54 protein-coding genes (1 of these 54 running past the window's edge) are annotated in these 56,330 nt (G+C 65.8%); 41 read left to right on the top strand and 13 right to left on the bottom strand.

Annotated features, from left to right (window positions below):
- The 3 genes from CYJ07_RS16485 to coaBC form a co-directional block, all read right to left on the bottom strand.
- Window positions 1–654 carry the start of a phosphomannomutase/phosphoglucomutase gene (locus CYJ07_RS16485; RefSeq protein ID WP_104204812.1) on the bottom strand. The gene continues 744 nt to the left of window position 1, outside the view, so 654 of the gene's 1,398 nt are visible here — the first part of the coding sequence; it begins with the start codon at window positions 652–654; the stop codon falls past the left edge of the window.
- A 102-nt stretch (window positions 655–756) separates the two neighbouring features.
- Complete coding sequence (gene dut, locus CYJ07_RS16480) at window positions 757–1,239, bottom strand: dUTP diphosphatase (RefSeq protein ID WP_104204811.1); 483 nt, start codon at window positions 1,237–1,239, stop codon at window positions 757–759.
- A 42-nt stretch (window positions 1,240–1,281) separates the two neighbouring features.
- Window positions 1,282–2,583 (bottom strand): bifunctional phosphopantothenoylcysteine decarboxylase/phosphopantothenate--cysteine ligase CoaBC, encoded by a 1,302-nt coding sequence (gene coaBC / locus CYJ07_RS16475; RefSeq protein ID WP_104204810.1) that lies wholly within the window; start codon window positions 2,581–2,583, stop codon window positions 1,282–1,284.
- 135 nt (window positions 2,584–2,718) lie between these two features.
- Between coaBC and radC the strand changes: the two genes are divergently transcribed.
- The 12 genes from radC to CYJ07_RS16415 all read left to right on the top strand — a co-directional run bounded on the left by radC (window position 2,719) and on the right by CYJ07_RS16415 (window position 13,867).
- Complete coding sequence (radC, locus tag CYJ07_RS16470) at window positions 2,719–3,393, top strand: RadC family protein (RefSeq protein ID WP_104204809.1); 675 nt, start codon at window positions 2,719–2,721, stop codon at window positions 3,391–3,393.
- 327 nt (window positions 3,394–3,720) lie between these two features.
- The gene (gene rpmB / locus CYJ07_RS16465; RefSeq protein ID WP_104204808.1) at window positions 3,721–3,957 is read left to right on the top strand and encodes a 50S ribosomal protein L28; all 237 of its coding nucleotides are present in this window, start codon (window positions 3,721–3,723) and stop codon (window positions 3,955–3,957) included.
- A gap of 24 nt (window positions 3,958–3,981) precedes the next feature.
- On the top strand, window positions 3,982–4,137 hold the full coding sequence (gene rpmG, locus CYJ07_RS16460; protein ID WP_086509014.1) for a 50S ribosomal protein L33: 156 nt from the start codon (window positions 3,982–3,984) through the stop codon (window positions 4,135–4,137).
- Window positions 4,138–4,266: 129 nt separating this feature from the next.
- Window positions 4,267–5,097, top strand: a complete 831-nt coding sequence (mutM, locus tag CYJ07_RS16455; protein WP_104204807.1) for a bifunctional DNA-formamidopyrimidine glycosylase/DNA-(apurinic or apyrimidinic site) lyase — start codon at window positions 4,267–4,269, stop codon at window positions 5,095–5,097.
- A gap of 299 nt (window positions 5,098–5,396) precedes the next feature.
- On the top strand, window positions 5,397–6,587 hold the full coding sequence (locus CYJ07_RS16450) for a class I SAM-dependent rRNA methyltransferase (protein WP_104204806.1): 1,191 nt from the start codon (window positions 5,397–5,399) through the stop codon (window positions 6,585–6,587).
- Between the two features lies 1 nt (window position 6,588).
- Window positions 6,589–6,903: a putative signal transducing protein gene (locus CYJ07_RS16445; protein ID WP_104204805.1), complete on the top strand. Its 315-nt coding sequence runs from the start codon at window positions 6,589–6,591 to the stop codon at window positions 6,901–6,903.
- A 1-nt stretch (window position 6,904) separates the two neighbouring features.
- Window positions 6,905–7,345 (top strand): acyl-CoA thioesterase, encoded by a 441-nt coding sequence (locus tag CYJ07_RS16440; RefSeq protein ID WP_104204804.1) that lies wholly within the window; start codon window positions 6,905–6,907, stop codon window positions 7,343–7,345.
- A 174-nt stretch (window positions 7,346–7,519) separates the two neighbouring features.
- Entirely contained in the window at window positions 7,520–8,635 is a 1,116-nt protein-coding gene (gene ald, locus CYJ07_RS16435) for an alanine dehydrogenase (protein ID WP_104204803.1), read from the top strand.
- Window positions 8,636–8,726: 91 nt separating this feature from the next.
- Entirely contained in the window at window positions 8,727–9,752 is a 1,026-nt protein-coding gene (locus CYJ07_RS16430) for a tryptophan--tRNA ligase (protein ID WP_104204802.1), read from the top strand.
- A 117-nt stretch (window positions 9,753–9,869) separates the two neighbouring features.
- Window positions 9,870–11,075, top strand: a complete 1,206-nt coding sequence (locus CYJ07_RS16425) for a YeeE/YedE family protein (RefSeq protein WP_104204801.1) — start codon at window positions 9,870–9,872, stop codon at window positions 11,073–11,075.
- Window positions 11,076–11,172: 97 nt separating this feature from the next.
- Entirely contained in the window at window positions 11,173–12,852 is a 1,680-nt protein-coding gene (locus CYJ07_RS16420) for an NAD-dependent malic enzyme (protein WP_104204800.1), read from the top strand.
- Between the two features lie 157 nt (window positions 12,853–13,009).
- Window positions 13,010–13,867: an ABC transporter substrate-binding protein gene (locus tag CYJ07_RS16415; RefSeq protein WP_104204799.1), complete on the top strand. Its 858-nt coding sequence runs from the start codon at window positions 13,010–13,012 to the stop codon at window positions 13,865–13,867.
- A 78-nt stretch (window positions 13,868–13,945) separates the two neighbouring features.
- Here the strand turns inward: CYJ07_RS16415 and acnA are convergent, their stop codons facing one another.
- Window positions 13,946–16,708 (bottom strand): aconitate hydratase AcnA, encoded by a 2,763-nt coding sequence (gene acnA, locus CYJ07_RS16410; protein ID WP_104204798.1) that lies wholly within the window; start codon window positions 16,706–16,708, stop codon window positions 13,946–13,948.
- 168 nt (window positions 16,709–16,876) lie between these two features.
- On the opposite strand from acnA, the gene CYJ07_RS16405 reads away from it, so the two are divergent.
- A complete protein-coding gene (locus CYJ07_RS16405) occupies window positions 16,877–17,086 on the top strand; it encodes a zinc ribbon domain-containing protein (RefSeq protein ID WP_104204797.1) in 210 nt (69 codons plus the stop codon).
- A 140-nt stretch (window positions 17,087–17,226) separates the two neighbouring features.
- Window positions 17,227–18,177 (top strand): thioredoxin-disulfide reductase, encoded by a 951-nt coding sequence (gene trxB / locus CYJ07_RS16400; RefSeq protein ID WP_104204796.1) that lies wholly within the window; start codon window positions 17,227–17,229, stop codon window positions 18,175–18,177.
- An 81-nt stretch (window positions 18,178–18,258) separates the two neighbouring features.
- On the opposite strand, the gene CYJ07_RS16395 is transcribed toward trxB, so the two are convergent.
- Entirely contained in the window at window positions 18,259–18,573 is a 315-nt protein-coding gene (locus tag CYJ07_RS16395; protein ID WP_104204795.1) for a SlyX family protein, read from the bottom strand.
- A 49-nt stretch (window positions 18,574–18,622) separates the two neighbouring features.
- Between CYJ07_RS16395 and CYJ07_RS20790 the strand changes: the two genes are divergently transcribed.
- Window positions 18,623–19,087: a cold-shock protein gene (locus CYJ07_RS20790; RefSeq protein WP_104204794.1), complete on the top strand. Its 465-nt coding sequence runs from the start codon at window positions 18,623–18,625 to the stop codon at window positions 19,085–19,087.
- Between the two features lie 93 nt (window positions 19,088–19,180).
- Here CYJ07_RS20790 and CYJ07_RS16385 read toward each other — a convergent pair whose 3' ends face one another.
- The 7 genes from CYJ07_RS16385 to map form a co-directional block, all read right to left on the bottom strand.
- Window positions 19,181–19,588, bottom strand: a complete 408-nt coding sequence (locus CYJ07_RS16385) for a hypothetical protein (RefSeq protein WP_104204793.1) — start codon at window positions 19,586–19,588, stop codon at window positions 19,181–19,183.
- 19 nt (window positions 19,589–19,607) lie between these two features.
- Window positions 19,608–20,780 (bottom strand): succinyl-diaminopimelate desuccinylase, encoded by a 1,173-nt coding sequence (gene dapE / locus CYJ07_RS16380; RefSeq protein WP_104204792.1) that lies wholly within the window; start codon window positions 20,778–20,780, stop codon window positions 19,608–19,610.
- A gap of 50 nt (window positions 20,781–20,830) precedes the next feature.
- Window positions 20,831–21,856 (bottom strand): 2,3,4,5-tetrahydropyridine-2,6-dicarboxylate N-succinyltransferase, encoded by a 1,026-nt coding sequence (dapD, locus tag CYJ07_RS16375; RefSeq protein WP_104204791.1) that lies wholly within the window; start codon window positions 21,854–21,856, stop codon window positions 20,831–20,833.
- Between the two features lie 31 nt (window positions 21,857–21,887).
- The gene (locus CYJ07_RS16370; protein WP_104204790.1) at window positions 21,888–22,232 is read right to left on the bottom strand and encodes a Spx/MgsR family RNA polymerase-binding regulatory protein; all 345 of its coding nucleotides are present in this window, start codon (window positions 22,230–22,232) and stop codon (window positions 21,888–21,890) included.
- The gene (gene dapC / locus CYJ07_RS16365; protein WP_104204789.1) at window positions 22,232–23,431 is read right to left on the bottom strand and encodes a succinyldiaminopimelate transaminase; all 1,200 of its coding nucleotides are present in this window, start codon (window positions 23,429–23,431) and stop codon (window positions 22,232–22,234) included. The genes CYJ07_RS16370 and dapC overlap by 1 nt, the downstream gene beginning before the upstream one ends.
- A 100-nt stretch (window positions 23,432–23,531) precedes the next feature.
- Window positions 23,532–26,213, bottom strand: coding sequence for a [protein-PII] uridylyltransferase (locus CYJ07_RS16360; RefSeq protein ID WP_104204788.1), 2,682 nt, complete (start codon window positions 26,211–26,213; stop codon window positions 23,532–23,534).
- 11 nt (window positions 26,214–26,224) lie between these two features.
- The gene (gene map / locus CYJ07_RS16355; RefSeq protein WP_104204787.1) at window positions 26,225–27,016 is read right to left on the bottom strand and encodes a type I methionyl aminopeptidase; all 792 of its coding nucleotides are present in this window, start codon (window positions 27,014–27,016) and stop codon (window positions 26,225–26,227) included.
- 332 nt (window positions 27,017–27,348) lie between these two features.
- Between map and rpsB the strand changes: the two genes are divergently transcribed.
- The 18 genes from rpsB to tilS all read left to right on the top strand — a co-directional run bounded on the left by rpsB (window position 27,349) and on the right by tilS (window position 48,490).
- The gene (gene rpsB / locus CYJ07_RS16350) at window positions 27,349–28,095 is read left to right on the top strand and encodes a 30S ribosomal protein S2 (RefSeq protein ID WP_104204786.1); all 747 of its coding nucleotides are present in this window, start codon (window positions 27,349–27,351) and stop codon (window positions 28,093–28,095) included.
- Window positions 28,096–28,265: 170 nt separating this feature from the next.
- Complete coding sequence (gene tsf / locus CYJ07_RS16345) at window positions 28,266–29,135, top strand: translation elongation factor Ts (RefSeq protein WP_104204785.1); 870 nt, start codon at window positions 28,266–28,268, stop codon at window positions 29,133–29,135.
- Window positions 29,136–29,255: 120 nt separating this feature from the next.
- Complete coding sequence (pyrH, locus tag CYJ07_RS16340; RefSeq protein WP_104204784.1) at window positions 29,256–30,044, top strand: UMP kinase; 789 nt, start codon at window positions 29,256–29,258, stop codon at window positions 30,042–30,044.
- 4 nt (window positions 30,045–30,048) lie between these two features.
- Entirely contained in the window at window positions 30,049–30,606 is a 558-nt protein-coding gene (gene frr / locus CYJ07_RS16335; RefSeq protein WP_104204783.1) for a ribosome recycling factor, read from the top strand.
- 94 nt (window positions 30,607–30,700) lie between these two features.
- A complete protein-coding gene (uppS, locus tag CYJ07_RS16330) occupies window positions 30,701–31,447 on the top strand; it encodes a polyprenyl diphosphate synthase (protein WP_197038411.1) in 747 nt (248 codons plus the stop codon).
- Complete coding sequence (locus tag CYJ07_RS16325; protein ID WP_104204781.1) at window positions 31,440–32,240, top strand: phosphatidate cytidylyltransferase; 801 nt, start codon at window positions 31,440–31,442, stop codon at window positions 32,238–32,240. Before uppS ends, CYJ07_RS16325 begins: the two co-directional genes overlap by 8 nt.
- Window position 32,241: 1 nt before the next feature.
- Window positions 32,242–33,435, top strand: a complete 1,194-nt coding sequence (gene ispC / locus CYJ07_RS16320; RefSeq protein WP_104204780.1) for a 1-deoxy-D-xylulose-5-phosphate reductoisomerase — start codon at window positions 32,242–32,244, stop codon at window positions 33,433–33,435.
- Window positions 33,436–33,482: 47 nt separating this feature from the next.
- A complete protein-coding gene (rseP, locus tag CYJ07_RS16315) occupies window positions 33,483–34,841 on the top strand; it encodes a sigma E protease regulator RseP (RefSeq protein ID WP_104204779.1) in 1,359 nt (452 codons plus the stop codon).
- A 127-nt stretch (window positions 34,842–34,968) separates the two neighbouring features.
- On the top strand, window positions 34,969–37,311 hold the full coding sequence (gene bamA / locus CYJ07_RS16310; protein WP_231489666.1) for an outer membrane protein assembly factor BamA: 2,343 nt from the start codon (window positions 34,969–34,971) through the stop codon (window positions 37,309–37,311).
- Between the two features lie 23 nt (window positions 37,312–37,334).
- Window positions 37,335–37,841: an OmpH/Skp family outer membrane protein gene (locus CYJ07_RS16305; RefSeq protein ID WP_104204778.1), complete on the top strand. Its 507-nt coding sequence runs from the start codon at window positions 37,335–37,337 to the stop codon at window positions 37,839–37,841.
- 43 nt (window positions 37,842–37,884) lie between these two features.
- Window positions 37,885–38,928, top strand: coding sequence for a UDP-3-O-(3-hydroxymyristoyl)glucosamine N-acyltransferase (gene lpxD / locus CYJ07_RS16300; protein WP_104204850.1), 1,044 nt, complete (start codon window positions 37,885–37,887; stop codon window positions 38,926–38,928).
- A 119-nt stretch (window positions 38,929–39,047) separates the two neighbouring features.
- Complete coding sequence (fabZ, locus tag CYJ07_RS16295; protein WP_104204777.1) at window positions 39,048–39,491, top strand: 3-hydroxyacyl-ACP dehydratase FabZ; 444 nt, start codon at window positions 39,048–39,050, stop codon at window positions 39,489–39,491.
- Complete coding sequence (gene lpxA, locus CYJ07_RS16290; protein WP_104204776.1) at window positions 39,488–40,255, top strand: acyl-ACP--UDP-N-acetylglucosamine O-acyltransferase; 768 nt, start codon at window positions 39,488–39,490, stop codon at window positions 40,253–40,255. The genes fabZ and lpxA overlap by 4 nt, the downstream gene beginning before the upstream one ends.
- Before the next feature lie 21 nt (window positions 40,256–40,276).
- Window positions 40,277–41,521, top strand: a complete 1,245-nt coding sequence (lpxB, locus tag CYJ07_RS16285) for a lipid-A-disaccharide synthase (RefSeq protein WP_104204775.1) — start codon at window positions 40,277–40,279, stop codon at window positions 41,519–41,521.
- A complete protein-coding gene (gene rnhB, locus CYJ07_RS16280; RefSeq protein WP_104204774.1) occupies window positions 41,514–42,125 on the top strand; it encodes a ribonuclease HII in 612 nt (203 codons plus the stop codon). The genes lpxB and rnhB overlap by 8 nt, the downstream gene beginning before the upstream one ends.
- 85 nt (window positions 42,126–42,210) lie before the next feature.
- On the top strand, window positions 42,211–45,714 hold the full coding sequence (gene dnaE, locus CYJ07_RS16275; RefSeq protein ID WP_104204773.1) for a DNA polymerase III subunit alpha: 3,504 nt from the start codon (window positions 42,211–42,213) through the stop codon (window positions 45,712–45,714).
- 504 nt (window positions 45,715–46,218) lie between these two features.
- On the top strand, window positions 46,219–47,172 hold the full coding sequence (gene accA, locus CYJ07_RS16270) for an acetyl-CoA carboxylase carboxyl transferase subunit alpha (protein WP_104204772.1): 954 nt from the start codon (window positions 46,219–46,221) through the stop codon (window positions 47,170–47,172).
- Between the two features lie 19 nt (window positions 47,173–47,191).
- On the top strand, window positions 47,192–48,490 hold the full coding sequence (tilS, locus tag CYJ07_RS16265) for a tRNA lysidine(34) synthetase TilS (RefSeq protein WP_231489665.1): 1,299 nt from the start codon (window positions 47,192–47,194) through the stop codon (window positions 48,488–48,490).
- On the opposite strand, the gene ppx is transcribed toward tilS, so the two are convergent.
- Entirely contained in the window at window positions 48,471–50,003 is a 1,533-nt protein-coding gene (ppx, locus tag CYJ07_RS16260) for an exopolyphosphatase (protein ID WP_104204770.1), read from the bottom strand. The genes tilS and ppx overlap by 20 nt on opposite strands.
- A 455-nt stretch (window positions 50,004–50,458) precedes the next feature.
- On the opposite strand from ppx, the gene rho reads away from it, so the two are divergent.
- The 8 genes from rho to CYJ07_RS16230 all read left to right on the top strand — a co-directional run.
- Entirely contained in the window at window positions 50,459–51,718 is a 1,260-nt protein-coding gene (gene rho, locus CYJ07_RS16255; RefSeq protein ID WP_104204769.1) for a transcription termination factor Rho, read from the top strand.
- A 74-nt stretch (window positions 51,719–51,792) separates the two neighbouring features.
- Window positions 51,793–53,292, top strand: coding sequence for a 4-hydroxy-3-polyprenylbenzoate decarboxylase (ubiD, locus tag CYJ07_RS16250; protein WP_104204768.1), 1,500 nt, complete (start codon window positions 51,793–51,795; stop codon window positions 53,290–53,292).
- Window positions 53,289–54,068 carry an NAD(P)H-flavin reductase gene (locus tag CYJ07_RS16245; RefSeq protein ID WP_104204767.1) on the top strand — a complete coding sequence of 260 codons (780 nt, stop codon included), beginning with the start codon at window positions 53,289–53,291 and terminating at the stop codon, window positions 54,066–54,068. Before ubiD ends, CYJ07_RS16245 begins: the two co-directional genes overlap by 4 nt.
- The gene (gene folM, locus CYJ07_RS16240; protein ID WP_104204766.1) at window positions 54,065–54,778 is read left to right on the top strand and encodes a dihydromonapterin reductase; all 714 of its coding nucleotides are present in this window, start codon (window positions 54,065–54,067) and stop codon (window positions 54,776–54,778) included. Before CYJ07_RS16245 ends, folM begins: the two co-directional genes overlap by 4 nt.
- Before the next feature lie 34 nt (window positions 54,779–54,812).
- A complete protein-coding gene (locus CYJ07_RS20785) occupies window positions 54,813–54,941 on the top strand; it encodes a hypothetical protein (RefSeq protein WP_269320557.1) in 129 nt (42 codons plus the stop codon).
- Between the two features lie 83 nt (window positions 54,942–55,024).
- Entirely contained in the window at window positions 55,025–55,156 is a 132-nt protein-coding gene (locus CYJ07_RS20780; protein WP_269320556.1) for a hypothetical protein, read from the top strand.
- A 129-nt stretch (window positions 55,157–55,285) separates the two neighbouring features.
- Window positions 55,286–55,450 carry a hypothetical protein gene (locus tag CYJ07_RS20475; protein WP_197038410.1) on the top strand — a complete coding sequence of 55 codons (165 nt, stop codon included), beginning with the start codon at window positions 55,286–55,288 and terminating at the stop codon, window positions 55,448–55,450.
- Window positions 55,451–55,456: 6 nt separating this feature from the next.
- On the top strand, window positions 55,457–56,330 hold an 874-nt coding region (locus CYJ07_RS16230; RefSeq protein WP_104204764.1), incomplete at its 3' end, for a 3-deoxy-7-phosphoheptulonate synthase.

Below are 56,330 nucleotides of genomic sequence, written 5' to 3'. Positions count from 1 at the left end.
CGGGTCCGGATGGTGGTTGGGAAAGTTGCCGTCGATCTCGGCGAACAGCGGTACGGTCTCGGCGCCGAGCCTCTCGATCAGCTTGGGACCGAGTTCGCCCGCCACGCCGTTGCCGCAGTCGACCACTGCCTTGATCGGCCGCTCCAGCTTGACGTCACCGACGATGCGCTCGAGATAGGCGTCGCGCACGTCCTCGTGACGCACGCTGCCCTGGCCCTCGGCGAGGTCGCCGGCCTCGATGCGTCGATAGAGCGCGGTGATCGCCTCTCCGGAGAGCGTCTCGCCGCCGAGCACGATCTTGAAGCCGTTGTAGTCGGGTGGGTTGTGGCTGCCGGTGACCATGACCCCCGAGGCGGTGCCCTCGAGCACGTGGGTGGCGAAATAGAGCACCGGAGTCGGCACCATGCCGATGTCGATCACGTCGCGTCCGGCGGCGGTCAGACCACGAATCAGGGCCTCGCTGAGTCGAGGGCCGGAGAGGCGGCCGTCGCGAGCCACGACGACCGTGGACTCGCCGCGGGCGGCGGCCTCCGAGCCGATAGCGCGGCCGATCTGCTCGACGGTCGCTTCGGTCAGCGTGTCGTCGACGATGCCGCGTATGTCGTAGGCGCGGAAGATGGAGGCGGGGACGGTGATGTTCTGGGCTTGGCTCATAACGTTTCCTTGTCAGGTGGGATGAATGTCAATGCGACCAGGTTGCGATGCGATGCGGCCGGTTTCGATCCTTGGTGCGGCCGGCATTCGCTGGGTCGATCGTCAGTGGCGGCCCGAGCTGCCGAAACCGCCTTCGCCACGCAGGCTGGCTTCGAAGCGGTCGACGACGTCGAGCTCGGCCTGGACCACCGGCACCAGGACATACTGGGCGAGACGTTCGAACGGCTCCAGCACGAACGGGGCGTTGCCGCGGTTCCAGGTCGAGATCATCAGCTCACCCTGGTAATCGGAGTCGATCAACCCGACCAGGTTGCCCAGCACGATGCCATGCTTATGACCGAGCCCCGAGCGCGGCAGGATCAGGCCGGCCAGGCCGGGGTCGCCGATATGCACGGCGAGACCCGTGCGGACCAGTTCGCACTGGCCGGGCTCGAGGGTCAGCGGCTCGTCGAGCAGCGCCCGCAGATCCATGCCTGCGGAACCGAGGGTGGCATAGCGGGGCAGATAGTCGCGCAGTCTCTCGTCGAGCAGCTTGACCTCCAGGCGAGGCCGAGCGGATTGCGGGCTTGGTGTCGTGTCGGACATCGGGACTCCGTTGCGTTCGATGCTTCGTTCGGAATGCGGCGTTCAGTGAACCGGGCGGACCGACAGGCAGCCGAGCGCGCGTTCGATCACCGCCCTGGCCAGCTGAGTCTTGGGCTGAGGCGGCAAGCTCTCGCCCCCCTCGCCCTCGCCATCGCGCCACAGCAGCAAGGCGGCGTTGTCATCGGCGCCGAACCCCAGCCCGGCGCTGGAAACGTCGTTGGCGACAATCATGTCCAGGCGCTTGCGCGAGAGCTTGTCGCGAGCGTAGGCCTCCAAATCGCGGGTTTCCGCGGCGAAGCCCACCACGAAGGGGCGCCCTCCCGCCGCGTCCCGCTCATTGGCGATATCGGCAATGATATCCGGATTCTTTACCAGTCTCAGCGTCAGGGCGTCTTCGCCCTCGACCTTCTTGATCTTGTGCTCGGCCAGAGCCTCCGCGCGATAGTCGGCCACCGCGGCGCAGCCGACGAAGATATCGCAGCCGCCGACCAGCCGGCGGCTCGCCTCGTGCATCTGCAGTGCCGTTTCCACGTCGATGCGCGCCACGCCTTCCGGTGTCGGCAGGCTCACCGGGCCGCTGATCAGGCTGACGCGGGCGCCGAGTTCGGCTGCCGCCGCCGCCAGGGCGAAGCCCATCTTTCCCGAGCTGTGATTGGAAAGGTAGCGCACCGGATCGAGGGGCTCCCGAGTGGGGCCGGCGGTGATCACGATATGCAGACCCTGGGCCGGAGCATCTTGGGTTGGCGCATCCTGAGCCGGAGCAGCCTGGCCGTGCGCTGCCTCGGCGGACGGCCGGATGAGTTCGGCCATGATCGCCTCGGGCTCGAGCATGCGGCCCGGTCCCACGTCGCCGCAGGCCTGGTCGCCGCTGTCGGGCCCCAGCAGGCGCCAGCCGTCGTGCAGCAGGCGGGCCGCATTGCGCCGTGTAGCGGGATGGCGCCACATGGCCTGATTCATGGCCGGTGCCATCAGCCGCTCGGCGTCGCTGGCCAGGCACAGGGTCGTGAGCAGGTCGTCGGCCATGCCCTGGGCGAGGCGTGCCATCAGGTCGGCGGTCGCCGGGGCGATCAGGATCGTCTCGGCCCAGCGCGCCAGTTCGATGTGACCCATGCCGGCTTCGGCCTCGGGGTCGAGCAGCGAAGTACGCACCGGCTCACCGGTCAGTGCCTGCAGTGTCAGCGGCGTGATGAAGGCCTGGGCGCCCTCGGTCATGACGACGCGCACCTCGCAGCCGGCCTGCTTGAGTAGCCGCGCGAGCTGAGCGCTCTTGTAAGCCGCTATGCCGGCGCTGATGCCGAGCAGGATGCGCCGACCGGCGAGGCGGGTGGCGGAAAGCGTTGTCATGGCGAATTCCTGAGCTGGAAACCCGACCTTCTACCTTACCATCGCCGTTGAAGTTGCGCAGCCGCAGCACTTCGTATGGGTCGGTTACAATGGCTGACTTCATTTCACCCAGGAAGCGTAGCAAGGAGACAGAGGATGTCGATTCGTCACTGGCCCGAGGGCGAGCGCCCGCGGGAGAAACTGCTGGCACTGGGCGCCGAGGCGTTGTCGGATGCGGAACTGCTGGCCATCTTCCTGCGGGTGGGCGTAACGGGGCGCTCGGCGGTGGATCTCGCGCGCGACCTGCTCACGGCTTTCGGCGGCCTGCGCCAATTGCTCGAAGCCGACCAGGCGCGCTTCTGTGCCGAGCGCGGCCTGGGCACGGCCAAGTTCGTGCAGCTGCAGGCGACCCTCGAACTCTCCAAGCGCCATCTGGCCGCCCAGCTCGCCCGCGGGAGCGCCCTGACATCGCCGACCCTGGTCCGCGCCTACCTGGCCACGCAGCTGCGTCACCTCGGGCACGAGGAGTTCGCCGCGCTGTTTCTCGACACCCAGCACCGCGTGATCCGCTTCGAGTCACTGTTCCGCGGCACCCTCGACAGCGCCTCGGTCTATCCCCGCGAAGTGGCGCGCCGGGCGTTGGAGGTCGGGGCCGGGGCGATCATCTTCGCGCATAACCATCCCTCGGGCGTGGCCGAGCCCAGCGATGCCGACCGGCGCATCACCGAGCGGCTGCGCGAGGCGCTCGCGCTGTTCGAGATCCGCGTGCTGGATCACTTCGTGGTCGGCGACGGGGAAGTGGTGTCCTTCGCCGAGCGAGGCTGGATTTAGAGCGGAACCGGCAGCGCTCGGCCATGCGTCGTGGAACCTTGGCGACACACATGGATGCGGAAAGTGCGTTGGCCCGTAGGGAATGGGCCTAGCCCGGGCCTTCGCTCGCTCGGTTCGCTGGTTGGCAGCATGGGGACGATCAGCTCGTGGCATCAGGGGGCAGGGCGTGTAGAATACGCGCCTACTATTGCCTGCCGGGGCGCACTCTGCTATAAAGTGCAGCCTTTGAATTCCCTTGGGTCAAATGACAACGGGGTCGTTCCCGGTTTGCCCGACAGGTTTTGAACACACAGGTTTGACCACCTGGCCAAGCGGTTGGAGGCTCCCATGTCCAAAGTATGTCAGGTTACCGGCAAGCGCCCGGTGACTGGTAATAACGTTTCACACTCCCAGCGCAAGACCCGTCGTCGTTTCTTGCCGAACCTGCACACCCACCGTTTCTGGGTGGAGTCCGAGAACCGCTTCGTCAAGCTGCGTGTCTCCTCCAAGGGTATGCGCATCATCGACAAGAAGGGCATCGACGCGGTGCTCGGCGACATCCGCAAGCGCGGCGAAGCCGTCTAAGCGATCATCAGGGAGTAAGCAGTCATGCGTGACAAGATCAAGCTGGTGTCCAGCGCCGGTACCGGCCACTTCTACACCACCGACAAGAACAAGCGGAACACTCCGGACAAGCTCGAATTCAAGAAGTTCGATCCGGTCGTCCGCAAGCACGTGATGTACAAGGAAGCCAAGATCAAGTAAGCGGTTGACCCCACCCTCCGCTGGCGGGGTGACGCCGCTTCCTGGCTTCTGCCGCAGGCAGCAAGACCTGTCCTCCTGAACCCGGTCTCCTGGCCGGGTTCAGGCGTATGTGTTCCCGGATATTGCACCATGCCCGAGCTTCCCGAAGTCGAGACCACCCGTCGCGGTATCGCACCCCACATCCAGGGACGCGAGATCGTCGAGGCGATCGTGCGCCAGCCGCGCCTGCGCGTGCCGGTGCCGGATGACTTCATCGAGCGCCTGGTCGGCGCGCGCATCGGCAACCTCTCGCGGCGCGCCAAGTACCTGCTGCTGCCGGTCGTCGCCTGCGGAACGCCGGAAGCCAGCCTGATCTGGCACCTGGGCATGTCGGGCAGCCTGCGCATCGCCCGTCTGGGCGAGCTGCCCAAGAAGCACGACCATATCGACCTGGTGTTCGACGACGGGGCTATCCTGCGCTATCACGACCCGCGGCGCTTCGGCTTCGTCGACTGGCTGGCCGGCACTGCCGAGGTCGATCCGCGCCTCATCCGACTCGGGCCGGAACCGCTCTCCGACAGCTTCGACGGCGAGCGGCTCTACCGCCTTTCACGCGGTCGCCGCATGGCCGTGAAACCGTTCCTGATGGATAACGCTGTGGTGGTGGGCGTGGGCAACATCTACGCCAGCGAGGCGCTGTTCCTGGCCGGCATCGACCCGCGCCGGCCGGCGGGACGCATCTCCCTCGAGCGTTACGAGCGGCTGGCCATGGCGGTGCGCGAGGTGCTCGCCGCGGCCATCACTCAGGGCGGTACCACCCTGCGCGACTTCGTCGGCGGCACCGGCGAGCCGGGTTACTTCAAGCAGCGCCTCAATGTATACGGCCGGCACGGCCAAGGGTGCCGACGCTGCAACGGAGAGCTGCGGCTGGTGACGCTGGGGCAGCGGGCCAGCGTCTTTTGCCCCGCCTGCCAACGTTAGGGAAACACTGCACAAATGGCTGCGCGCGCGAATCACTGCGTTGCGCGGTGCTGGAGCGCCAGGGTCGGAATCCTCACATATACCTCATATGCTCCGGTAGACTCGAAGCCTACGGCTTCTCGCCCCTTCGGGGCCATCCTGCGGGTGTTTGTCGCTTCGCTCGGTTCTGTGCTCCGTGCGCCTTGCGACCCACATGGATGTGGGAAGTGCGTTGGTTCGTGGGGAACGAACCTAGCCGCTTCATCTCGCTCGCCGATTTGTTCAGCGCTTCCTTAGTATTCATTTTAACGAGATGAACCATGACCCAGACCCTGCGCCTCAAGAAGAACGCCGATCGCCGCCTCAAGGCCGGTCACCTGTGGCTCTACTCCAACGAGGTCGATACCGAGGCCACGCCGCTCAAGGGGCTCGAGTCGGGCGGCCAGGTGGTCGTCGAAGCCGCTAACGGCAGGGCGATGGGGGTGGCCTACGTCAACCCCAACTCGCTGATCTGTGCCCGGGTGGTGTCGCGCGACCCGGCCATGCGCCTCGACCGTTCGCTGCTGGTGCACCGCTTCAACCAGGCGCTGGCCCTGCGCCAGCGGCTCTACGCCAAGCCGTTCTACCGGCTGGTGCACGGCGAGGGCGACCTGCTGCCGGGGCTGATCGTGGACCGTTTCGACGACGTGCTGGTGGTGCAGCTCAACACGCTGGGCATGGAGCGCCTCGCCGAGGAGGTGGTGGCCGCGTTGGACAAGGTGCTCACGCCGCGGGTCATCGTGTTCAAGAACGACTCCTCGGGCCGCCGCCAGGAGCAGCTCGAACGCCTGGTCACCGTGGCCAAGGGCGAACTCGACGGCCCCGTGCCGATGGAAGAGAACGGCGTGCGCTTCCACGTGCCGGTGCTCGACGGGCAGAAGACCGGCTGGTTCTTCGATCACCGCGCCAACCGCGCCTGGCTCAATGGCCTGGTCGCGGGCAAGCGGGTGCTCGACGTGTTCAGTTACATCGGTGGCTGGGGCGTGCAGGCGGCGGCTCACGGCGCCCGGGAAGTGCTGTGTGTGGACGCCAGCGGCCAGGCATTGGAGCGAGTGGCCGAGAACGCCGCGCTCAATGGCCTGCACGAGCAGGTGGCGGTGGGCGAGGCCGATGCCTTCGAGGCGCTGACGGCGCTCAAGGCCGACGGCGAACAGTTCGACGTGGTGATCCTCGATCCGCCGGCCTTCATCAAGAAGCGCAAAGACATTCCCAACGGCGAGCGTGCCTATGCCAAGCTCAACCGGGAGGCGATGCGCCTGCTGGGTCGGGATGGTCTTTTGCTGTCCGCCTCCTGCTCCATGCATCTGGCGCCGGAGCGACTGATGGAGGTGGTGCGCGGCGCGGTGCGTCACCAGGACCGTCACGGACAGGTGCTCTACCAGGGGCATCAGGCGGCCGATCACCCGGTGCATCCGGCAATTCCCGAAACCGCCTACCTGAAGGCACTGGGCGTAAGGGTTTTCAGGGATTGAGATGATCGGCTACGTTCGGGTCTTCGCCCACTCCAATGCGCTGCTGGTCAGTCACGTGCGCAACCTGCTGGCAGCGGCGAACATACCCGTGGAGCTGCGCAACATGGTGCTGGGCGGCGGTGCGGGTGAGCTGCCGCTGGGTGAATGCGAGCCGGAGGTCTGGGTGGCGCCGCACAACCGCGAGCGTGCCGATGCCATCATTCGCGATGCCTTGGCGGGCAGGAGCGAGGCCCCGGAGTGGATCTGCCCATCCTGTGGCGAGTGGCTGGAGGGCGTCTTCGAGGCTTGCTGGCAATGCAGCGACAAGGAGGAGTGACATGCGCGACGCGTGGGACCTGCCCGACCCGTTCGTCATCGAGATCGAAGTCGGCACTTCGTCCATCGACGAGTATGGCCACGCCAACAACGCCGAGTACCTGCGTTGGGTCGAGCAGGTGAGCTGGGCCCACTCGGAACGCCTGGGACTCGATCTGGCCCGCTATCGCGAGCTGGACCGTGCCATGGCCGTACATCGCCACGAGCTCGACTACCTGGCTCCCGCCTTCGATGGCGATCGGCTGAGGCTGGCCACGTGGATAGTCGGCTGCGATGGTCGCCTCACCCTGACCCGCCGCTTCCAGCTGCTGCGCTCCGCCGACGATCGAACCCTGCTTCGGGCGCGCACCCGATTCGCCTGTATCGAACTCACCAGTGGCCGGCCGCGGCGGCTCCCCGAGGAGTACGTGGCCGTTTATGGCGGTGCGCTCATTGCCGAGTGATGCTGAGGATTTTTTCGGCAATCCTCTCCTTCGAATGACGATTTTCTGATCCAAATAGCGGTTTCGTGTGTTTTTGCCGTTCTTTGTTTCCGGTACTTCATGTTTTGACTGCCTGTGATGTAATGCGCGTGTCGTATACCTAACAACGTGCAGTAAACGCTCAGGAGGTGCTTCATGAAGATCGCCGTGCCGAAGGAAATCAAAAATCACGAATACCGCGTCGCCCTGACGCCCACGGGGGCTCGTGAGCTGGTGTCCCGCGGCCATTCGGTCACCGTTCAGGTCGGGGCCGGTGAAGGCGCTGGCTTCTCGGATGCCGATTATGAGGCGGCCGGGGCCGGCATTGAGGCGAACGTGGACACCCTCTGGCGCGATGCCGAGCTGATCCTCAAGGTCAAGGAACCGCAGTCGGAAGAGGTGGCCCGCCTGAGCCGTGGCCAAACCCTGTTCACCTACCTGCACCTGGCGGCCGAGGAGAAGCTTACCCGCGGCCTGATGGAGAGCGGGGCCACCTGCATCGCCTACGAAACCGTCACCGATCGGCAGGGCGGTCTGCCGCTGCTGGCCCCCATGAGCACTGTGGCCGGCCGCATGGCGGTGCAGGCCGGCGCCCACAGCCTGGAGAAGGCCCAGGGCGGCTCCGGCGTGCTGTTGCCCGGCGTACCCGGCGTGGCCCCCGGCAAGGTCGCCGTGATCGGCGGCGGCGTGGTGGGTGAGAACGCCGCGCGCATGGCGCTGGGCCTGGGCGCCGAGGTGACCGTTCTCGACAAGTCGATCCCGCGCCTCGAAGTGCTCGACGACCGCTATCAGGGCCGCATGAAAACCGTCTTCTCCACCGCCGATGCCATCGACGAGGCGGTGCGCGAGAGCGATCTGATCGTCGGCGCCGTGCTGATTCCCGGGGCCGCCGCGCCCAAGCTGATCACCCGCGCCATGCTCGCCGACATGAAGCCCGGCAGCGTGCTGGTGGACGTGGCCATCGACCAGGGCGGTTGCTTCGAAACCAGCAAGCCGACCACCCACGCCGAGCCGACCTACATCGTCGACGGCATCGTCCACTACTGTGTGGCCAACATGCCGGGCGCAGTGGCGCGTACCTCGACCCAGGCGCTGACCAATGCCACCATGCCGTTCGTCATCGCTCTGGCCGACAAGGGCTGGAAGCGGGCGCTGGCCGACAATGCGCATTTCCTGCCCGGGCTCAACGTCCAAGACGGCCAGGTCACCTACCGCGCCGTGGCCGAGGCCTTCGGCCTGGAGAGTGTCGATCCCGCTAGCCTGGTGAGGTAACGGCCGGGCTTGGTTGAAGAGGGGGCAAGTCGCCTTGACTGCCCCCTCGCGTTACCATAGCGGGCATTTCCGCTAGCAGAGTCCGCTTTCCATGAGTGCAGCATCCCCGAAGACCCGCGTTCTCACCGGCATCACCACCACCGGTACGCCCCACCTGGGTAACTACGTCGGAGCGATCAAGCCCGCCATTGCCGCGAGCCAGGATCCGAGCGTGCAGTCCTACTACTTCCTCGCCGACCTGCATGCACTGATCAAGTGCCAGGATCCCAAGCGCGTCCAGGAGTCGCGCCTGGAGATCGCCGCCACCTGGCTGGCGCTGGGGCTCGATACCGACAACGCCATCTTCTATCGCCAGTCGGACATTCCCGAGATTCCCGAGCTGACCTGGATGCTCTCCTGCGTCTGCGCCAAGGGCTTGATGAACCGCGCCCACGCCTACAAGGCGGCGGTGGCCGAGAACGAGGCCGCCGGCAACCAGGATCCCGACAAGGGCATCACCATGGGGCTGTTCGGCTACCCGGTGCTGATGGCCGCCGACATTCTCATGTTCAACGCCAACAAGGTGCCGGTAGGTCGCGATCAGATCCAGCACATCGAGATGGCCCGCGACATGGGGGGGCGCTTCAACCATCTCTATAAGGGTGAGTTCTTCACCTTGCCCGAAGCGGTGGTGGATGACGATGTGGCGGTGCTGGGCGGTCTCGACGGACGCAAGATGTCCAAGAGCTACAACAACACCATTCCGCTGTTCGTCTCCGAGAAGAAGCTGCTCAAGCTGGTGCGCAAGATCAAGACCAACTCGCTGGAGCCCGGTGAGCCCAAGGATCCGGAGGGTTGCACCCTGTTCCAGATCTACTCGGCCTTCGCCAACCGTGAGGAGCGCGAGGCGATGCGTCGCGAATACGCGAATGGCATCGGCTGGGGCGAGGTCAAGAATCGCCTGTTCGAACACCTCAACGAACAGCTGCGCGAGCCCCGTGAGCGCTACGTGGCGCTGATGGAGGACCCCGGGCACATCGAATCCGTGTTGCTGAAAGGCGCCGAGCGAGCCCGCGCCGAAGCCGCTCCGTTCATGGACAGGCTGAGGCAGGCCGTGGGGCTCGGTCGCTTCGCATAAGCAACACAGAGCGACTTCTCAGGGCGCCCAGGGGCGCCCTGAGTCGTTCATGGCGCTGCCTGGCGCAAGGCTGTCGGGCTTGCCACGCTGGAGGAATCGACAGAAGGAGGAATTGACATGGCGACTGCAGTCGATGCACAGCGGCCTCGTCGCGTATCCCAACTGCTGGGAGCGGCGATGCTGGCCGGGGCACTGGTCGTGGGGCTCGCCTTCGGCACTCGCCTGGGCCTGCTGATGCTCGTCGGTGCCGCGCTCGGGGTCTCGCTCTATCATGCCGCCTTCGGCTTCACCGCCGCCTGGCGGGTCTTTATCGGCGAGCGCCGCGGACGCGGCCTGCGCGCCCAGATGGTGATGCTGGCCATCGCCGTGGTGCTGTTCTTCCCCGCATTGGGAGCGGGCAACCTATGGGGCCAGGGCGTGTCCGGTTTCGTTGCGCCGATCGGGGTTTCAGTGGTGGTGGGCGCGTTCCTGTTCGGCATCGGCATGCAGCTCGGCGGCGGCTGTGCCTCGGGAACGCTGTTCACCGCTGGCGGCGGCAACGCGCGAATGGTGATCACATTGCTTTTCTTCATCGTCGGTTCGCTGATCGGTACCGCCCACTTCGCCTGGTGGACGGCGCTGCCTGCCTTCCAGCCGATGTCCTTGGTTCATACGTTCGGTGCCGGCGGCGGTATCGCCGTGAGTCTGATCCTGTTCGGCGCGATCGCTGCCCTCACGGTCTTGATGGAAAAACGGCGCCATGGGCAGCTCGAGGAGGCGCCCCGGGCCGACCTGCGTGCGAAACGTTGGCTCACCGGCCCCTGGCCCCTGCTGCTCGGCGCGGTGGCACTGGCGCTGCTCAACTTCGCCACTCTGGCGCTGGCCGGGCGTCCCTGGGGTATTACCTCGGCCTTCGCCCTGTGGGGTGCCAAGGCCTTCGAATTCCTCGGCGGCGATGTCAGCCAGTGGGGCTACTGGCAGAATCCCGACAATGCCGCGGCGCTGCAGGCCAGCGTCTGGAGCGACATCACCACGGTGATGAACGTGGGCATCATTCTCGGCGCCATGCTGGCCGCCACCCTGGCGGGGCGCTTCGCGCCGACCCTGCGCATTCCGCTCGGTTCGGTGATGGCGGCGGTGTTCGGCGGGCTGATGCTGGGCTACGGCGCCCGTCTGGCTTTCGGCTGCAACATCGGCGCTTACTTCAGCGGCATTGCTTCGGGCAGCCTGCATGGCTGGGTGTGGCTGGTGGCGGCTTTCGCCGGCAACATGCTTGGCGTGCGGTTACGCCCGCTGTTCTTCGATCGTCCGCCCGGCGAGAGGACCCGGGCCAAGGTGAGCTGAGTCGGGGCGTCGTCGCGGCGGCGCCGTGGTACAGTTAGCGCAAAGCGCCGCCAGAGCGCTTACGGCCCGGATTCCAGTCACCGTATCGAGATCAGAGATGTCCACCGAAACCAAGCGTCCACTCTACATTCCCTATGCCGGCCCCTCGCTGCTCGAGATGCCGCTGCTGAACAAGGGCAGCGCCTTCAGCCGCGAGGAGCGGTTCGAGTTCAACCTGATCGGGCTGCTGCCGCAGAACGTGGAATCCATCGAGGAGCAGGCGGAGCGGGCCTACCGGCAGTACCGCCAGTGCCATAGCGACCTGGACCGCCATATCCATCTGCGTGCGATACAGGACGACAACGAGACCCTCTACTACCACCTGGTCATGGAGCATCTCGAGGAGATGCTGCCCATCATCTACACCCCTACCGTGGGGCAGGCCTGCGAGGAGTTCTCCAACATCTACCGCAGCCACCGCGGCCTGTTCGTCAGTTATCCGGACCGCGAGCGCATGGACGACATCCTGCGCAGCGCCACCAAGGACAATGTCAAGGTGATCGTGGTGACCGACGGCGAGCGCATCCTCGGCCTCGGCGACCAGGGCATCGGCGGCATGGGGATTCCTATCGGCAAGCTGGCGCTCTATACCGCCTGCGGCGGCATCAGCCCCGCCTATACGCTGCCGATCACGCTCGATGTGGGCACCAACAACCAGACTCTGCTCGACGATCCCATGTACATGGGCTGGCGCCATCCGCGTATTTCGCAGGAGGAGTACGACGCCTTCCTCGACGAGTTCATCGCCGCGGTGAAGCGCCGCTGGCCCAATGTGCTGCTGCAGTTCGAGGACTTCGCCCAGGCGAACGCCGTGCCGCTGCTCGAGCGCTATCGCAACGAACTGTGCTGCTTCAACGACGACGTGCAGGGCACCGCGGCGGTATGCGTGGGCACGCTGATGGCGGCCTGCCAGGCGCGCGACGAGACCATCGCCGATCAGCGCGTGGTGTTCGTCGGCGCCGGCTCCGCCGGCTGCGGCATCGCCGAGCAGGTGGTGGTGGCGATGCAGGCCGAGGGCCTCTCCGAGAAGGAGGCCCGCCGCCGGGTGTTCATGGTCGACCGCGAGGGCCTGGTGACGACGGATCAGGCCTGGCTGCGCGACTTCCAGCGTCGCCTGGCCCATGACCCGGCGCTCGTCGAAGGTTGGGAGGATCAGTCCCTGCTCGAGGTGGCGCGCCACGTGAAGCCCACGGTGCTGATCGGCGTCTCCGGCCAGAAGGGCTTGTTCAGCGAGGAGGTGGTTCGGGCCATGCACGCCGGCTGTGAGCGCCCGGTGATCATGCCGCTCTCCAACCCCACGTCGCGCGCCGAGGCGACGCCCTGGGACGTGCTCAACTGGACCGACGGCCAGGCGCTGGTGGCTACCGGCAGCCCCTTCCAGCCGGTGGTCTACGACGGCAAGACCTACCCCATCGCCCAGTGCAACAACGCCTATATCTTCCCCGGCATCGGCCTCGGCGTGGTGGCCAGCGGTGCCCGGCGCGTCACCGACGCCATGCTGATGTCCGCCTCCCGCGCGCTGGCCCGTGAGGCGCCGCTGGTGAGGGAAGGCGAAGGCTCGTTGCTGCCGCCGCTCGCGCAGATCCGCGAGCTCTCCAAGGCGATCGCCTTCGACGTCGCCGCCCAGGCCCAGCAGGAGGGCGTGGCGCTGCGTACCGATGGCATCAAGTTGCGGCGGGCCATCGAGCGCAGCAGCTGGACGCCGGAGTATCGCGCCTATCGTCGCCGTTCGTTCTGAGCGCACGGATGCTCGCCCCGCTCCAGACCAGCGGGACGCGGGGCGGGCCTGCGATGCGCAACGCGCAACGCGCCGTTCGGGCGCGTGAGCGGGACAGTGGCATCGGCTTGTGAAATGATAGCACTTGTTATCAATTCTCATTTCAAGGAAGCCCGATATGCCACACAAGCTGCTCGCCGCCACGCTGCTGTCTCTGGTTGGCGGCTCGGCCCTGGCTGCCGATGAGCGCATCGCCGTATACGACCTGGGGAGTCTCGACACTCTCGACTCGCTGGCGCTCGAAACCCACGTGGTGGCCGTACCCAAGCAGAGCCTGCCTGACTACCTGAAGCACTTCGAGGCGAATGCCTACGTCGATATCGGCGGGCTCCGCTCGCCCGATCTCGATGCCCTGGCCGCCGTCGAACCTTCACTGATCGTCATGACCGGGCGGCAGAACGATTGGCGCGAGGCGTTCGAGCGCATGGCGGATATCCACGATGCCGGCTTGAGCGGCGACACGTATCTGGCCGGTGTAGAAGCCAACGTGCGGCGTCTCGCGGAGCGGCTGAATGCCGGTGAGCGAGCCGAGGCCGCTTTGCGAGAGTTGCACGATGCGCTGGAAGCCGCCCGCACTAGCCTGAGCGCAACCGCCGAGGTACTGGTGGTCACACACAACGGGGGCAACCTGGCGCTCAACGCCCATCCGGTGGTGCATGAAGTGCTTGGCCTGGCACAGCCGAGCCTGCCGGAAGGCGTCACCAGCGAGACTCGCGGTGAACGCACCTTCACGCCGCTATCTCCTGAGGCGATCGCCCAGATGTCGCCCGAGGTGGTGTTCGTCATCGACCGCAGCGCCGCCATCGGCGATGAGCCGGTGAAGCTCGAGACGCTGCGTCAAAGTCTCGAGGAGGCGGGAGGGGCCGATATCCGCCTGGCCATGCTCACTCCCGAACTCTGGTACCTTTCCGGTGGCGGGCTTGAGAGCCTGCGTCTGCAGGTCGAGGAAGTGGTCGCCGCTCTGGCGAGCGAATGAGATGTAGCGCAGTGAACCGAAAAGGCCCCGTCGGTTGTGCGACGGGGCCTTTCGCTTGATTGTGTGGGTGGAGAGAGCTTATGCGGCGCCGATCATCCGACGCATCACATAGTGCAGAATGCCGCCGTGGCGGTAGTACTCCAGTTCGTTGGCGGTGTCGATGCGGCACAGGGCCTCGATGCGTTTCTCGCCCTTGTCGCTCTTGACGGTGACCGTCACCTTGCCGCCCGGGGTGAGGTCTGCCAGACCCTCGATGGAGATCGTCTCATCGCCGGTCAGGCCGAGGCTCTTGCGGTCCTCGCCCGCAGGGAACTGCAACGGCACCACACCCATGCCGATCAGGTTAGAGCGGTGGATTCGCTCGTAGGATTCGGCGAGTACCGCGCGCACCCCGAGTAGTCGGGTTCCCTTGGCCGCCCAGTCCCGGGAGGAGCCGGTACCGTACTCCTTGCCGGCCACCACGACCAGTGGCGTACCCTTTTCCATGTACTTCATGGCCGCATCGTAAATGGCCATCTGCTCGCCGCTGGGCACGTGGCGGGTTTCGCCGCCGACCACGCCGTCTAGCATCTCGTTGCGGATACGCACGTTGGCGAAGGTACCACGCATCATCACCTCGTGGTTGCCGCGGCGCGAGCCGTAGGAGTTGAAGTCCACCGGCTTGATACCATGCTCCTGCAGGTAGCGTCCGGCGGGGCTGTTGGGCTTGATGGCGCCGGCCGGCGAGATGTGGTCGGTGGTCACCGATTCGCCCAGCAGGGCGAGGATATGGGCGTTCTCGATATCCTCGATGGGCTCGGGATCGCGGCCCATGCCCTCGAAGAAGGGCGGGTGCTGAATATAGGTCGAATCCGCCGACCATTGGTAGACCTTGCTCTGGGGTACGTCGATGGCCTTCCATACTGCGTCGCCTTCGAATACCTCGGCATACTCCTTGCGGAACATGTCGGTGTTGACCTTCTCCACGGCGTCGGCGATTTCCGCCTGGGAGGGCCAGATGTCCTTCAGGTAGACGGGATTGCCGTCCTGGTCCTCACCGAGCGGCTCCTGTGTCAGGTCGAGGCGCACGTTACCGGCCAGGGCGTAAGCCACCACCAGCGGCGGCGAGGCGAGCCAATTGGTCTTGACCAGTGGATGGATGCGTCCCTCGAAGTTGCGGTTGCCCGAGAGGACCGAGGCCACGGTGAGATCGCCATCCTCGACGGCCTTCTCGATGGGCGGCGGCAGCGGGCCGGAATTGCCGATGCAGGTGGTGCAGCCATAGCCCACCAGGTTGAAGCCCAGCGCGTCGAGGTCGTCGTTCACACCGCCCGCCTCGAGGTAGTCGGTGACCACCTTGGAGCCCGGAGCCAGCGAGGTCTTGACCCAAGGTTTGGTCTTGAGTCCCTTGGCTAGCGCATTTCGCGCCAGCAGGCCAGCGGCCATCATCACGCTGGGGTTGGAGGTATTGGTGCAGGAGGTGATCGCGGCGATTACCACCGCGCCAGGGTTGAGCGTGAACGTTTCGCCCGCGTAGGTGACCTCCTGGCTGTCGGGGTGGTGGAACACGCTGTGATCGTGGCTTTCGGCGGCATTGACGGCGGTCTGGCCGCCCTCGGCGTCCATGCGGCGCTTCTCTTCCCTCTTGGGCTCTTTGGCCGGGTCGCCCTCGATGAGCTTCTCGAACGTGGTCTTCATGTCAGCCAGCGCCACCCTGTCCTGGGGACGCTTGGGCCCTGCCAGGCTGGCTTCGACCTCGGTCATGTCCAGGTGCAGGGTGTCGCTGAAGACCGGCTCCTCGCCCGGATTCCGCCACAGGCCTTGGGCCTTGCTGTAGGCCTCGACCAGCGCCACCTGGCTGTCATCGCGGCCGGTAAGGTGCAGGTAGCGCAGGGTTTCGTCATCCACCGGGAAGAAGCCGCAGGTGGCGCCGTACTCGGGTGCCATATTGGCGATGGTGGCGCGGTCGGCCAGCGGCAGGTCGGACAGACCGTCGCCGTAGAACTCGACGAACTTGCCGACCACGCCGTGGCTACGCAGCATCTGGGTGACTGTCAGTACCAGGTCGGTGGCGGTGATGCCCTCCCGGAGTTTGCCGGTCAGCTTGAAACCCACCACCTCGGGAATCAGCATCGACACCGGCTGGCCGAGCATGGCAGCCTCGGCCTCGATACCGCCTACCCCCCAGCCGAGCACGCCGAGCCCGTTGATCATGGTGGTATGGGAGTCGGTACCCACCAGGGTGTCGGGATAGGCGAATATCTTGTCCTCCTCCTCCTTGGTCCACACTGTCCTGCCCAGGTACTCGAGGTTGACCTGATGGCAGATGCCGGTACCCGGCGGAACCACTCTGAAGTTGTCGAAGGCCTCCTGGCCCCAGCGCAGGAACTCGTAGCGTTCGCGGTTGCGCTCCATCTCGATGGCGACGTTGTCCTTGAAGGCGGTGGGGTTGCCGAATTTGTCGACCATCACCGAGTGATCGATGACAAGATCCACCGGCGAGAGGGGATTGATACGCGCGGGATCTTCGCCGAGCTTCTCGACGGCGGCACGCATCGAGGCCAGGTCTACCACGCCTGGAACGCCAGTGAAGTCCTGCATCAGCACCCGAGCCGGACGATAGCCAATTTCGCGACTGGAGCGCCCGCCCTGCTGCCAGTCGACCAGCGCTTGCATGTCCTCACGCGCCACGCTTGGGTCATTGGCGAAGCGCAGCTGGTTCTCCAGCAGGATTTTCAGTGTCTTCGGCAGCCGGTCGATGCTACCCAGCGCATCGGCCGCCTTCGGCAGGCTGTAGTAGTGATAGGTAGTGCCGCCGGCGTCCAGCGTCTGCAGTGTGTCCGGCATCTCGTCACGGCTCATGAGGGCCTCCTGTCACGGTTGAGAACGGTCCTTTTCGTACTCTCGTCTTTAACACATGGTCATGATAGGTCCCCCTTTCAAGCGCTGCCCAACGTTTCTATGCTGTCCGTGAGCGTATGTGCCGCGTCGCTCTCCAGTCGGAGGGCGCCGTGGCAAGGAGTTTGTGTGATGCATGAGGAGCACCTCGACAGTCATCCGGTGCACTGCCCCTACTGCGATATGCCCTTCGATCTGTTGATCGACGTCTCCCAGGGCAGCCACGAGACATGGGAGGACTGCCCCTATTGCTGTTCGCCGATCCAGCTACGGGTGGCGGTCTCGCTGGCCAGCGGCGAACTCGAGGGACTGGTCCTGGGGCGCGATGACGAAGTGCTCTGACGAGCGCCACTCGACACCACCCCTCTCGGCGTCGGTGCTGGTACAATGACGGCATTCGCTACCCCGGCCGACTGCGTCGAGCGTGTCGCCGGACGAGCCATCTACGTCTCATCCCGTTAGCCAGTTGCGAGGTTCTCCGCATGAGCGAAGCGCGTCACGAACGCCTGATCATTCTCGGCTCCGGCCCGGCCGGCTATACCGCCGCCGTCTACGCGGCGCGGGCCAATCTCAAGCCGGTGCTGATCACCGGCATCCAGGCCGGTGGGCAGCTGACCACCACCACCGACGTTGACAACTGGCCCGGCGACGACGCCGGCGTCCAGGGGCCGGAGCTCATGGAACGCATGAAGCGGCATGCCGAGCGTTTCGATACCGAGGTGCTGTTCGACCATATCCACGAGGTGGAACTGCGCCAACGGCCCTTCACCCTCAAGGGCGACACTGGCACCTACACCTGCGATGCGCTGATCATCGCCACCGGTGCCAGCGCCCGCTACCTGGGGCTGCCCTCCGAGCAGCAGTTCATGGGTCAGGGCGTCTCGGCCTGCGCCACATGCGACGGTTTTTTCTATCGCAACAAGGAGGTCGTGGTGGTGGGCGGGGGCAATACCGCCGTGGAGGAAGCGCTGTACCTGTCGAACATCGCCTCCAAGGTGACCTTGGTGCACCGTCGCGACACCCTGCGCGCGGAGAAGATCCTGCAGGATCGGCTACGTGAAAAGGCCGAGAGCGGCAATGTGGTACTCGAATGGAATCACGTAGTGGAGGAAGTGCTGGGCGATGCCACCGGGGTGACCGGCGTGCGTATCCGCTCCACCGTCGACGACAGCGTGAAGGAGATCGAGGTCCCCGGCGTGTTCATCGCCATCGGCCACAGCCCCAACACCGGCATCTTCGAGGGCCAGCTGGAGATGAACGACGGCTATATCAAGGTGAAGTCGGGCCTTGAGGGCAACGCCACCGCCACCAGCGTGCCGGGTGTGTTCGCCGCCGGCGACGTCATGGATCACGTCTATCGTCAGGCGGTGACTTCCGCGGGCACTGGCTGCATGGCGGCTCTGGACGCCGAACGGTACCTCGACGAGCTTTAAGCTTCGGGCTTCGGGCTTCGGGCTTCGGGCTTCGGGCTAGGCTGTGCTCGTAGCTCGTAGCTCGTAGCTCGTAGCTCGTTGCTAGTAATGCGGCGGTAACTCGTCTTCGGGCCGCGGCGTGCTCATCTCCGCTTCCTGCAGCGCCTGCTGCTGGTCGCGCAGTTTCTCCTGCATCAAGGCATTGATCCGCTCAAGCTGGGCCAGGCGTCTTTCCTGGCTGGCCACGGCTTCGTCCAGCGTATCCAACCAGTGCTCCTGATGGGCGATACGACTCTCCAGCGTCTCCAGACGGGCTGCGAGCGCCTGAGAAAGGCTCATGCTAGAATCGTCGCGCTGCGTGTCGCTGTTCATCGTGACACCTTCTTCGGGCGGTGAGGCTTCGGGCCGCGTCGTCATCGGACTTCCTGTTTCGTCATTCCACACAACAAGTGAGCAATACGGATCCATGAATCGCAAGGTTATCTTTCGCTGTACGTTGATCAGTCTGCTGCTGGCCGCCCCGGCGCCGCTGTTGATCGCCCTTTCCCTCGGCCTGGCCGATGTCGGCCTGCCTCGTCAGCTTCTCACTCTGCTCGAAGTCGGCGGTGTCGCGGTGGCCTATCTCGCCGTGGCCGCCGCCGTCTTCGTGTTGCTGCTCATCGCCACGTTGGCGACGCATGCGTTGAGCCCGCAACTGGCGGTGTTGGCCGCGGTGGAGAGCGACGACCGCGAGATTGGCGAGGTCAAGTGGTTCAACGTCAACAAGGGCTACGGTTTCATCAAGCGCGAGAGCGGCGAGGACGTGTTCGTGCATTTCCGCGCCATCCGCGGTCGTGGGCATCGTACCCTGGCCGAGGGGCAGAAGGTGCGCTATCACGTAATCGAGAACGAGAGGGGGTTGCAGGCCGACGATGTCACGGTAATTACTTAGGTGGTGATAAAAAGCGGCCGCGCTTGCCAGCTTTCGCGGGCTGTTACGGCTTCAACGACATCGCCCCGCTTCGGCGGGGCGATGTCGTTTCTGTCACTGGCCGGAGTCGGGCCATTCGATGACGCCTTCGCTGCCGTCGGGCAGCACGCGCCAGAAGCGATCGGGGTCGTCGCCGGGCTGCCAGCCGCCCAGCGAGCAGCGCACCTCGCAGCCGAGCCGACCGGCGGCTTCGCGGGCGCAGTCGGCATCGCGCGGCCAAGGGGTATGGCCGCTGTCGAACCACAGGCTGGCGAAGCCATCGGCGGCCTTCTCGACCAGCAACACCGGCACGCTGTGTCCATCACGATGGCCGCGAGTTTGCCACTTGTTGCGTCCCGCGGTGCGCAGCGGCGCGGCATCCAGCGTCTCGCCCAGCCAGGCATTCAGTGCTTCCAGCGGTGCCTGGCGGAGGTAGACCTCGATGTCCGGATAGCGCGTATCGCTGTGGTGCTGGTCTGGCATGGCATTCTTCCTCGGGCGCTCAGGGCCGGGCACTGCCGTTGACGAATAGCCGGGCCAGGATCGTTTCATAGATCCGGCTCAGATCGTCGAGATCGGCGGCGTGCACGCACTCGTTGGCCTGGTGGATGGTGGCGTTGCGTGGTCCCAGTTCTACTACCTGGCTACCCAGCGTGGCAATGAAACGGCCATCGGACGTGCCGCCGCTGGTCGAAAGGCGGGGTTGACGGCCGAGCACCGTTTCCACTCCGTGAAGGGCGGCTTCCACCAGTTCGCCTTCGGCGGTCAGGAAGGGCTCGCCGTTGAGCGTCCAGTCGAGTTGGTACTCGAGGTTGTGGCCATCGAGTATCGCCTCGGTGCGTGCCCGAAGCTGCTCGTGGGTCACTTCGGTGGAAAAGCGGAAGTTGAACACCACTTCCACGTCGCCGGGAATCACATTGGTGGCGCCGGTGCCAGCGCGAAGATTGGAGATTTGGAAGCTGGTGGCCGGAAAGAAGGCGTTGCCGCTGTCCCAGTGTTCCTGCACCAGGGCATCGAGTGCCGGCAGCGCCTGGTGAATCGGGTTGCGCGCCAGGTGCGGGTAGGCGACGTGACCCTGGATACCCTTGACGTGCAGTACGCCGCCCAGCGAGCCGCGCCGGCCATTCTTGATCACGTCGCCGAGCACATCGGTGGATGAGGGTTCGCCGACGATGCAGTAGTCGAGGCGTTCGTTGCGCTCGCGCAGATGCTCGATCACCGCTCGCGTGCCATCCACCGCGGGGCCCTCCTCGTCGGAAGTGATGAGAAAGGCGATACGGCCGTGATGGTCGGGGTGAGTGCTGACGAAGCGCTCCACGGCGGTGATCATCGCTGCCAGGCTGCCTTTCATATCGGCCGCGCCACGGCCTCGCAGCATGCCGTCTGCGTCGATGACGGGCTCGAACGGCGGTGTCTGCCAGTGAACGTGGGGGCCGCTCGGCACCACGTCGGTATGACCCGCGAAGGCCAGCACGGGGCCGTGATGGCCATGCGTGGCCCAGAAGTTCTCCACGTCGCCGAAGGGCAGGCGCTCGATATGGAAACCGAGTCGCTCCAGGCGTTCGATCATCAGCGCCTGACAGCCGCAGTCGTCGGGCGTCACCGAAGGACGGCGGATCAGCTCCGTGGCCAGGGCCAGGGTGGGGGAGAGGTCGGAGGTCGTCGTCGAGGACATTCAGAATTCCGGGAGGGGCGGGCGGCGCCGGGTGACGCCGCCTTCGCGCCTCAGTTGTGGGCGTGCAGCGCTTCGTTCAATGCGATGGCGCTCTTGTTGGTCAGACACTCGATGCGCCCGTTCTGCGAGTTGCGGCGTAACAGCAGATCGCTCTGGCCGGCCAGTTCTCGAGCCGCCACGGTCTTGACCTCCTGGCCTTGGTCGTCGAGCAGGGTGACCTTGGCGCCGGCAGTGATGTAGAGCCCGGCTTCGACGGTGCAGCGATCGCCCAGCGGAATGCCGATACCGGCGTTGGCGCCGAGCAGGCAGCCCTCGCCCACCTTGATGACGATGTTGCCGCCGCCGGATAGGGTGCCCATGGTAGAGCAGCCGCCGCCCAGGTCGGAGCCCTTGCCCACCAGCACGCCGGCCGAGATCCGGCCCTCGATCATGCCGGGGCCCTCGGTGCCGGCGTTGAAGTTGACGAAGCCCTCATGCATGACGGTGGTGCCTTCGCCGAGGTAGGCGCCCAGGCGTACCCGCGCGGTATCGGCAATGCGCACCCCGCTGGGCACCACGTAGTCGGTCATCTTGGGAAACTTGTCGACGCAATCCACCGACAGGGGGCGGCCCTCCAGGCGCGCCTTGAGACGGCGGGCCGGCAGCTCCTCGATGTCGATCGGTCCTTCGCTGGTCCAGGCGACATTGCGCAGCAGGCCGAACATGCCGGTAAGATCGACGCCGTGCGGCTTGACCAGGCGCTGCGACAGCAGATGCAGCTTGAGGTAGACCTCCGGGGCGCTCTGCGGCGGCAGGTCCGTTTCCAGGAACATGGCGATCAGCGGCCGCTGGCTGGCCGCCAGCGCCTCGACCAGTTCAGCCTGGGCGGTATGGCCGGCTTCCTTGAGCGCGGCGCCGAGCTCGGCGCAGTGCTCGGGCAGGAAACTGACGGCGCTGTTGCCGGCGGGGACGTCGAGCACCTTGCCGACGGCCTCCACCAGGTTGGCATCGGGCTTGAGCAGCGGTGCCGGATAGTAGATCTCCAGCCAATCGCCCTGGGTGTTCTGGGTGCCGATTCCGAAGGCAAAACTCAGCATTTGGTGTCCTCACGTCTTGTCGGGGAGGGCATCAGCCCTTGAGGTCGTCATAGTCGCCGTCGCGATAGCCAATGCGTATCTCGTCGCCGGTATCGAGCAGCGGTCGCTTGAGCAGGGTGGGATTCGCCATGATCAGCGCACGAGCCTTGTTGGCGTCGATGTCCTGCTTGTCCTCCTCGGGGAGGTTGCGCCAGGTGGTGCTGCGCCGGTTGATGGCTTCCAACACCGGGACGCGTTCGAGGATGTGTTCGAGCAACGCCGCGGAGAGACCGTCCTCGCGCAGATCATGGACTTGATAAGGAAGGCCCTTCTCGTCCAGCGCCTTGCGTGCCTTGCGGCAGGTATCGCAATTCTTGATCACGAAGAGAGTTGCCATCATGAGCTCCTTTCAATGAAACGGCGAATCCGATGGGCAGCTTCTACCGTTGCTTCGAGTTCGGCCACCAGTGCCAGGCGTACCCGCCCGCGACCGGGATTGATGCCGTCGTGACTCTCGCGCCCCATGTAGGTGCCGGGCAGTACGCTGACGTGCTCCCCGGCAAACAACGCCCGGGCGAAGGCTTCGTCGTCTGCCCCCGGCACCGACGGCCATAGGTAGAAACTGGCCTCGGGCATGGGAAATTCAAGTACTGGGGCGAGGATATCGGTCACTGCGGCGAACTTGTCGCGGTAGGCGTCGCGGTTGGCGCGGACGTGGCACTCATCGCTCCAGGCGGTGATCGAGGCGTGCTGCAGCGGCAGCGACATGGCGCAGCCATGGTAGGTTCGGTAGCGCTTGAACGGGGCGATCAGCGCGGCGTCACCCGCCACGAACCCTGAGCGCAGCCCCGGCAGATTGGAGCGCTTGGAGAGCGAGTGGAACACCAGGCAGCGGCGATAGTCATGGCGGCCAAGGGCGGCACAGGCCTCGAGCAGGCCCGGCGGCGGGGCGCTCTCGTCGAGGTAGAGCTCGGAATAACACTCGTCGGAGGCGATGATGAAGTCGAACTCGTCGGCAAGCGCGATTAGCTTCTCGAATTCGGCCCGCGGCGTCACCGCACCGGTGGGGTTGCCCGGAGAGCAGAGGAAGGCGATCTGCACCTCGCGCCAGACATCGGCCGGAACGGCGTCGACATCAGGGCGAAACCCGTTCTCGGCGCGACAGTCGAGGTAGAGCGGCTGGCCGCCCGCTAGCAGGGTGGCGCCCTCGTAGATCTGGTAGAAGGGATTGGGCATCGCGACCCGCGCCGGGCGGGTGCGGTCCAGTGCGGCCTGGACGAAAGCGAAGATCGCCTCGCGCGTGCCGTTGACCGGCAGCACCTGACGTTCGGAATCGAGCCCTTCGAGCCCGAAGCGCCGCGTGGCCCAGCCGGCGATCGCCATGCGCAGCTCATGCATCCCGGCAGTAGCCGGATAGCGGGCGAACTCCTGCTGGTGGGCCTGCAACGTTTCCAGCGCGGCGGCAAAGGGTGCGTGCTGCGGCTCGCCGATGGTCAGCGGGATGTGGGCCAATCCAGCAGGCGGCGTCACGCCGCTCTTGAGGGCGGCGAGCTTCTCGAAGGGGTAGGGCTTCAAGGCGTCGAGATCGGGGTTCATCGGTGTCCAGGCGCCGTGAGCGGCGTCGTTGTCGTCGTTGCGGGCAGACGGACGATTATAGGGAAGGCCCCGGCTCGCCTCAAACCGGCGAGCGCCGGGCTCACCCCGCCACGTCGAGCACGTCGATCAGTCGCTCGCGCAGGCGCTGCTGACGCTCGGGGTCGGTCAGCGGCTGGCCGGTCTTGTCGGTGATGAAGAAGACGTCCTCGACGCGTTCGCCGAGGGTGGCGATCTTGGCCGCCGACAAGGCGATGTCCTGCTCCATGAAGATGCGCCCGACCCGGGCCAGCAGGCCGGGGCGGTCGGGGGCGGTCAGCTCCAGCAGGGTGCGCTCGTTGGCCGGATCCTGCTCGATCAATACCTCGGTGGGCACGCGGAAGTGGCGCAGCTGGCGTGGGGTGTGACGGGTGACGATCTGCGGGTAGTCGTCCGGGTCGTCGAGCTCCTCCACCAGGTGCTCGCGGATCTCCTCGATGCGTCGGGCGTCGCGGATGGCGCGTCCCTGGTCGTCGAGCACGATGAAGGTGTTCAGCGTCCAGTCGTTGCTCGAAGTGGCGATGCGCGCGTCGTGGATGGAGAGGCCCAGCTGCTCCATGGCGGCAGCGGTGGCGGCGAACAGGTCGTCCACCGATCGGGTATGAATGAACACCTTGGTGCCACCGTCGCTCATATCGTCGGTGGGGGCGCTGATCAGGATCAATGGCAGGGGCGATTCGCCGTGGGCCAGGATGCCCATGGTCTGCCAGGCGATCTCGCTGGGTGCGTACTGCAGGAAGTACTCTTCGCCGAGCGATTCCCACAAGCGGTCGACCCGGCCGATATCGGCGCCCACCGTGGCCAGCAGCGAGCGTGCCTCGCTGCGGGTCTCGCGCACCCACTCCTCGCGATCGAGCGGGTTGTCCAGGCCGCGGCGCAGGGCGCGCTTGGTCTCGGCATGAAGCTGGCGCAGCAGCGAGGCACGCCAGCCGTTCCACAGCGTCGGGTTGGTGGCGTTGATGTCGGCCACGGTGAGGACATAGAGATAATCCAGGCGGATCTCGTCGCCGACCTGGACGGCGAATTCCCGAATCACGTCGGGGTCGGTGATGTCCCGCTTCTGGGCCACCATCGACATCACCAGGTGATTCTCCACCAGCCAGCCGACCAGTCGCGTATCGCGCTGCGACAGCCCGTGACGTTCGGCGAATCGCTCCACGTCCCGGGCGCCGAGGATCGAGTGATCGCCGCCGCGGCCTTTGCCGATGTCGTGGAAGAGACCGGCGATCCACAGCAGTTCCAGCTTGGGCAGCTGTTGCACCAGCGTCGCCGCCACCGGGTACTCGTCTCGCGCTTCGGGCTTACGAAACTGCTGGATGAACTTGAGCAGGCGCAGGGTGTGCGCGTCCACGGTGTAGATGTGGAACAGATCGTGCTGCATCAGGCCCACCGCACGGCCGAACTCCGGTAGATACTTGCCCAGCACGCCGTAACGGTTCATGCGCCTGAGCTGACGCGCCACGTTGCCGCTGGAGCGCAGCAGCGCCATGAACAGGTGCTGATGATGGGTATCGTCGCGGTAGAAGTCGTCGATCTGGTGACGATGGTCGCGGATCAGGCGGATGGTGTCGGCACGCACGCCTTCGATCTCGGGATGCTCGGCCATCAGCAGGAACAGCTCGAGCAGGGCCGAGGGGTGTTCGCGAAAGACCGCGCGGTGGCGCGCCTTGATATAGCCACCTTCGATCACGAAGCGCTCGTTGAGCGGTTGCGTTTCCAGCCGCTCGCCGCCGCGCAGGATCACTTCGTCGAAATGCTGCAGCAGCATGTCGTTGAGGCCCGCCAGCGCCGTGACATGGCGATAGTAGCGCTTCATGAATTGCTCGACGGCGAGCCGTTCCGGAGTGTCGCGAAAGCCGAATCGCTCGGCAATGGTGCGCTGATGGTCGAACAGCAGGCGATCCTCGGCGCGACCGGCGAGCATGTGCAGGGCGTAGCGCACCTGCCACAGGAAGGCCTGGCCCTGACTCAGGATGCGCAGCTCGGCGTCGTTCATGAAACCGCCTGCGACAAGATCCTCGTAGCGCTGGCTGCCGAAGTGGCGCTTGGCCACCCAGCCGATCATCTGGATGTCGCGCAGCCCACCCGGCGAACTCTTGATGTTGGGCTCGAGGTGGTACTCGGAGTTGTTGAAGCGGTGATGGCGAGTGATCTGCTCCTGCCACTTGGCTTCGAAGAAGCGATCGGCGGGCCACATCCGCTCGGGCGCGATGCGTGCCTTCATGGCGTCGCGCAGGCGTTCGGGGCCTGCCAGGGTGCGCGATTCCATCAGGTTGGTGATGATTGTGATATCGGCCTCGGCCTCGCGCTCGCAGTCGGCAAGCGAGCGCACGCTGTGGCCGATCTCAAGGCCGATGTCCCACAGCAGCGTGATGAAGGCGGTCAGCCCCTCGCGGTAGGGCGTGTCGTCGTCGTGCTCCAGCAGCAGCATCAAGTCCACGTCGGAATGGGGGTGCAGCTCGCCGCGGCCATAGCCGCCCACGGCGAGCAGTGCCACGCCGTCGTCGGGCCAGGCGTACAGCGACCAGGCCACGCCGAGCAGCTGGTCGAGGCACCAAGCCCGCCCGTGCACCAGGTCGCGGATGTCGGCACCGGCGCGGAAGCGTTCGTCGAGCCGGGTCTGGATATCGCGCAGTGCCGCTTTGAACGGGGCGATGGGCGAGCGGGTGCCGGCGAGCTCGCGGCGGAAGGTCTCGGCATCGAACAGCGAGGCGTCGGGCGTGAAGCGATAGTGATGCAGGAGCATGGCGACTCGACTCAGTGGTCGAGGAAGGAGAAGTCTTCCTCGTGGCGCGCCGTCAGCACCTCGACGCCGGTCTCGGTGACCAGCAGCGTATGCTCCCACTGCGCGGACAGGCTCTTGTCCCGCGTCACGGCGGTCCAGCCGTCGCGCAGTACCTTGGTCTGGTGTCCGCCGACGTTGATCATCGGCTCGATGGTCAGGCACATGCCGGCGGCGAGGGTCGCGTCGGCCTCGGGCGCGTAGCCGTCATAGTGCAGCACCTGCGGATCCTCATGGAAGCCGGCGCCGATACCGTGGCCGCAGAAATCGCGCACCACCGAGTAGCCGTTGGCCTCGGCGTGGTTCTGGATGGCGCGGGCCAGATCGGACAGGCGTGCGCCGGGGCGTACCAGGGCGATGCTCCGATACAGGCACTCCTGGGTGACGCGGCACAGCCGCTCGCCCTGGATGTTTTCGCCGACAATGTACATGGCGCTGGAATCGCCGTGGTAACCCTCTGCGGTCTTGACGGTGACATCGATGTTCATGATGTCGCCCTTCTTGAGCTTCTTCGCGGGGTCGGGGATGCCGTGGCAGACCACGTGGTTGATCGAGGTGCAGATCGACTTGGGGAAGCCGTGGTAGTTGAGCGGCGCCGGCGTGGAGCCCAGCTCGGCGACGATGTAGTCGTGGCACAGACGGTCCAGTTCGCCGGTGGTCACGCCGGCCTGCACGTGGGGCGCGATCATCTCCAGCACGCTGGCGGCCTGTCGGCCGGCCTCGCGCATCTTCTCGATTTCATCGGGCGTCTTGATGGGTATGTTCATGAATGCTCGTTTCAGAGGGGTTGCAGCGCCGGCATATCCGGCGTTGTCGACGGCGGGCGACTTCATCTCGCTGATGAACTATGGTATAAAGCCGCGCGCTTTCCTGCAATCGCCTCCCCCGGCCGGGCCTCGCCCGACCCAAACGAGGCGCAGCGATGGCGCCGGCGACGAGAGCGGCGAAGCGCCTGGGCGCATCGACGGTTCGAGCCGTAACTCTACAGCCTTGAAAACACACACGTACCGGCACATGGTCCCGGGTGCTGCCGCGGTTGATCCCGGCGGTCGGATCCATGGGGTGCGTGGAGGCCTAACCCGATTTTCAGGAGTCATCCATGGCACATGTCAACATGCGCGACCTGCTCAAGGCAGGCGCACACTTCGGTCACCAGACCCGCTACTGGAACCCGAAGATGGGCAAATTCATCTTCGGCGCCCGTAACAAGATCCACATCATTAACCTCGAGCACACGCTTCCCGCGCTCAACGAAGTGATCGATGTGGTCGAGAAGATGGCCGCTTCCAACAACAAGATCCTGTTCGTCGGCACCAAGCGCAGTGCGAGCAAGATCATCAAGGAAGAGGCCAACCGGGTTGGTCAGCCGTTCGTCAACCACCGCTGGCTCGGCGGCATGCTGACCAACTACAAGACCATCCGTCAGTCGATCAAGCGCCTGCGCGACCTCGAGACCATGCGCGAGGACGGCACCTTCGATAAGCTGACCAAGAAAGAGGTCCTGATGGCGACCCGCGAGCAGGACAAGCTCGAGCGCTCCATCGGCGGTATCAAGGAGATGGGTGGCCTGCCCGACGCGCTGTTCGTGATCGACGTCGACCACGAGCGTATCGCCATCAACGAGGCGAACAAGCTCGGCATTCCGGTCATCGGCGTGGTGGACACCAACTCCGATCCGGATGGCGTCGACTATGTGATTCCCGGCAACGATGACTCCATTCGCGCCATCCAGATCTACGTTCGGGCGATCGCCGACGCCTGTGCGCGTGCGAAGGAAGGTCGCCCCGATGAGTTCGTCGAGGTCACCGAGGGTGAAAGCGGCGACGCGACAGCCGCTGCCGAGTAATAACGGCGAATCGCCCGGGCCGGCAGTGCCGACCCGGGAGGGCGATCGCCGGGTGCGATCGCCCTCTTTACCCCGCCCCGGCGGGGCAGAATTTCACCGGGCCCCAGGGTCCGGCGCCCTTATTCCCAGGTCGAACCGAACCGGGTTCCCACTATCAAGAGGTGAATACCATGGCAGCGATCAGCGCCTCCCAGGTCAAGGAACTGCGCGAGCGTACCGGGCTCGGCATGATGGAGTGCAAGAAGGCACTCACCGAAGCCGGCGGTGACATCGAAGTCGCCATCGAGAACCTGCGCAAGAGTTCCGGCCTCAAGGCCGCCAAGAAGGCCGGCCGTACCGCCGCCGAAGGCGCCGTGGCGACCCGCGTCGCCGAGGACGGCAGCTACGGTGTAGTGGTCGAGATCAACTCCGAGACCGATTTCGTCGCCCGCGACGACAACTTCAAGGCTTTCGCCGATCAGGTCGCCGACGCCTTCTTCGTCGCCAAGAGCGAAGACGTCGCCGCCGTGATGGAGGGTGCCCTCGAGAGCGCTCGCGAGCAACTGGTGCAGAAGATCGGCGAGAACATCGGTGTGCGTCGCTGCGCCGTCGTCGAGGCGCCGGAAGGCGGGCTGGTGGGCGAATACGTCCACGGCGGCCGCATTGGCGTGCTCACCGTGCTCAAGGGCGGCAACGCCGACGTGGCCAAGGACGTCGCCATGCATGTGGCCGCCATCAATCCGGCCGTGGCGCGTCCCGAGAACATGCCGCAGGAGCAGCTCGACAAGGAGAAGGCGATCATCCTGGCCCAGCCAGACATGGCCGGCAAGCCCGAGCAGATCGCCGAGAAGATGGTCGAGGGCCGCCTGAAGAAGTATCTGGCCGAGAACAGCCTGACCGAGCAGCCCTTCGTCAAGGATCCGAACCAGACCGTCGCCGACTTCGTCAAGGCCGCCGGCGGCGAAGTGCTCGGCTTCACCCGCTTTGAAGTGGGCGAGGGCATCGAGAAGGAAGAGGTCGACTTCGCCAAGGAAGTCATGGAACAGGCTGGCCGCCGCTAAGGTCAGAGGTTCCAGCTCGAGACATGGCGTGCGCGCGAGCGCACGCCTTCTCGTATCCGGCCGCTGCGTCGGCCGCTGCTGTAGAGTTGCTTCATCCGTTGACCCCTCAGGAGAGACGCCATGGCCCCAGCCGATCGCAGTGACGCCCCCCACGAGCCGGACGCCAAGTCCCGGTCCGACAAGTCTCGTACCGACAAGTCGAAGTACAAGCGCATCCTGCTGAAGCTCTCCGGCGAAGCCCTGATGGGCGAGCACGACTTCGGCATCGACCCACAGGTGCTCGACCGCATGGCGCTGGAGATCGGCCAGCTGGTGGGTATCGGCGTGCAGGTCGGCATCGTCATCGGCGGCGGCAACTTGTTCCGTGGGGCCGCGCTCAACGCGGCCGGCATGGATCGGGTCACCGGCGACCATATGGGCATGCTGGCCACGGTCATGAATGCGCTGGCCATGCGCGATGCGCTGGAGCGCTCCAACATTCGCTCCCGCGTGATGTCGGCGATCCCCATGAGCGGCGTGGTCGAGCACTACGACCGCCGTACCGCCATCCGCTACCTGACGTCCGGAGACGTGGTATTGTTCTCGGCCGGTACCGGCAATCCCTTCTTTACCACCGATTCCGCCGCTTGCCTGCGTGGCATAGAGATCGACGCCGATGTGGTGGTCAAGGCCACCAAGGTGGATGGCGTCTATGACAAGGATCCGGTGAAGCACGCCGATGCGGTCAAGTACGATCACCTGAGCTACGATGATGCGCTCGATCAGAAGCTCGGCATCATGGATTTGACCGCTATCTGCCTGGTGCGGGACCATGACATGCCGGTACGCGTCTTCAACATGAACAAGCCGGGCGCCCTGCTGAACCTGGTGGTGGGCGGCAAGGAAGGCACGCTGATAGACAGAGGTTGACACCGTGATCAATGACATTCAGAAAGACACCGAAAGTCGGATGAAGAAGAGCCTCGAAGCCCTTCATGCCAACTTCAACAAGATTCGTACCGGGCGCGCGCACTCCAGCATTCTCGATTCGGTCACCGTGGATTACTACGGTAGCCAGGTACCGCTCAACCAGGTCGCTTCGGTCAACGTGGAAGATGCCCGTACGCTTTCGGTGGTGCCTTGGGAGCAGAACATGGTGCCCAAGATCGAGAAAGCGATCATGACCTCCGACCTGGGGCTGAACCCGGCGAGTGCCGGCAACGTAATTCGCGTGCCGATGCCGATGCTCACCGAGGAAACCCGCAAGGGTTATATCAAGCAAGCGCGCGCCGAGGCCGAGAATGCGCGGGTGGCGGTGCGCAACGTGCGTCGCGATGCCAACAACGACGTCAAGGCGCTGCTCAAGGAGAAGGAGATTTCCGAGGACGAGCAGCATCGCGCCGAGGACGTCATTCAGAAGCTGACCGACAAGTACATTGCCGAAATCGACAAGCTGCTCGAAGTGAAGGAACACGACCTGATGCAGGTCTGAGCGGCACCGGGCGGGCACCGTTCCTTGCGCTCCGCCCGGTATTCCCACCCCAATGCGAGACACCATGACGTCAGCGCCAACCTCTGCATCCCAGATGCCTCCCAAACCGCCCGGTGACGATCTGCCGCGTCACGTGGCGATCATCATGGATGGCAACAACCGCTGGGCGCGTGCGCGCGGTCTTTCCGGCATTCGCGGTCACCGGGCGGGCGTTGAGGCCGTACGGGCGGTGATCCGCCGCGCCGCCGAGCGCGGCATCCAGACCTTGACTCTGTTCGCTTTCTCCAGCGAGAACTGGCGCCGCCCCGAGGCCGAAGTCCGCGCCCTGATGGAACTGTTCCTCATCGCGCTCAAGCGCGAGGTGCGCAGGCTTCACGACAACGGCATCCGGCTCTCGGTCATCGGCGACCGCAGCGCCTTCTCCGCCTCGATCCAGAAGTACATCGTGCGGGCCGAAGAGCTCACTCGCGACAATACCGGCCTGCACCTCGTCGTCGCCGCCAACTACGGCGGTCGCTGGGATATCGTCAATGCCGCGCGGCACCTGGCCGAGCGTGTCGCGCACAGCGAGATCGAGCCCGACGCCATCGACGAGCACGCTTTCCAGCGAGAGCTGTGTCTGGGCGACGAGGCACCGATCGACCTGTGCATTCGTACCAGCGGCGAGCAGCGCATCTCCAATTTCCTGCTGTGGCAGATGGCCTATGCCGAACTCTACTTCACGCCACTGCTGTGGCCGGACTTCGACGGCCAGGCCTTCGACATGGCGATCGATGATTTCTGCCGGCGGCAGCGCCGCTTCGGGATGACCGACGAACAGATCGAGGCGAAAGGTGCTTAGACAGAGGATCATCACGGCGGCGTGGCTGGCGCCGCTGATGCTGGCCGGCTTGTTCGGCCTTGCCGATGGCGCCTTCGCTGCCTTCACCGGCGTCATCGTGCTGCTGGCCGCCTGGGAGTGGGCCAATCTCGCCGGTGTGACCATGGCGGGTCGCCGCCTGGCACTGGTGGCCGGCCTGGCGCTGTTGATGGCGCTGCTGTGGTGGTTCGGCGCGGCGCTGGCCGCCTGGCCGCTGTGGGTTGCCGTGGCCGGCTGGGCGCTCAATCTCTACTGGGTCGTGCACTATCCCGCGAAGAGCGATCAGTGGGGCTCGACGGCCGCACGTCTCGCGATGGGGCTGTGGGTGCTGCTGCCGGCCTGGGTCGGCTTCAACGTGCTGCGCGAGATGGGCAGCGTGTGGCTGCTCTACGTGCTGCTGCTGGTGTGGGGCGCCGATATCGGCGCCTACTTCAGCGGTCGCGCCTGGGGCCGGCGCAAGCTGTCGCCGGCGGTCAGCCCCGGCAAGTCCTGGGAGGGCGTGTTTGGGGGGCTGGCGGTGACGCTGCTACTGGCGGTGCTTTTCGCCGTCTGGCAGCGACTCGGAATGTCGGGTGGCCTCGGCCTGGCTCTCGCCACCGCTGCGGTGGCCTTGGTCTCGGTGCTCGGCGACCTGCTCGAGAGCATGCTCAAGCGCTTTCGCGGCATCAAGGACTCGAGCCAACTGCTGCCCGGCCACGGCGGTGTGCTAGACCGCATCGATAGCCTGACGGCCGCGGTGCCGCTGTTCGCGCTGCTCTCCCTCGGGGTGCTCTAGCATGAACCAGGGCAAAGGGCAGCAGACCGTCACGGTGCTGGGAGCGACCGGCTCCATCGGCACCAGCACGCTCGATGTCATCGCCCGCCATCCCGAACGCTACCGCTTGCATGCGCTGACGGCGCATCGCTCGCGCGAGGCACTGCTGGAACTGTGTCGCCGGCATTGTCCCGCGCTGGCAGTGCTCGATGACGAGCGCGACGCTGCCTGGCTGCGCGAACGCCTCGTCGCGGCCGGGCTGCCGACCGAGGCGCGGGCCGGCGTCGAGGCTCTGGTCGAGGCGGCCAGCGCCGCCGAGGTCGACGTGGTAATGGCGGCCATCGTCGGTGCCGCAGGACTGTTGCCGACGCTGGCCGCGGTGCGCACCGGCAAGCGGGTGCTGCTGGCCAACAAGGAAGCGCTGGTGATGTCCGGGGCGCTGTTCATGGACGCCGTGGCCCGCCATGGCGCGACTCTGTTGCCGATCGACTCTGAACACAATGCCATCTATCAGTGTCTACCTCCCGAGCACCGTGGCGGCCTGTCTCGTCACGGCGTGACGCAGCTGCTGCTGACCGCCTCCGGCGGCCCTTTCCGCGGGTGGCCGGTCGAGCGGCTGGCTGAGGTGACGCCGGCGCAGGCCTGCGCTCATCCCAACTGGTCCATGGGGCGCAAGATTTCCGTCGACAGCGCCACCCTGATGAACAAGGGGCTCGAGCTGATCGAGGCGTGCTGGCTGTTCGATGCGCGTCCGGAGCAGGTGCAGGTGGTGGTGCACCCGCAGAGCGTGATTCATTCGATGGCCGCCTATAGCGACGGTTCGGTGCTGGCACAGCTGGGCAATCCCGACATGCGCACGCCGATCGCCTATGGTCTGGCCTGGCCCGAGCGCATCGAGGCCGGCGTCGAGGCCCTCGATCTGTTCCGGATCGCCCGCCTCGACTTCGAGGCGCCCGACGAAACGGCATTTCCCTGTCTGCGCCTGGCGCGCGAGGCGATGACGGCCGGAGGCACGGCACCGGCGATGCTCAACGGAGCCAACGAGGTCGCTGTGGAAGCCTTTCTCGCCGGCCGGTTAACGTTCACCGGTATCGGCGAGCTGGTCGAGCGTATCCTGGGGGCGCTGCCGATGGAGCCGGCGGGAGATCTCGAAACCGTCCTCGAGGCTGACGCCCGGGCGCGCCGGGCGGCGCACGAGTGGCTGCAGAGGCGCTGAGCCGGCGCGCATGTCCGCTGTCGTTCTTTTGTTGTGAGGAGAGTAATTTGGGCCTGATCCAGAATGTTTTGGCCATCATCGTGGTGCTGGGTGTGCTGATCACCTTCCACGAGTTCGGCCACTACTGGGTGGCGCGTCGTTGCGGTGTCAAGGTGCTGCGCTTCTCGGTGGGCTTCGGCAAGCCGATCTGGTCTCGTGTCGACCGCCACGGGACCGAGTTCGCCGTGGCGGCGATCCCGCTCGGCGGCTACGTCAAGATGCTCGACGAGCGCGAAGGCCCGGTGCCCGACGACCAGCTCGGTGAAGCCTTCAACCGCAAGTCGGTATGGCAGCGAATCGCCATCGTCGCGGCGGGGCCGCTGGCCAACTTCCTGCTGGCCATCGTAGCCTACTGGGCGCTCTTCGTGGCCGGTACCACTACCGTGGCGCCGGTGGTGGGCGATATCGCGCCCGACTCGCCGGCTGCGCGCAGCGGCCTGCAGAGCGGTCAGGAGGTCGTCTCGGTGGAGGGTGACGAGGTACGCTCCTGGGACGAGATCAACCTGCGCCTGATCGCCCGGATCGGCGCCAGCGGCGAGCTGAGGCTCCAGGCCCGCGACGAGGCCGAGTCGGAGCCCCGCGAGCATCGGCTCCCGGTGGAGGACTTCCTGGTCCGTCAGGATCCGCCCCAGCCGTTGGCCAGCCTCGGTATCACGCCCTGGCAGCCGCGCTTCCCCGCCGTGCTGGGCCAGGTCGTCGACGGCGAAGCGGCCGCCGAGGCGGGATTGCAGTCGGGCGACGAGATTCTCGCCGTGAACGGCAACCCGGTCGACGAGTGGATGGATTTCGTCAGCGTGGTGCGGGCGAGCCCCGGCGAGACGCTGACGCTGGACGTGGCTCGCGGCGAAGAGCGGCTGACCCTGAACCTGACGCCGGACCCCAGGGAGATCGAGGACGGCGCGACGATCGGTTATGTCGGTGCCGGCGTAACGCCGGTGGAATGGCCCGAGGAGTACCGCCGGGAGATTCGCTATGGGCCGCTCGAGGCGATGGGACAGGCGGTCTCGCGCACCGGCGAGATGACACTGCTGACCCTGGGGGCGATCCGCAAGATGCTGATCGGGCTGATTTCGCCCTCCAATCTGTCGGGCCCAATCACCATTGCCCAGATGGCGGGGGATACGGCACGCACCGGGCTTGAGAGCTTCGTCAGCTTCCTGGCCTACGTGTCGATCAGCCTGGCGGTGCTTAACCTGCTGCCGATACCGGTACTGGACGGGGGGCATCTGCTTTATTATTTCGTCGAGGCGGTTCGCGGCCGGCCGGTGTCGGAACGGACCCAGGCGTTTGGATTGCGCATCGGCCTGGCGCTAGTCGCCACGCTGATGCTGATGGCGCTCTATTTCGATCTGATGCGTCTTTGGTAGCGAGCGACTCACCCCCTGCCGGGGGCACAGGGAGGTGGAGCTCGGCTCCGCCTTGTCAGTCACCCGCATATATGTATAAGGTGCCCGTCTGGACAGGCAGGCGGATCAACGCGAGCGAAGCGACTGCATGAATATCAAGACCCTCGGACTGGCGGCTCTGCTGCTGGCCGGTTCCAGTACGGTACTGGCCGACCCCTTTGAAGTTTCCGACATACGCGTGGAAGGGCTGCAGCGAGTTTCCGCTGCCTCCGTCTTCAATGCCTTTCCCATCAGCGCCAGCGACAGGGTGGACGATCGCGAGCTCGCCGAGGCGGCCCGCAGCCTGTTCGCCACCGGCCTGTTCGAGGACATTCAGCTCGCCCGAGACGGCGACGTGCTGGTCATCCAGGTGGTTGAACGTCCGACTATCTCGCGGCTCAGCATCAGCGGTAACAAGCAGATCTCCGAGGAGGACCTGCGCCGTGGCCTGAGCGAGGCCGGATTGGCCGAGGGTCAGGTGCTTCAGCTCTCCACGCTGGAAGAGATCCAGCGCGAACTCGAAGGGGTCTACCAGGCCCAGGGGCGCTACAGCGCAAGCATCGACACCAGCGTGCGCGAGGTCGACGAGGGTCGGGTCCAGGTCGATATCGACATCGACGAAGGCGCGGTGGCCAAGATTCGCCAGATCAACATCGTCGGCAATCGCCAATTCGACGACGAGGAGCTGCGCGAAGTCTTCGAACTCAACGACCGCCCGGGACGTTTCTTCGGCTGGTTCTCCAAGGACGAGTATTCACGCGAAGCGCTGGCCGGCGACCTCGAGCGGCTGCGCTCCTTCTACCTCGATCGCGGCTACGTCAATTTCAATATCACCTCCACTCAGGTCTCGATCAGTCCCGACAAATCGCAGATATTCGTCACCGTCAACGTCGACGAGGGCAGCCAGTACCGCCTGGGCGACATCCGCTTCGCCGGCGACCTGCGAATCGGCGAACGCGAAGCCCGCGAGCTGCTGCAGGTGGAGAGCGGGGAGATCTTCTCGCGCAGCGACGTGACCGCGTCCACCGAAGCGCTGCGTTCACGCCTGGGGGCCGAAGGCTTCGCCTTCGCCCGAGTCGAAGGCGTGCCCGAGCCGCGTGCCGACGGCGAGACGGTCGATCTCACCTTCAGCGTCGATCCGGGACGCCGTGCCTACGTGCGCCGCATCAATTTCATCGGCAACACCACCACCCAGGACGAGGTGCTGCGCCGCGAGATGATCCAGATGGAGGGGGCGCCGGCTTCCACCGACTCGATCAGCCAGTCGCGCCGGCGCCTGGAACGCCTGGGCTTCTTCAGCCAGGTCGAGGTGGAGACCCAGCCGGTGGCCGGCGAGCCCGACAAGCTCGACGTCACCTATACCGTCGAAGAGCAGCCCTCCGGCTCGGTCTCGGCGAGCATCGGTTTCTCGCAGAGTGCGGGGGTTATCTACGGCGCGGCGCTGGCCCAGAACAACTTCCTGGGCACCGGCAATCGCGTCAACATCGGCGCCCAGCGCAGCGACACCTTCACCAGCGTCAACTTCGGCTACACCGATCCCTACTGGACGCTGGACGGCATCTCGCGCGGCTACAACATCTTCTATCGCGAGACCGACTACGAAGATTCGGACATCTCGACCTACTCCACCGACGCTTACGGTGCGGGGATCAACTTCGGCTACCCCATCAGCGAACTCTCGCGGCTCAACTTCGGCGCCAGCGTCGAGGACCTGACCATCAAGACCTATCGCGATACCGCCTCCGAGATCGTGCGCTATGCCGAGGAGCAGGGCGACAACGCCCAGAGCCTCAAGCTCACTGCGAGCTGGACGCGCAACAACCTCAACCGTGGCATCATGCCGACCTCCGGCACCTACCAGCGCCTGTCGCTGGAGACCGCTGCCCCCGGCAGCGATGCCGATTACTACAAGCTGCGCGCACGCGCTCAGCACCTTTTCCCGCTCAACGACGAGGAAACCTGGGCGCTGAAGTTCGGCACCACGCTGGGCTACGCCGACAGCATCGGCAGCGATCCCTACCCGTTCTACGAGAATTTCTTCGCCGGGGGGCTGGGCTCGGTGCGCGGTTTCACCGCCAACACGCTGGGTGAGCGCACCACGCCGCGCGAGTCCGGGCGCGACCGCACCCTGGGCGGCAACGTACTGGTCGAAGGCAGCGCCGAACTGCTCTTCCCGCTGCCGTTCATCGAAGATCGCCGCTCGATGCAGACCGGCTTCTTCCTCGACGCGGGCAATACGTTCTTGACCAGCTGCTATCCTGTCATGCCCGAGGACGGCCCCTCGAACTGTTCGTCGGGCGTCGATCTGGGTGAGCTTCGCTACAGCGTCGGCGTGGGGCTCTCCTGGCTGACGCCGGTGGGCCCGCTGACCTTCAGCGTCGCCGAGCCGCTCAATGACGAAAGTGGCGACGATACCCAGTTCTTCCAATTCTCTCTGGGTCAGACGTTCTGATCCGGCTTACCAGGGGGTACGCCATGCGCAAGTCGATCGTCATCTTCAGCCTGGGACTGGCCGCGGCCATGGCACTGCCGGCCCTGGCCGCCGAGGTCGCCGTGCTGGATTGGCGCCAGGCGCTGTTCACCTCCGACGCTGCACAGCGCTCCATGAGCGAGCTGGAGAGTCGTCTGAGCGGTCAGCAACAGGAGGCGCAGTCGCTGGGTCAGGAGCTGTCGCAGTTGCAGCAGCGCCTGCAGCAGGAGGGCGACACGCTTCCCGACGCCGAGCGTCGTACGCTGGTCCAGGAGTTCCAGCAGAAGGGCAGTCGCTTCGAGCAGTTGCGCCAACAGATCATGGAGGAGCAGCGAAGCGCCGAAGAGGCGTTCCTGCAGCAGGCGGAGCCGAAGCTGGAGCAGGCCGTGGAGCAGGTGATCGAGCGTCACGGCGTCGAGGTCCTGGTGGAGCCACAGGGTGTGCTGCACTCCGAGCGAGACCTGCCCAACCTCACGAGTGAAGTGGTCGAGATTCTCAATTCGCTCAATTGATACGGGCGGTCGCCACCACCGCCGCATGCTGATACGGGTTTTCATGACGCACCCTGACTCTCCCGACTTCACCCTGGCCGAGCTGGCCGAGCGACTCGGCGCCCACCTGGTGGGTGACGACGAAGCCCGCCGGATGACGGGTCTGGCCACCCTGAAGGACGCTGGTCCCGACCAGGTCGCCTTCGTCGCCAATCGCTCCTACCTCAAGGACTTGGCCACGACACGGGCCGGTGCCGTGCTGCTTCATCCTAAGCACGCCGACGTCTGCCCTGTGGCCCGCCTGGAGCTGGACAACCCCTATCTGGGTTATGCACAGCTGTCACGGCTCTTCGATCCCAGCCTGGCGCCGCCGCGGGGAGGCATTCACCCATCGGCGGTGGTAGCCGACGACGTGACCATGGGGGAGCGGGTCGAGATCGGCCCCAACGCAGTGGTCGAGGTCGGCGTGGAGCTCGGCGATGACGTGGTGATCGGGGCCGGCTGCGTGGTCGGTGCGCACACCCGCATTGGCGACCAGTCGCGGCTTCACCCCAACGTGACCGTCAGCTATGGCGTCGTCATCGGCAAGCGGGCAATTCTTCACAGCGGCTGTGTCATCGGGGCGGATGGCTTCGGTTTCGCCCATGATGGCGGCGGCTGGCACAAGATCGCTCAGCTCGGTGGGGTGGTGCTGGGCGACGATGTCGAGGTGGGCAGCTGCTCGAGCATCGATCGCGGCGCTCTCGATGACACCGTGATCGGCAATGACGTGAAGATCGACAGCCAGGTGCAGATCGCCCACAACGTGCGCATCGGCGATCATAGCGCGCTCGCTGGCTGCGTCGGCATCGCCGGCTCCACCCGCGTGGGCAGGAACTGCATGCTGGGCGGCGGCGTGGGGCTGTCCGGCCATCTGACGATCTGCGACGGCGTGCAGGTCACCGGCATGAGCCTGGTGACCAATTCGATCCATGAACCGGGCGTCTATTCCTCGGGCACCGGCGCCATGCCCAACGCCCAGTGGCGTCGAAACGCGGTGCGCTTCAAGCAGCTGGACGACATCGCGCGCCGCCTGGTACGCCTGGAGAAACGCGACCAGGAGGGTTGAGGCGAGGGTGGACGAGGCTATAATCCACGCCTGCCCGTGCCGCAAGCGGGTTTTCGGGAAGCCGGCCGCGACGCCAATGCTCGCGTAGGCTTCCCTACTTCATTTCAGAGGTCGCTACGATGGTAATGGACATCAACGAGATTCGTGAGTATCTACCGCACCGCTACCCCTTCTTGCTGGTAGACCGGGTGACGGAACTCGCGCTTGGCGAATCCATCGTTGCCTACAAGAATGTCAGCATCAACGAACCGTTCTTCAACGGCCACTTTCCGCATCACCCGATTATGCCCGGCGTGCTGGTTCTCGAGGCGCTGGCGCAGGCCTGCGGCATCCTCGGCTTCAAAACCGTCAACAAGCTGCCCGCCGACGGCTATGTTTATTATCTGGTAGGTAGCGACAACGTGCGCTTCAAGCGACCGGTCATGCCGGGCGACTGCCTGGTGCTGGAAGCGAAGGTCGAACGTGAAAAGCGTGGCATCTGGAAGTTCGCCTGCCGTGCTACTGTAGACGGCGAGCTGGCCTGCGAGGCCGTTATCATCTGTGCCGAGAGGAAGGTTGCTTGATTCATTCCACTGCCATCATCGATCCCGGGGCACGTCTGGCCGAGGATGTGGAAGTCGGAGCTTTCAGCGTGATCGGGCCCGATGTGGAGATCGGCCCCGGCAGTCGCATCGGTCCCCACGTGGTGATCAAGGGGCCGACCGTGCTGGGCGCGCGGACCCGCATCTTCCAGTTCGCCTCCGTGGGCGAGGATTGCCAGGACAAGAAGTACGCCGGTGAGCCGACACGCCTGGTGATGGGCGATGACAACGTCATTCGTGAGGGAGCGACGCTGCATCGCGGCACCGCACAGGATCGTGGCGAGACCACCGTCGGTTCACGCAATCTGTTCATGGCCTACGTGCACGTGGGGCACGACTGCGTGATCGGCAACGACTGCGTGCTGGCCAATCAGGCGACCCTGGCCGGCCATGTGACGGTGGGCGACTTCGCCATCCTCGGCGGATTGTCGGCTATTCACCAGTTCTGTCACTTCGGCACGCACGCCATGGCCGGCGGCGGCTCGATCATTACCAAGGACACCCCGGCCTTCGTCATGATCAACGGTAACCCGGCCCAGGTACACGGTCTGAACCTGGTTGGCCTCAAGCGCCGCGGCTTCTCGCCGGAGGCGATCAGGGCGTTGAGCGAGGCCTATAAGCTGGTCTATCGTCAGGGCCTCACCGTGACCCAGGCGCTCGAAGAGATTCGTCGCCGTTTCTCGTTGACCGAGACCGAGGCCTTCGCTGCCTCGATCGAGATCTCGACGCGAGGCATCGTGCGCTGACCGGCGCTGCCAGGGCCTGCCATGAGTGATATCAAGCGTGTCTACATCGTCGCGGGCGAGATGTCCGGCGATCAGCTCGGTGCCAGTCTGATGCGCGCCCTGAAGGCGCGTTACCCGCAGGTGGCGTTCCGCGGTATCGGTGGTCCCGGCATGATCGCCGAGGGTATCGACAGCCGCTTTCCGCTGGAAACGCTCTCGGTCATGGGGTTGGTCGAGGTGCTCAAGCACCTGCCCGAGCTGATTCGGGTTCGCCGCGCCCTGCGTGCCGACGCCTTGGCTTGGGGGCCGGACATCATGATCGGCATCGATGCCCCCGACTTCAATCTCGGCCTCGAGCGGCAGTTGCGTGAGGCGGGCCTCACTACGGCGCACTACGTCAGTCCCACGGTATGGGCCTGGCGGCAGGGGCGGGTGAAGGGCATTGCCCGGTCGGTCGATGCCATGTTCACTTTCCTGCCCTTCGAGGCCGCCTTCTACGAGAAGCACCGACTGCCGGTGGCTTTCGTCGGGCATCCGCTGGCCGATGAGCTGCCGCTGCGCAATGACCGCGGTGCGGCGCGGCGTGAACTCGGCCTGCCCGAAGACGCCCCGCTGCTGGCCGTGCTGCCCGGCTCGCGTGCCAACGAGATCCGTTTTCTCGGCACGACCTTCCTCGACGCTGCCGAACGACTGTGCCGTGAACGGCCCACGCTGCGGGTGGTGATCCCGGCGGCGACGCCGCTGCGACGCGAGGAGCTCGAGCGGCTGCTGGCGAGCCGCCCGACGCTCGACGAGCGGGTCACGCTACTCGACGGTCGGGCCCGTCAGGCGATGGTGGCCAGCGATGCCGTATTGCTGGCTTCGGGAACCGCCGCGCTCGAGGCGATGCTGTGTCATCGTGCGATGCTGGTGGCCTACAAGATGGCACCGATGACGCACTGGCTGGCTCGTCGCCTGGTCAAGACGCAGTGGATCTCGCTGCCCAATCTGATCGCCCGCGAGAGCCTGGTACCGGAGCTGATCCAGGACGACGCCACGCCGGAGGCGATTGCCGAGCGCCTCGCGAGACTGCTCGATGACGACAAGGGGCGTACCGAGCTCGAGTCGCGCTTCGCCGACATGCACGCCGGGCTGCAGCGCAATGCCAGCGCTCGAGCCTGCGATGCCATCGAAGCTCTGGTGGAGGGGCGCTCGCTGCCCGCCTCGCTGTCCAGCGACGAGGGGGTGTGGTCGGCGGCGATGATGGAGCCGGGCGAAAGCAGACAGGGAGAGAAGAGACATGATTGACTGTCCGTTTCCCCCTCTGGTGATCGACTACCAGGGTCACCTGCTGGCCGGTGTCGACGAGGTCGGTCGCGGGCCGCTGATCGGTGCGGTGGTCGCCGCCGCCGCGATCCTCGATCCGCTGCGGCCGATCGCGGGCCTGACCGATTCCAAGAAGCTCTCGCCGCAGCGTCGCGTCGAACTCGATGCCGAGATTCGCGACAAGGCGTTGGCTTTCGCCGTGGCCGAGGCCTCCCACGCCGAGGTCGACGAACTCAACATCTACCATGCCACCCATCTGGCCATGCGCCGGGCGATCGATGCCTTGCCGATCGCGCCGGAATTCCTGCTGGTGGACGGCAATCGCCTGCCCGGGCATCATGTCCCGGGTCAGGCGATCGTCAAGGGCGATGCCCGCCATCCGGCCATCGCTGCCGCCTCGATACTCGCCAAGGTGGCCCGCGACGCCCAGATGGTCGCCCTCGACGGGCGCTATCCCGAATACGGTTTCGCCCGTCACAAGGGCTATCCGACGCCCGAGCACCTCGATGCCCTGGAGCGCCTCGGGCCGTTGCCCGAACATCGTCGTTCGTTCGCCCCGCTGAAGGGGCAACTGGTACTGCTGTAGGCCAGCCGGCCGCGGCGGATCGCCCTTTTCGACTGTATTGCCCTGTTTTCGTGCGGTTCATTCACTGCCAAGCACCGAGTCCATCATGACCACGCCCTTCGTACATCTCCGCGTTCATACCGAGTACTCCCTGGTCGACGGCCTGGTGCGACTCAAGCCGCTGCTCAAGGCCACGGCCGAGCAGGGCATGCCGGCGCTGGCCGTGACCGACGAGTCCAACCTGTTCGGCCTGGTCAAGTTCTATCGCGGCGCCCAGGGCGCAGGGCTCAAGCCGGTCATCGGTGCCGACCTGTGGCTGGCCAACTCTTACGACGAGACGCACCCCTACCGGCTGACGCTGTTGGCGATGAACGAGACCGGCTACCGCAACCTCACCGAGCTGATCTCGCGGGGCTGGATGGAGGGGCAGCGGCAGGGCCGCGCCGTGCTGGAAAAGGCGTGGGTGCTCGCCCAGAGCGAGGGGCTGATCGTTCTCTCGGGCGGTCGCGAGGGCGAGATCGGTCGCCACCTGCTCGCCGATCATCGCGACGAGGCGCGCGCGCTGCTCGAGGAGTGGCAGGCGGCTTTCCCGGACCGCTTCTACCTGGAGCTGACCCGCACCGGGCGTCCCCTGGAGGAGGAGTGCGTGCACCTCTCGGTGGAACTCGCCATGGCCTCGGGTACGCCGGTGGTGGCCACCAACGACGTGCGCTTCCTCGAGCGCGACGACTTCTGGGCCCACGAGACGCGGGTCTCTATCGGCGAGGGCAAGGCGCTGGACGACCCGCGCCGCGAACGCAAGTACACCGAGGAGCAGTACCTCAAGAGCCCGGCGGAGATGGCCGAGCTGTTCGCCGACATTCCCGAGGCGCTCGAGAACAGCGTGATGATCGCCGCTCGCTGCAACGTCGACGTGCGCCTGGGCGAGATTTTCCTGCCGGAGTTCGAGATTCCCGAGGGCCTGACTCAGGACGAGTTCTTCCGCAAGGTCTCCCACGATGGTCTCACCGAGCGCCTCGATTTCCTCTACCCGGCCGAGAAGTACCCGCGCGACGGCGCCGAGTTCGCCGAGATCGACAAGCGCTACCGCGAGCGCCTCGACTTCGAGCTCGACATCATCATCCAGATGGGCTTCCCCGGCTATTTCCTGATCGTGATGGACTTCATCAAGTGGGCCAAGGACAACGACGTCCCGGTGGGGCCGGGGCGCGGCTCCGGGGCAGGCTCCTTGGTGGCCTACGCACAGAAGATCACCGATCTCGACCCGCTGGAATACGACCTGCTGTTCGAGCGCTTCCTCAATCCCGAGCGGGTCTCGATGCCCGATTTCGACGTCGACTTCTGCATGGAGAAGCGCGACCGGGTGATCGAGTACGTGGCCGACCGCTACGGCCGCAACGCGGTATCTCAGATCGTCACCTTCGGCACCATGGCGGCCAAGGCGGTGGTGCGCGACGTGGCTCGTGCCCAGGGCCGGCCCTACTCGCTCGGAGACAAGCTCTCCAAGCTGATCCCCTTCGAGGTGGGTATGACCCTGGCCAAGGCCATCGAGGCGGAGCCGGCGCTCAAGGAGTTCGTCGAGAACGACGAGGAGGCCGCCGAGATCTGGGAGATGGCGGTCAAGCTTGAGGGCATCACCCGCGGCACCGGCAAGCACGCCGGTGGCGTGGTGATCGCACCCACCAAGCTCACCGACTTCTCGCCGCTGCTATGCGACGAGGAGGGCAACGGCCTGGTCGTCCAGTTCGACAAGAACGACATCGAGGAGGCCGGGCTGGTCAAGTTCGACTTCCTCGGCCTGCGCACCCTGACCATCATCGACTGGGCGTTGGAGATGGTCGACAAGGTGCGTGCCGTCAAGGGCGAGGGCCCGCTCAACATCGACAGCATCCCGCTCGACGACGGCCCCACCTTCGAGATGCTCAAGCGCGCCGAGACCACGGCGGTGTTCCAGCTCGAATCGCGCGGCATGAAGGAGCTGATCAAGCGCCTGCTGCCCGACTCGCTGGAGGACATGATCGCACTCGTGGCGCTGTTCCGTCCGGGCCCGCTGCAGTCGGGCATGGTCGACGACTTCATCAACCGCAAGCACGGCCGCGCCGAGATCTCCTACCCGCACCCCGATTACCAGCACGAGTGGCTCAAGCCGGTGCTGGAGCCCACCTACGGCATCATCCTCTATCAGGAGCAGGTGATGCAGATCGCCCAGGTGCTGGCGGGCTACAGCCTGGGTCAGGCCGATATGCTGCGCCGCGCCATGGGCAAGAAGAAGCCTGAGGAGATGGCCAAGCAGCGCGCCGGCTTCATGGAGGGTTGCGCAGCCAACGGCATCGACAAGGAGCTGGCCGGCAACATCTTCGACCTGGTGGAGAAGTTCGCCGGCTACGGCTTCAACAAGTCGCACTCAGCGGCCTACGGCCTGGTCTCCTACCAGACCGCCTGGCTCAAGGCGCATTATCCCGGCCCGTTCATGGCCGCGGTGATGTCCACCGAAATGGACAACCTCGATAAGGTCGTGCCGCTGATCGAAGAGTCGCGGCGTATTGGTCTTACCGTGACCCCGCCGGACGTCAACATCGGCGCCTACAAGTTCACTGTGGATACCGAGGGGCGCGTGGTCTACGGTCTGGGTGCCATTCGCGGTGTGGGCGAGGGGCCGATCGGTGCCATCGTCGAGGCTCGCGAGGCCGAGGGACCTTTCAGCGACCTGTTCGATTTCTGTCGCCGGGTCGACCCCAAGCGTATGAACAAGCGCACCCTTGAGGCACTGATCCGTTCGGGGGCGCTCGACAACCTGGGGCCCAACCGGGCGGTGCTGGCTGCCGCGCTGGACGACGCCCTCCGCGCCGCCGCCCAGACCCAGACCAACCAGAACCTGGGCATGATGGACATGTTCGGCGAGGCCTTCGCCGACGACGAGACCGAGAGCGATCCCTACCAAGCCTACCGCAGTGTCCGCGAATGGACTGACAAAGAGCGCCTGGCCGGCGAGAAGGAGACCCTCGGGCTCTACCTCACCGGGCACCCGATCGACGAGTACGAGAAAGAACTGGCGCGCTTCGTCTCCACCCGTATCAGCGATCTCAAGCCCTCGCGCGAGCCGCAGCGGGTGGCGGGTCTGGTGGTGGCCATGCGCACCATGAAGTCCAAGCGCGGCGACACCATGGCCTTCATCACCCTGGACGACCGCACCGGGCGCATCGAGGCCTCGCTGTTCGGCGAACTGTTCGATTCCCTGCGCGGCCAGATCGAGGCCGACCAAGTGCTGATCGTCGAGGGCGAGGTCTCCACCGACGATTTCTCCGGCGGCTTGCGCCTGCGTGGCAAGGAGGTCACGCCGATGGTGGCCGCCCGTGCCCGCTACGGCGAGGCGGTAGAAGTCTCGCTGGACGGCACTCGGGTCAACGGTCGGCTGATCGACACGCTGCGCGACAGCCTCACGCCGCACCGCGACGACGGCGGCTTGCCGGTACGCCTGCGCTACCGCAACGACGCGGCCGCCGGCTGGCTGGAACTGGACGGTCAATGGCGCGTATCGCCCTGCGACGAGTTGCTGATAGCGCTGCGCGAGGTGGAAGGGCAGGATGGCGTGCGGCTGAAATACCGTTAGGCCTGCGAAAAGTGTCTGCGCTCGGCCATACGGCATTAAAAACGTCTTAAAATGCTCATTTACTAAAGTAAACTCCGCTTTTTTCGCCATTTTTTGCCTTGCGACCCACAGGGACGTGGGGAGTGCGTTGGCCCGTAGGGAACGGGCCTAGCCCTGACCATCGCTCGCCGACTTTTCGGCTGCGAGCGGCGCCGGGGGAGAGGTCGTAGCGGAGGTCTTCTGCCATGGGTGAGGAGCATTGCTCCGAACGGGCTGGCCATGGATGGCCAGCCCCGGTCCTGCGAGTGGAGCAGGATGCGAGAGCGAAGCAGGGCAAAAGTAGCGCCCAGGGATGGGTTCACAGCGCCTCCGCAGTGATCTGTCGCCGGAAAAGCCGCTGTTCCTCGCCTTGCGCCGCGCGTTGAGGGTGCGATAATGCCCGACACTCGAATTTATGGCTTCCGGGACGAACAGCGTTCATTATCATTTTCCCGGCGACAGCAATGACAAGGCGGCCTAGCCACTATGAATCCCAACTACCTCGATTTCGAACAGCCCATCGCCGAGCTTCAGGCCAAGATCGAAGAGCTGCGCCTGGTCGGCAACGACAGCAAGCTCAACCTCAGCGACGAGATCAGCCGCCTGGAGGAGAAGAGCCGCAAGCTCACCGAATCGATCTTCAAGGACCTGAGCCCCTGGCAGGTGTCGCAGCTTTCGCGTCATCCCCAGCGCCCCTATACCCTCGACTATCTTGAGCACGTCTTCACCGATTTCGACGAGCTGCACGGCGACCGTCGCTTCGCCGACGACCCTGCCATCGTCGGCGGCATTGCCCGCCTCGACGACCGTCCGGTGATGGTCATCGGCCACCAGAAGGGACGCGACGTGAAGGAGAAGGTGCGTCGCAACTTCGGCATGCCGCGGCCCGAGGGCTATCGTAAGGCGTGCCGCCTGATGGAGATGGCCGAGCGCTTCAAGATGCCGGTGCTCACTTTCATCGACACGCCGGGCGCCTATCCGGGCATCGATGCCGAGGAGCGCGGCCAGTCCGAGGCCATCGCCTACAACCTGGCGGTGATGTCGAGGCTAAAGACCCCGATCATCTCCACCGTGGTGGGTGAGGGCGGCTCCGGTGGAGCGCTGGCCATCGGCGTGTGCGACGAGCTGGCCATGCTGCAGTACTCCACTTATTCGGTGATCTCGCCCGAGGGCTGTGCGTCGATCCTGTGGAAGAGCGCAGAGAAGGCCGCCGACGCTGCCCAGGCCATGGGCATCACCGCCGAGCGCCTGCAGGAGCTGGGCTTCGTCGATACCCTGATCGAGGAGCCGCTGGGGGGCGCCCACCGTCACCCGCAGACCACCGCACAGCGAGTCCGGAAGGCGCTGCTGGCGAGCCTCGAGCGGCTCGAGGCGATGGGTACCGAGGCTCTCCTGGAGCGCAGGTACGAGCGTCTGATGAGCTATGGCGCTCCGGCATAAGAGAGAGTCGCTGCAAGCCTTGATCGATGACGCCCTGGCGGAAACCCCGCCGGGGCGTGTCGTCTGGGTGGCGCTCTCCGGCGGGCTGGATTCGAGCCTGCTGCTGACCCTCGCCGCGGCGGCCTGCCGTCGTCACCCCCGCCCCCTGCATGCGCTGCACGTCAACCACGGCCTGCAGGCCGCCGCTGCCGACTTCGAGGCCCACTGCCGGCGGCTCTGTTCGCGCCTTGGTGTACCGCTGTTCGTCGAGGGCGTGGCGGTAGACCATGACGCCGGGCTGGGGCTGGAGGGTGCAGCCAGGGAGGCACGCTACGCCGCTTTCTCCCGTCGCGTGGCCACGGGCGAGACGCTGTGGCTGGCCCAGCATCGTGATGATCAGGCCGAGACCTTCCTGCTGGCCGCGCTGCGTGGCAGCGGCGTGCGCGGGCTGGCGGCGATGCCCGCCCGGCGCGAATGGCTGGGTGCCCACCTGGCGCGCCCGCTGTTGTCGTACGCCCGCGCCGAGCTCGAGGCCGAGGCCGAGCGGCATGGCCTGCACTGGGTCGACGACCCCTCCAACATCGACGAAACGCTCGACCGCAACTTCCTGCGTCGCAGCGTGCTGCCGCTGCTGGCGCAGCGCTGGCCCCACGCGGCCGAGGCGCTGGCGAGCAGCGCGCGCCACGCCGCCGAAGCCGACGCGCTGATCGCCGACCTGGCCGCAGAGGATCTGGCGGACTTGGGGGACGACGCCGCATGCCTGCCGTTGGCGGGGCTGGGGCGCCTGTCGCTGGCGCGTCGGCGCGTGCTGGTGCGGTATGCCTGCCACCGCCTGGGGCTGCCCACGCCGCCGGAGGCGCGTCTCGAGACCTTGCTCGCCCAGTGCGATGCGCGTCGCGACGCCCGGGTGCGGGTCGCCTGGGCCGGCGCCGAGGCGCGAATTTGGCGTGACCACCTTCACTTGCTGCCCAGCCGGCTGCCGTTGACGCCGGCGTGGCAGTTCGACTGGGACGGTGTCTCCCCCCTGGCTACCCCATGGGGAACCGTCGACGTCACGCTCGTTCCCGAGAAGGGCGGTCAGGCTCGACTACGCCTCAAGCCGCGCCAGGGCGGCGAGAGTCTGCGTCTGGCACGGCGAGGAAGTCGCGATCTCAAGCGCTTGCTGCAGGAAGCGGACGTGCCGCCCTGGTCGCGCGAACGCCTGCTGGTGGCCTGGCACGACGGAGCGCCGGTGGCGGCGCTACTGCCAGAGGGGCGGTGGGTTGCGGTGGCGGCGGGCTGGCGAGCGCAGCCCGGCGGGTGCGGCGCGGACCGCCCGTTCAGCTCACGTCCAGGTTGAATCCCGCCGCCTTCTGGTAGGCCATTTCCTGCTCGAGGTCGGTTTGCAGCAGGGCATGGTCGCTCTCGTTGCCTCGCAAGATGAGACGCAGGTCGTCGCCATGGGCCTCCAGGTGCGGTGTGGCGGGCGGCTGCTCGGCGCGGGAGTGGTTGAGCAGCACCGCCAGGCGCAGCAGCCGGGCCAGGCGTGCGCAGGGGAGCTGCTGCGAGTCGGGCAGCGCACGCCATTCGCGCTGCGGGAACTTGCGACGATGGGCACGCACCAGGAACGCGAGGAGCTGCTGCTCGGGTCGCGAAAAGCCGGCCAGGTCGGAGTGTGCCAGCAGATAGGCACCGTGGCGGTGGAACTGGCTGTGCGAAATCGCCAGGCCGATCTCGTGCAGGCGGGCGGCCCAGTCGAGGAAGCGCGCCTGATCATCGTCGAGTTCCCACGCGGTACGCACCTGAGCCAGCAGCTCGGCGGCCGAGGCGGCGACATTGGCGCCCTGGCGGGTGTCGACGGCGTGACGCTGCTGCAGCGAGGTCAGCGTCTTCAGCCGCGAGTCCTCGGGGCCGTTGCGGCCCACCATGTCGTAGAGCACGCCTTCGCGCAAGGCACCGTCGGCGTAGCGCAGGCGCTCCAGGTCGAAGGCTTCGAAGATGGCGCTGAGAATCGCTACCCCGGCTGGGAACACGCGGGCGCGATCCGTCTTGAGCCCCTCCAGGGCCACGTGATCGAGATGAGCGCAGTCGATCAGGGCGGCACGCACTCGCTTGAGCCCCGCGCGGGTGACCACGCCATCGGTGGCGTCTCCCGCCGCGGCGATGACGGACGCCGCGGCCTTGATTGTGCCGCTGGATCCCACTGGGTCGTCCCAGCCCAGCTCGCGATAGGGGCGGCGGATATTGGCCAGCTCCGACAACGCCGCCATTTCGGCACGGCGCATGCGCTTTTCGCTGATTTCGCCGTCGGCGAAGAAACGCCGGGTATAGGTCACGCAGCCCAGCTGCAGGCTCTCCAGCGCCAATGGCTCGAAGCGTTCGCCGACGATGAACTCGGTGGAACCGCCTCCGATATCGATGATCAGCCGACGGCCATCTTCCGCCAGCGAATGGGCGGCGCCCAGGTAGATCAGTCTCGCTTCCTCGCGACCGCCGATGATCTCGATGCGCTGCCCCAGCAGGGCCTCGGCACGGTCGATGAGGGACTGGCTGTTGCGGGCATCGCGCAAAGCGTTGGTGCCCACCACCCGCAGCTGCCCCGGCGGTATGTCGGTGATGAAGGGGGCGAAGCGGGCCAGACAATCCAGCGCCCGCTGCATGGCGGCCTCTTCGAGCTGGCCTTCGTCATCGAGCCCGGCGGCCAGTTGCACCTTCTCGCCGCGCCGGGCAACCACTTGCAGGCGATCGTCCTGGTAGTGGGCGACCAGCAGATGGAAGCTGTTGGAGCCGAGGTCGATCGCGGCCAGGCGCTGCACGGCGGGGGGCTGGGTCGTGTCGGGGACGTGAAGGGGCCGTTCCATGGGTGATGTCATCGCGGCATCCTGATCGTGAATGGCCCAAGGGTGCGGTGAGACCCGGGGCGTGTCAATCACGGTGCTGATGATCGTATGGGCTTGCGTTCGCCGCCGCCCTTGACTAACATCGGGTCGTTCGCCTGTTCCGAATGCTTTCCGACCGCGTCGCGGTCAACATCAAGTCGTCAGACAGCCCCCTTCTTGTTGTCGCTCGTTGTCATGTGCCGTAAGCCATGGTGGCACCTGAAAACGCACCAGGCGATGAAACCAGGTGACAAAGAAGCGCTGCTCCCTCGAACACGATACCGTGCCGACGATCCCTTCGCAGAGTGATCGTGAAGCCACGAGCATCGCTCATGAGCGGCAGCTCTCCCGGGCTCTGAACGCACCCAAAGCGGCGCACCGTTCTTTTTCGCACCACTCCCACGGCCGCCGTGCCGCCACGCTGACATGAGCAACTTCCGAACACACCGATGAATCTTACCGAACTCAAGCAAAAACCCGTGCCAGAGCTGCTGGAGCTCGCCCGTGAAATGGGCATCGACAATCTGGCCCGCTCACGCAAGCAGGACATCATCTTCGCCATCCTCAAGAAGCACGCCAAGAGCGGTGAGGATATCTATGGCGACGGTGTCCTGGAAATTCTCCAGGATGGCTTCGGCTTCCTGCGCAGCGCCGACAGCTCCTACCTGGCCGGCCCCGACGATATCTACGTCTCGCCGTCGCAGATTCGTCGCTTCAACCTGCGCAAGGGCGATTCGATCTCCGGCAAGATTCGTCCGCCGAAGGAAGGGGAGCGCTACTTCGCGCTGCTCAAGGTCAGCCAGATCAACTTCGACAAGCCGGAAAACGCCAAGCACAAGATCCTGTTCGAGAATCTCACGCCGCTGTTCCCCCAGGAGCGGCTGCGCATGGAGATCGGCAACGGCTCCACCGAGGATCTCACGGCCCGCATCATCGATCTCACGGCACCCATCGGCAAGGGCCAGCGCGGCCTGATCGTCTCGCCTCCCAAGGCGGGCAAGACGCTGATGCTGCAGAATATCGCCACCTCGATCACGCGCAACAATCCCGAGTGCCACATGATTGTGTTGCTGATCGATGAGCGCCCGGAAGAAGTGACCGAGATGTCGCGCACCGTGCGCGGCGAGGTGGTCGCCTCGACCTTCGACGAACCGCCGGCGCGCCACGTGCAGGTCGCCGAAATGGTCATCGAGAAGGCCAAGCGGCTGGTCGAGCACAAGAAGGACGTGGTGATCCTGCTCGACTCCATCACCCGCCTGGCACGTGCTTACAACACCGTGGTGCCGAGCTCCGGCAAGGTCCTCACCGGCGGTGTCGACGCCCACGCCCTGGAGAAACCCAAGCGTTTCTTCGGCGCGGCGCGCAACATCGAGGAGGGCGGCAGCCTGACCATCATCGCCACCGCGCTGGTCGATACCGGTTCCAAGATGGACGAGGTGATCTTCGAGGAGTTCAAGGGCACCGGTAACATGGAAGCCCACCTGGACCGCAAGCTCGCCGAGCGCCGCGTCTATCCGGCCCTCAACATCCGCCGCTCGGGTACCCGCCGCGAGGATCTGATCGCCTCCGAGGACGAGATGCAGCGCATGTGGATCCTGCGCAAGCTGCTCAACCCGATGGACGATACCGCAGCGACGGAATTCCTTATCGATCGTCTGAAGGATACGAAGACGAACCTCGAGTTCTTCGAGGCAATGAAGCGCCGCTAGGCAGGATCGGGCGGTGTGCAAAGGGGCAGCATGCTAAGCTGCCCCTTTCGTCATTCTGGAACCGGAAGATCCGAATGAAGTACCGAGATCTGCGCGATTTCATCGCGGCCCTGGAGGCCCAGGGCGAGCTGGTACGTGTGACTGCCGAGGTGGATCCCTATCTCGAGATCACCGAGATCTGCGATCGCACTCTGCGTGCCGGCGGCCCGGCGCTGCTGTTCGAAAACGTCAAGGGCCACGACATGCCGCTGCTGGGCAATCTGTTCGGCACGCCGAAGCGGGTTGCCATGGGCATGGGGCAGGACAGCGTCGAGGCCCTGCGCGAAGTGGGCAAGCTGCTCGCCTTTCTCAAGGAGCCCGATCCGCCCAAGGGCTTTCGCGACGCCTGGGACAAGCTGCCGATCTTCAAGCAGGTGATGAGCATGGGGCCCAAGACGGTGCGCTCGGCGCCGGTGCAGGAAGTGGTCCTGGAAGGCGATGACGTCGACCTCGACCGACTGCCGATCCAGCACTGCTGGCCGGGCGACGTGGCGCCGCTGGTCACCTGGCCGCTGGTGGTGACCCGCGGGCCGCACAAGAAGCGCCAGAACCTAGGCATCTACCGTCAGCAGAAGCTCTCCCGCAACCGGCTGATCATGCGCTGGCTGTCGCATCGCGGCGGGGCGCTCGATTTCCAGGAGTTTCAGCGGGAGCATCCCGGCGAGCCCTTCCCGGTGGCGGTGGCGCTCGGTGCCGACCCGGCGACCATCCTCGGCGCAGTGACCCCGGTGCCTGACACGCTCTCCGAGTACGCCTTCGCCGGGCTCCTGCGCGGCTCGCGCACCGAGCTGGTCAAGTGCGGTCATGCCGATCTCGAGGTGCCGGCCTCGGCCGAGATCATCCTCGAAGGGTTCATCTATCCCGACGACATGGCGCCGGAAGGGCCCTACGGCGACCACACCGGCTATTACAACGAGGTCGATCACTTTCCGGTATTCACGGTGACGCGCATGACCCAGCGTCGCGACGCCATCTATCATTCGACCTACACCGGAAGGCCGCCCGACGAACCGGCGATACTGGGCGTCGCCCTCAACGAGGTGTTCGTGCCGATCCTGCGCAAGCAGTTCCCCGAGATCGTCGACTTCTATCTACCGCCGGAGGGCTGCTCCTACCGCATGGCGGTGGTGACCATGAAGAAGCAGTACCCGGGACACGCCAAGCGCGTAATGATGGGCGTGTGGAGCTTCCTGCGCCAGTTCATGTACACCAAGTTCGTGGTGGTGCTCGACGACGACATCGACGCCCGCGACTGGAAGGACGTGATCTGGGCTATCACCACCCGCATGGACCCCGCCCGGGACACCGTGCTGGTCGAGAACACGCCCATCGATTATCTCGACTTCGCCTCGCCAGTGGCTGGGTTGGGGTCCAAGATGGGACTTGACGCCACCGCCAAGTGGCCGGGCGAGACCGATCGAGAATGGGGCACGCCCATCGTCATGGACGAGGCCGTCAAGGCCCGCGTCAGCGAACGCTGGAACGAACTGGGTATCAGCCTGCCCCCACACCCTGACGACAAGAGGCCTGCATGACCCCGAGGACCCTGACCTGCCAGGTGACGGCGGTGGAGGACCTGACCCCCGACGTGTTCCGCGTGCACCTGGAGGGGCGCGCCGAGGCCATGGCCCATGAACCGGGCCAGTATCTCGAGCTCAAGCTGGACGAGGACGTTTGGGTGCCTTTCTCCATCGCCAATGCCCATGCCGGCGACGGTACCCTGGAGCTTCACATCCAGCATTGGCCGGAGCGTGAGAATTCCGCTCGGCTGCGTGAACTGATCGTGGTGGCGCAACACCTGACGATACGCCTGCCGGGTGGCGACTGCGTACTGGATCCGGCCAGCCGGCGCCCCTTGCTGCTGATCGCTGCGGGTACCGGCTTCGCCCAGATGAAGGCGATCGTCGAGGCCTCGCTGCACCAGTCACCCGAGCGGCCCATCGAACTGTGGTGGGCGGCCCGCGAGCGGCGCGACCTCTATCTCGAGAGCCTGCCGCGGCAGTGGGCCGAGCGCCATGACGGCGTACGCTTCCACGTAGTGACCGAGGCCTCACCGGAGACGCCAGTGACCGGTGAGCGCATCCTGGGACACCTGGGGCGCATCGACCAGGCGCTGGCCGCGGTGCTGGACGACGTCAGCGGCCATGACGTCTACCTCTCCGGCTCGCCGGGCATGGTCTATGCCTGCGTCGACGTGCTGGCCTCGCTGGGCCTCGAGCCATCGCGGGTCTTTTCCGACGTCTTCGCTTACGCGCCACGTCAGCCACTGGTGCCTACCGCCGGTGTGCTGCGTCGGGGAAGTGCCGGATGAGCGCCGCGCCGATCCTCATCACCGGCGGCGCCCAGCGCTTGGGGCGCCATTGTGCCGAGCGGTTGATCGACGACGGCCATCCGGTGATCATCAGCTACCGCCGCGAGCGCCCCGAGCTCGAGGCGCTGCGAAGCCGTGGCATCGTCACTCTGCAGGCGGATTTCGCCACCGAAGCGGGCATACTCGACTTCATCGCCCGGTTAAAGGCCGAGACGTCAACGCTCAGGGCCATCGTGCACAACGCCGGCGATTGGGCACCCGATAGCTTCGGCGATGAAGCCGGTGCCGGTTTCGAGCGGCTGTTCCGCGTGCACATGCTGGCGCCCTATCTGATCAACCTGCACTGTCGAGAACTGCTCGACGCCTGCGGCGAGCCCCAGCGCGACATCGTGCACATGACCGACTACGTGGTGCGGAAGGGCTCGAGAAAGCACGCCGCTTATGCTGCCACCAAGGCGGGGCTCGAGAACCTGACGCTTTCGTTCGCGGCGATGTACGCTCCCGCGATCCAGGTCAACGCCATCGCTCCCGCGCTGATCATGCTGGGTGAGAACGATGATGCGAACTACGCCGAGCAGGCCAGAGCCAAGTCGGCGATGGGTACGATCCCCGGGCCGGGCGTGATCTACCAGAGCCTGCGCTACCTGCTCGACAACCGCTACGTGACCGGGATCACGTTGCCGGTCGATGGCGGCCGCCACCTTCGCTAGAATGGTCACCCCCGACGACAACGAGGTGACCGACATGGCACACGACCACGACTTCAAGGACGACAGCGGCCTGCTGTCGGTAGTGCTGGGCCTGGTGGTACTGGTGAGCATGGCCGCCCTGCCGGCGACCATCGGCTGGGTCCAGGTCTTCACCAGCGGTTGAAACCCCGGCCAAAGGGGCGGGCGTGGCGCTTGCCAAGCCTGTCGCGATCCGGCACGATGAAGACTGAACATCGGGAGACCACCATGACATCGACCTCCAACCGACACGCCAATGCCTGGCACCGTGCTACGAGCGCGGCGTTCTCGCGTGGCGCCGGTTTCGGCGGTCAGTACTGGTATTGGTTTACTTCCGGTGTGCCGGCGGCCGGGTCCTGAGCGAGGACAGCGCCGCGAAGGCACACCCTAACCGGGTTGCCTCCCCCAAACCCCCGGTCGGCAACCCGACCGGGGGTTTTGCGTTGGTGCCGACCGACGCGACCCCGAACACCACGAAGGAGACGCACCATGATCGCACGTCGCGCCGTTTTCGCCGCCTATGCCCGTCACGACTATTATGGCTGGGGCTATGGCTGGCGATTTAGCGCCGCGCGGTCGGTCCAGTGCGCCACCTCCGACCGTGAGACCACCGGTGGCACGACGACACGATGTTTGCCGATCTCACGGAGTTGATACCGCATGAACGCCCCCGCTTCCCTTGCCGAACGTCTGGCCGACCGTCAGCCTACCGATACCCGCCGTACCGACATGTCCCTGCCGACTCCCGGTGAGCTGCGCCAGCGCTTGCCCTTGACGGCACCGCTGGCCGAGCGCCTCCGCGCCCAGCGCCGTGCCGTTCACGACATCGTCGCCGGCCGCGACGACCGCCTGCTGGTGGTGGTGGGTCCTTGCTCCATCCACGACCCGCGTGCCGCCCTGGAGTACGCTCGCCGCCTGGCCGAGCTGACCCCGCGGGTGGAGGATCGCCTGCTGCCGGTGATGCGCGTCTACGTGGAGAAGCCGCGCACCACGGTGGGCTGGAAGGGGCTCGCCTACGATCCTGATCTCGACGGCAGCGGTGACATGAGTCGCGGCCTGGAACTTTCGCGCCGGCTGATGCGCGAGATCTCGGCGCTGGGTCTGCCGGTGGCCACCGAGCTGCTGCAACCGATGTTGGCCGCCTACTTCGATGACCTGCTGACCTGGGTCGCCATTGGTGCGCGAACCACCGAATCTCAGCTGCACCGCGAACTGGCCAGCGGCCTCGACGCCGCGGTGGGGTTCAAGAACGCCACCAGCGGCGACGTGCGCGTCGCGGTGGACGCCATCCAGGCCGCGGCGCATCCGCACCGGCATTTCGGTCTCGACGACGGGGGGCGGCCGACGATGCGTGAGACTTCGGGCAACCCCCATGCCCACGTGGTGCTGCGCGGCGGCCACCATGGCCCCAATTACGACCGCGACTCCGTGCGTGCGGCGCGTGCCGCTCTGGAAACCGCCGGGCTGTCGGCGCGGCTGATGGTCGACTGCAGCCACGCCAATGCATGCAAGGACCATCGCCGCCAGGCCGAGG

It is taken from the genome of Billgrantia saliphila (assembly GCF_002930105.1).
GTDB lineage: Bacteria > Pseudomonadota > Gammaproteobacteria > Pseudomonadales > Halomonadaceae > Halomonas > Halomonas saliphila.
The sequence above is the reverse complement of the archived record's forward strand: the minus strand, read 5'-3'. Positions and strand labels throughout refer to the sequence as shown.

Excerpts from the sequence above, each read along its gene's own strand:
- dut (WP_104204811.1), bottom strand. The coding sequence starts at position 1,239 with ATGTCCGACACGACACCAAGCCCGCAATCCGCTCGGCCTCGCCTGGAG.
- coaBC (WP_104204810.1), bottom strand. The coding sequence starts at position 2,583 with ATGACAACGCTTTCCGCCACCCGCCTCGCCGGTCGGCGCATCCTGCTC.
- radC (WP_104204809.1), top strand. The coding sequence starts at position 2,719 with ATGTCGATTCGTCACTGGCCCGAGGGCGAGCGCCCGCGGGAGAAACTG.
- rpmB (WP_104204808.1), top strand. The coding sequence starts at position 3,721 with ATGTCCAAAGTATGTCAGGTTACCGGCAAGCGCCCGGTGACTGGTAAT.
- rpmG (WP_086509014.1), top strand. The coding sequence starts at position 3,982 with ATGCGTGACAAGATCAAGCTGGTGTCCAGCGCCGGTACCGGCCACTTC.
- mutM (WP_104204807.1), top strand. The coding sequence starts at position 4,267 with ATGCCCGAGCTTCCCGAAGTCGAGACCACCCGTCGCGGTATCGCACCC.
- CYJ07_RS16450 (WP_104204806.1), top strand. The coding sequence starts at position 5,397 with ATGACCCAGACCCTGCGCCTCAAGAAGAACGCCGATCGCCGCCTCAAG.
- CYJ07_RS16445 (WP_104204805.1), top strand. The coding sequence starts at position 6,589 with ATGATCGGCTACGTTCGGGTCTTCGCCCACTCCAATGCGCTGCTGGTC.
- CYJ07_RS16440 (WP_104204804.1), top strand. The coding sequence starts at position 6,905 with ATGCGCGACGCGTGGGACCTGCCCGACCCGTTCGTCATCGAGATCGAA.
- ald (WP_104204803.1), top strand. The coding sequence starts at position 7,520 with ATGAAGATCGCCGTGCCGAAGGAAATCAAAAATCACGAATACCGCGTC.
- CYJ07_RS16430 (WP_104204802.1), top strand. The coding sequence starts at position 8,727 with ATGAGTGCAGCATCCCCGAAGACCCGCGTTCTCACCGGCATCACCACC.
- CYJ07_RS16425 (WP_104204801.1), top strand. The coding sequence starts at position 9,870 with ATGGCGACTGCAGTCGATGCACAGCGGCCTCGTCGCGTATCCCAACTG.
- CYJ07_RS16420 (WP_104204800.1), top strand. The coding sequence starts at position 11,173 with ATGTCCACCGAAACCAAGCGTCCACTCTACATTCCCTATGCCGGCCCC.
- CYJ07_RS16415 (WP_104204799.1), top strand. The coding sequence starts at position 13,010 with ATGCCACACAAGCTGCTCGCCGCCACGCTGCTGTCTCTGGTTGGCGGC.
- acnA (WP_104204798.1), bottom strand. The coding sequence starts at position 16,708 with ATGAGCCGTGACGAGATGCCGGACACACTGCAGACGCTGGACGCCGGC.
- CYJ07_RS16405 (WP_104204797.1), top strand. The coding sequence starts at position 16,877 with ATGCATGAGGAGCACCTCGACAGTCATCCGGTGCACTGCCCCTACTGC.
- trxB (WP_104204796.1), top strand. The coding sequence starts at position 17,227 with ATGAGCGAAGCGCGTCACGAACGCCTGATCATTCTCGGCTCCGGCCCG.
- CYJ07_RS16395 (WP_104204795.1), bottom strand. The coding sequence starts at position 18,573 with ATGACGACGCGGCCCGAAGCCTCACCGCCCGAAGAAGGTGTCACGATG.
- CYJ07_RS20790 (WP_104204794.1), top strand. The coding sequence starts at position 18,623 with ATGAATCGCAAGGTTATCTTTCGCTGTACGTTGATCAGTCTGCTGCTG.
- CYJ07_RS16385 (WP_104204793.1), bottom strand. The coding sequence starts at position 19,588 with ATGCCAGACCAGCACCACAGCGATACGCGCTATCCGGACATCGAGGTC.
- dapE (WP_104204792.1), bottom strand. The coding sequence starts at position 20,780 with ATGTCCTCGACGACGACCTCCGACCTCTCCCCCACCCTGGCCCTGGCC.
- dapD (WP_104204791.1), bottom strand. The coding sequence starts at position 21,856 with ATGCTGAGTTTTGCCTTCGGAATCGGCACCCAGAACACCCAGGGCGAT.
- CYJ07_RS16370 (WP_104204790.1), bottom strand. The coding sequence starts at position 22,232 with ATGGCAACTCTCTTCGTGATCAAGAATTGCGATACCTGCCGCAAGGCA.
- dapC (WP_104204789.1), bottom strand. The coding sequence starts at position 23,431 with ATGAACCCCGATCTCGACGCCTTGAAGCCCTACCCCTTCGAGAAGCTC.
- CYJ07_RS16360 (WP_104204788.1), bottom strand. The coding sequence starts at position 26,213 with ATGCTCCTGCATCACTATCGCTTCACGCCCGACGCCTCGCTGTTCGAT.
- map (WP_104204787.1), bottom strand. The coding sequence starts at position 27,016 with ATGAACATACCCATCAAGACGCCCGATGAAATCGAGAAGATGCGCGAG.
- rpsB (WP_104204786.1), top strand. The coding sequence starts at position 27,349 with ATGGCACATGTCAACATGCGCGACCTGCTCAAGGCAGGCGCACACTTC.
- tsf (WP_104204785.1), top strand. The coding sequence starts at position 28,266 with ATGGCAGCGATCAGCGCCTCCCAGGTCAAGGAACTGCGCGAGCGTACC.
- pyrH (WP_104204784.1), top strand. The coding sequence starts at position 29,256 with ATGGCCCCAGCCGATCGCAGTGACGCCCCCCACGAGCCGGACGCCAAG.
- uppS (WP_197038411.1), top strand. The coding sequence starts at position 30,701 with ATGCCTCCCAAACCGCCCGGTGACGATCTGCCGCGTCACGTGGCGATC.
- ispC (WP_104204780.1), top strand. The coding sequence starts at position 32,242 with ATGAACCAGGGCAAAGGGCAGCAGACCGTCACGGTGCTGGGAGCGACC.
- bamA (WP_231489666.1), top strand. The coding sequence starts at position 34,969 with ATGAATATCAAGACCCTCGGACTGGCGGCTCTGCTGCTGGCCGGTTCC.
- CYJ07_RS16305 (WP_104204778.1), top strand. The coding sequence starts at position 37,335 with ATGCGCAAGTCGATCGTCATCTTCAGCCTGGGACTGGCCGCGGCCATG.
- lpxD (WP_104204850.1), top strand. The coding sequence starts at position 37,885 with ATGACGCACCCTGACTCTCCCGACTTCACCCTGGCCGAGCTGGCCGAG.
- fabZ (WP_104204777.1), top strand. The coding sequence starts at position 39,048 with ATGGTAATGGACATCAACGAGATTCGTGAGTATCTACCGCACCGCTAC.
- lpxB (WP_104204775.1), top strand. The coding sequence starts at position 40,277 with ATGAGTGATATCAAGCGTGTCTACATCGTCGCGGGCGAGATGTCCGGC.
- rnhB (WP_104204774.1), top strand. The coding sequence starts at position 41,514 with ATGATTGACTGTCCGTTTCCCCCTCTGGTGATCGACTACCAGGGTCAC.
- dnaE (WP_104204773.1), top strand. The coding sequence starts at position 42,211 with ATGACCACGCCCTTCGTACATCTCCGCGTTCATACCGAGTACTCCCTG.
- accA (WP_104204772.1), top strand. The coding sequence starts at position 46,219 with ATGAATCCCAACTACCTCGATTTCGAACAGCCCATCGCCGAGCTTCAG.
- ppx (WP_104204770.1), bottom strand. The coding sequence starts at position 50,003 with ATGACATCACCCATGGAACGGCCCCTTCACGTCCCCGACACGACCCAG.
- rho (WP_104204769.1), top strand. The coding sequence starts at position 50,459 with ATGAATCTTACCGAACTCAAGCAAAAACCCGTGCCAGAGCTGCTGGAG.
- ubiD (WP_104204768.1), top strand. The coding sequence starts at position 51,793 with ATGAAGTACCGAGATCTGCGCGATTTCATCGCGGCCCTGGAGGCCCAG.
- CYJ07_RS16245 (WP_104204767.1), top strand. The coding sequence starts at position 53,289 with ATGACCCCGAGGACCCTGACCTGCCAGGTGACGGCGGTGGAGGACCTG.
- folM (WP_104204766.1), top strand. The coding sequence starts at position 54,065 with ATGAGCGCCGCGCCGATCCTCATCACCGGCGGCGCCCAGCGCTTGGGG.
- CYJ07_RS20785 (WP_269320557.1), top strand. The coding sequence starts at position 54,813 with ATGGCACACGACCACGACTTCAAGGACGACAGCGGCCTGCTGTCGGTA.
- CYJ07_RS20780 (WP_269320556.1), top strand. The coding sequence starts at position 55,025 with ATGACATCGACCTCCAACCGACACGCCAATGCCTGGCACCGTGCTACG.
- CYJ07_RS20475 (WP_197038410.1), top strand. The coding sequence starts at position 55,286 with ATGATCGCACGTCGCGCCGTTTTCGCCGCCTATGCCCGTCACGACTAT.